Raw genomic sequence first — 57,019 nt, 5'->3', positions numbered from 1 at the left:
CCATCACCTGTTCGTACACAAGGTACGCAACAGCGACGCCACCCACACCGCCGTGGCCAGTCTGGGCAAGCGTGAGCGGGTCGAAGAAGTGGCGCGAATGCTCGGCGGTATCGACCTGACCAAGGAGTCCCTGGCCCACGCCCGCAAGATGGTGGTCACCAGCAAGGCCTGATGCCTCATCCCAGAAAGTACAAAGGCGACCCCAGGGTCGCCTTTGATGCTGTGCAACAAGAACTGTTGCTTACTTTTTCTTGCGCACGTACAGGACCAGATTGTGGTCAACCAGTTCGAAACCGTGCTCGGCAACGATTTCCTTCTGGCGCTTTTCAATCTCGCTGTCGAAGAACTCGATAACCTCGCCCGACTCCACGTTGACCATATGGTCGTGGTGGCCACCATCGGCCAATTCGAACACGGCATGACCGCCGTCGAAGTTATGGCGCACAACCAGGCCAGCAGCTTCGAACTGGGTCAGAACACGGTAGACCGTGGCCAGACCGACGTCCTCGCCTGCCTCCATCAGCGCCTTGTAGACATCTTCAGCACTCATGTGACGCTGCTCGGTAGAGTCGAGCATCTGTAGAATCTTCACTCGAGGCAGTGTCACCTTGAGACCGGCTTTGCGCAGTTCGCTATTTTCAACCATGGTCAGCTTTCTCGCCGATGCTGCTTCGCAGCTTCTCTGAATACGGGTATGATCGGGGTTTACGTTGTCCAGCCAAGATAGTGGAAGTCGCCCACCGATGCAAAACACCAAGCTCTTGCTAACCAGCCTCACCTTCGTGGGACTGCTCGCACTCGCCGGTTGCTCGTTCCCCGGGGTTTACAAAATCGACATCCAGCAGGGCAATGTCGTCACGCAAGACATGATAGACCAATTGCGCCCCGGAATGACCCGTCGGCAAGTAAGGTTTATCATGGGCAACCCGCTGATCCAGGACACCTTCCACACCAACCGTTGGGATTACCTGTACAGCCTGCAGCCTGGTGGCGGCCAACGCCAACAAGAGCGCATGAGCATTTTCTTCAACGAGAGCGACCAACTGGTCAGCCTGTCCGGCGACTTCATGCCAGGTGTGAGCCGCGACCAGGAAATCCTCGGCGGCAGCGGCGACACCAGCGTCACTCCAGTCCAGCCAGGCACCGCCACCGAGCCCGCTGAACAGGTCAAGGAAACCCCGGCCAAGCCAGGTTCCCTGGAAGAGAAGATCCAGCGCGAAGTCGATACCATCGAGACCATCCCGGTACCGACCCCAGCCCCACTGGAAACCTCGCCACAGTAAATACTGCTGGCAAACAAAAGCCCGGACATTCCGGGCTTTTTTGTACCTGTAATTTGCGCGCTACCGCTTCGCCTTCTTGAACACCCGCGCCACCTTGTCAGCGCGCTGCTTGCGCACTTCCTTAGGGTCGATCAACAACGGCCTGTACAGCTCGATCCGATCCCCCTCGGTCACCGACTGCTGCGCAGCGTCACTGACAACCTTCCCGAAGATGCCCAGTGGGCAAGCCTCTACATCCAGCCCTGGCACTTGTGCTGCAATCCCCGACAAGCGCACGGCCTCACGCAACGAGGTGCCCTTGGGCACCTCCACTGTCAGCAGCCACTGCTGTTCAGCAGTGGCATACGCCACTTCAACCTGCAGCATGTCAGCCATTGAACTGCTTTGCCCGTTGGCAGAAGGCATCGACCAGGGTGTTGGCAGCCTGGTTGAACAATGGCCCCAGAGTTGCCCGCACCAATGGCCCGGCGTAATCGAAGGACAGGTCCAGGCTGATCTTGCAGGCCTTCTCACCCAACGGCTTGAAGACCCACAGGCCATGCAGCTGATTGAACGGCCCCTCTTCCAGGTTCATCTCGATGGACTGCCCGGGCACCAGTACATTACGGGTGACAAACTTCTGGCTCATACCGCCCTTGGCCACTTCCAGGCTGGCACGCATCAGCGTGTCACTGACCTCCAGCACGGTGCTGGATGAGCACCAGGGCAGGAACTCCGGATACCGCGCAACATCGTTGACCAGGTCGTACAGCGCCTGGGCGGGATAAGGCAGCAGGGCCGAACGTTGAATATGGGTAGTCATCCAGGTGTCACTTCCAAAGCTGAGCGGCAAACACAACCAGAATGCCGAGGGGCGCCACATAGCGCATCAAGAAGAAGGTCAGAGCAAACAGCAGCGGGCTGCGCATGGCTAACTCATCGCGCACCGCCTCACGCCCCATGATCCAACCTGCGAATACCACAAAGCACAATCCACCCAGCGGCAGCATGATTCTGGAGGTGAAGAAGTCGATCACCCCAAAGAAATCCAGCCCGCCAGTCGCTCCCCACTGATAGAGCTGAAAACCGCTGTCGTCGTTCACGAAAAAGCGCGCCTGCTGCCAGATGTTGAACGAAAACACCGTCCCCAACCCTACCAGCCAGCAACTGAACGCCAGCCAGGTGGTGATCCAGCCACGCCGCACGCCAGTGCGCTCCACCAGGTAGGCCACCATCGGTTCGAGCAAGGAAATCGCCGAACTCCAGGCTGCGACGGCCACTAGAACAAAGAATACGACGCCCATCAACTGGCCAAACGCCACATTGCCGAAGGCAAAAGGCAAGGCAACGAACATCAGGCCCGGGCCCTCGCTTGGATTCAGGCCGGCGGCGAACACGATCGGAAACAGCGCCATGCCGGCCAGCAGCGAGACAAAGGTATCGAGCAGGGCGACGGCGACAATGGTGCCACCGATGGAGGACTGCTTAGGCATGTACGCGCCGTAGATCAACAACGAGCCCACACCGACACTCAGGGAGAAAAACGCATGCCCCATGGCCGGCAACAAACCGTCGAGCAGGCGCGAGGTATCGAAGTCGAACATGAAGTGCAGGCCCTGCATAAAGTGCCCGGTGGTCAGGCTGTAGCCCAACAGGATCACCAGCAGCAGGAACAGCAGCGGCATCATGATGCGCAGGCTTTTCTCCAGCCCCGCCACCACGCCTCGGGCAATCACCAGTGCCGACAGCAGCATGAACAGGCTGTGCCACAGCACCAGGCGCCAGGGGTCGCTGATCACGCCATTGAAGTAGCCGCCGACCTGATCGGCCGTCACACCCTGGAAGTCACCCCGCCCCATATTGATGATGTAATCGAACGACCAGCCCCCGACCACGCTGTAGAACGATAGGATCAACAGCGCCGTGACCATCCCGGCGAAGGCCCACCACGACCACCGCGGCGAATGCCCCGCCCCCACCGCAAGCTCGCGCAGGGCGTTGGCCGGGCTTTGCCGGGTGCGCCGGCCGATCAGGGTCTCGGCGAGCATCACCGGGATACCGATCAGGGCGATGCAGGCCAGGAACACCAGGACAAAGGCGCCGCCGCCATAGACGCCGACCATGTAGGGGAATTTCCAGATACTTCCCAACCCCACCGCAGCACCGGTGGCCGCCAGCACGAATACCCAGCGACTGGCCCAGCCACCATGGACAGAAACCTTGTCCGTCGACATCAACACGCTCAACTGTGGAAAAAAAGAGCGCGCATTGTCCGGGATTCACTCCAAGGCCTCAAGCTCACTGCTACCCCGTAGCCGACAGCGCGACGACTGCCTATAATGCCGCCCCTATGGCTAAACAAAAGAAACATCCGACAGGGACAATCGCGCAGAACAAAAAGGCGCGTCACGATTACTTCATCGAACACAAGTTCGAGGCCGGATTGGTCCTGTCCGGTTGGGAAGTAAAAAGTCTGCGTGCCGGCAAGGCGCACCTGACCGACAGTTACGTGGTGCTCAAGGATGGCGAGGCCTGGCTGATGGGCAGCCATATCACGCCACTGACCGCCGCCAGTACTCACGTCATCGCCGACCCGACACGTACCCGCAAACTGCTGCTCAACCGTCGAGAGCTGGAGCGACTGCATGCGGCCGTCCAGCAGAAGGGCTACACCTGCGTGGCCTTGTCGATCTACTGGAGCAAGCACCTGATCAAGTGCGAAATCGCACTGGGCAAGGGCAAGAAGGAATACGACAAGCGCGATACCCAGCGCGAGCGCGATTCCGATCGCGAGCTGCAGCGCGCAGTTCGCAACAAGGGCAAGGAAGACTGAATATCACGGGGCAAGCCCACTCCTACGGCAGGAGCGGGCTTGCCCCGCGATTCATAGGTCAATGTCCGCTACGCCGCTCCGCCCGCGCCACCCGCTGAACCTCCTGACGCACCTCATCGAGCACTTCCTGCACATACAGAATGTGTCGGCTGGAGATTTCGCGCGCGTCATCGGCGCGCCCCTCGACAATCGCCAGGTACAGGTCACGGTGCTGACCGATCAACATGTCGCGGGTTTCGGAGCGCTGCTTGTACATGCCGCCGATATTGGTCACCACGTTGCGCTTGAGCAGGTCGAACAGGCCGCGGATGGTATGGAGCAACACTGCGTTGTGACTGGCCTCGGCAATGGCCAGGTGAAAGCTTGCATCGGCCGCCCCTTCCTCTGCCCTACTGACTTCATCGTGACGGGTGTAGCAGTCTTGCAGGACATCGAAGGCGGCCTTCAGGCGCTGGCGGTCGGGCTCTGTCGCACGGGCCGCCGCGTAGTAGGCACACGATGCCTCCAGCGTATGCCGGAACTCCAGCAGGTCGCGCTGGGCTTCAGGGTTGCTTTCCAGCAGTTGCAGCAAGGGGTCGCTGAAGGTCGTGCCCAGTGATTCGGCCACGTAGTTGCCGCCGCCCTGGCGACTGACCAGCAACCCCTTGGCCACCAGCTTCTGGATTGCTTCACGCAGTGACGGTCGCGACACCCCGAACTGTTCCGACAATGTTCGTTCGGCAGGCAGCCGCTGGCCAGCCGTCAAGGTGCCTTCAAGAATCATCCCCTCAAGCCGTTCGACAATATCGTCGGACAAACGGCGTTGGCGGACCTGATCAAAAACCATCACATGCTCTCCACAATCCCGAGTGCGTTCGGGGCTGTCTATTCTGGCTCATCCGCCGCCCGCCGACACCCATCAGTTGCCATTTTTCCTTGCCATCCAGCCCCTCCTTCCGACACCCGTCCGACGAAAGTTTTACAGGGACAAATTGACACACCCTCGACGAGGCTTTTAACCTAGCGCCTCGACATTGTAAATTGGTCTTACCAATTATCCAATGCCAGTGCCACCAACAACAATTAGGGGCCACCCCATATGCAAACCTGGCAACAGCTCTACAGTCCGCTTGGTAGTCTTGGCCTGTCCGCGCTCGCGGCAGTCATCCCGATCGTATTCTTCTTCCTCGCCCTGGCGGTGTTCCGCCTCAAGGGTCACGTGGCCGGCAGCATTACGCTGGGCCTGTCGATCCTGGTGGCGATCTTCGCTTTCCAGATGCCAGCCGACATGGCGATTGCCGCCGCCGGTTATGGTTTTGCCTACGGCCTGTGGCCCATTGCGTGGATCATCGTTGCCGCGGTGTTCCTCTACAAGCTGACGGTCAAGAGCGGCCAGTTCGAAGTCATCCGCAGCTCGGTGCTGTCGATCACCGACGACCAGCGCCTGCAGGTACTGCTGATCGGTTTCTGCTTCGGTGCATTCCTTGAAGGTGCGGCGGGCTTCGGCGCCCCGGTGGCCATTACCGCTGCCCTGCTGGTAGGCCTGGGCTTCAACCCGCTGTACGCCGCCGGCCTGTGCCTGATCGCCAACACCGCCCCCGTGGCATTCGGCGCCCTGGGCATCCCGATCATCGTTGCCGGCCAGGTGACTGGTATCGACGCCTTCAAGATCGGTGCCATGACCGGCCGCCAACTGCCCCTGCTGTCGCTGTTCGTGCCGTTCTGGCTGGTGTTCATGATGGACGGCCTGCGCGGCGTCAAAGAGACCTGGCCCGCCGCACTGGTTGCCGGCCTGAGCTTTGCCGTGACCCAGTACTTCACCTCGAACTTCATCGGTCCGGAACTGCCGGACATCACCTCGGCCCTGGCCAGCCTGATTTCCCTGACCCTGTTCCTCAAGGTTTGGCAGCCCAAGCGCTCGTTCACCACCGCCACCGGCAGCGTCGGCGCCGCAGTGGTCAACGCTGGCGGCAGCCAGCCTTCGCCTTACAGCTTCGGCGAGATCTTCAAGGCCTGGTCGCCGTTCCTGATCCTCACCGTGCTGGTCACCATCTGGACCCTCAAGCCATTCAAGGCCGCGTTTGCCGCAGGCGGCTCGATGTACAGCTGGGTGTTCAACTTCGCCATCCCGCACCTTGACCAACTGGTGATCAAGACCGCCCCGATCGTCGCCACCCCGACCGCGATTCCGGCCGTGTTCAAACTCGACCCGATTTCTGCGACCGGCACCGCGATTTTCTTCTCGGCACTGATCTCCATGCTGGTCCTGAAGATCAACTTCAAAACTGGTCTGACCACTTTGAAGGAGACCTTCTTCGAACTGCGCTGGCCGATCCTGTCGATTGGCATGGTGCTGGCCTTCGCCTTCGTCACCAACTACTCGGGCATGTCTTCGACCATGGCCCTGGTACTGGCCGGCACGGGCGCCGCGTTCCCGTTCTTCTCGCCGTTCCTCGGCTGGCTGGGCGTGTTCCTGACCGGCTCCGACACTTCGTCCAACGCCCTGTTCAGCTCGCTGCAGGCCACCACCGCCCACCAGATCGGTGTCAACGACACCTTGCTGGTGGCCGCCAACACCAGCGGTGGCGTCACCGGCAAGATGATTTCGCCGCAGTCGATCGCCGTGGCGTGCGCGGCCACCGGCCTGGTTGGCAAGGAATCTGACCTGTTCCGCTTCACCCTCAAGCACAGCCTGTTCTTCGCCACCATCGTCGGCCTGATCACCTTGATCCAGGCTTATTGGCTGACCGGCATGCTGGTTCACTAGAGTGACAGAGGCCGGGCGCGCTGCAACGCGCCCGGCAACCGCCTCTTTCAACTTACGCTGCGAGATCACATGATCATTTCTGCCTCTACCGACTACCGCGCAGCAGCACAACGCAAGCTGCCGCCGTTCCTGTTCCACTATGCCGACGGTGGCGCCTACGCCGAATACACGCTGCGTCGCAACGTTGAAGACCTGGCGGGTATCGCCCTGCGCCAGCGGGTGCTGAAGAACATGTCCGAGCTGAGCCTCGAGACCCGCCTGTTCAATGAAACGTTGAGCATGCCGGTGGCGCTGGCCCCCGTTGGCCTGACCGGCATGTACGCACGCCGCGGCGAAGTGCAGGCTGCCCGTGCGGCAGCGGCCAAGGGCATTCCGTTCACCCTGTCGACCGTGTCGGTGTGCCCGATCGAAGAAGTGGCGCCGGCCATCGACCGTCCCATGTGGTTCCAACTCTACGTGCTCAAGGACCGCGGCTTCATGCGCAACGCCCTGGAGCGCGCCAAGGCCGCCGGTGTCACCACGCTGGTGTTCACTGTGGACATGCCTGTACCAGGTGCCCGTTACCGCGATGCCCATTCCGGCATGAGCGGCCCGAACGCACCGCTGCGTCGCGTATGGCAAGCCATGACCCATCCACAATGGGCCTTGGATGTCGGCTTGCTGGGCAAGCCCCACGACCTGGGCAACATCTCCACCTACCGCGGTAGCCCAACCGGACTCGCCGACTATATCGGCTGGCTGGGCAACAATTTCGACCCGTCGATTTCCTGGAAGGACCTGGAGTGGATACGCGAGTTCTGGGATGGCCCGATGGTGATCAAGGGCATTCTCGACCCCGAGGATGCCAAGGATGCGGTGAAGTTCGGTGCCGACGGCATCGTCGTTTCCAACCACGGCGGCCGCCAGCTTGACGGCGTGCTGTCCAGCGCTCGCGCCCTGCCGGCGATTGCCGACGCGGTGAAGGGCGACCTGAAGATTCTCGCCGACTCCGGCATCCGCAGCGGCCTGGACGTGGTGCGCATGATCGCCCTGGGCGCCGACACCGTGCTGATCGGTCGCGCGTTCCTCTATGCCCTGGCCACCGCAGGCGAAGCTGGCGTGAAGAACCTGCTGGAACTGTTCGAAAAAGAAATGCGCGTCGCCATGGTGCTCACGGGCGCCAAGTCCATCAGCGAAATCACCCGCGACTCGCTGGTACGCGAACTGGGCGCCTGATAGCCGCGCCTTCACGAATTACCGCCTGATTGACCGGGGCACGTGGCGCGCCAGATGCCACGGTCCCGCGAGGAGATTGCATGAGTCTGCCCGCCGCGTTCCTCGACACGGTTGAACACCTGATCCCCCGCGAGCGGCGTTTCGACGACCCGCTCTCGACCCTGGCCTTCGGTACCGACGCCAGCTTCTATCGCCTGATTCCCAAACTGGTAATCCGCGTCGAAAGCGAGGTCGAAATGGCCACCCTGCTCAAGGCCGCACACGCCCAGCAGGTCGCGGTCACCTTCCGCGCCGCTGGTACGAGTCTGTCGGGCCAGGCCGTGAGCGATTCGGTGCTGCTGGTGCTGGGTGACAACTGGAACGGTCGTGAAATCCGCGAAGGCGGCAGCCAGATCCGCCTGCAACCGGGGGTGATCGGCGCCCAGGCCAACGCCTGGCTTGCCCCGTTCGGTCGCAAGATCGGCCCGGACCCGGCCTCGATCAACGCCTGCAAGATCGGCGGGATCGTCGCCAACAATGCCAGCGGCATGTGCTGCGGTACAGCGCAGAACAGCTATCACACCCTCGCCGGCATGCGCCTGCTGCTGGCCGACGGCACCCTGCTCGACAGTGAAGACCCAGCAAGCATCGCGGCTTTTCACGAGCGTCATGCAACGCTGCTCGCCGGCCTTGGCGAACTGGGTCGCCAGACTCGCGCCAATAGCGAACTGGCGGCCAAGATCCGCCACAAGTATCGCTTGAAGAACACCACCGGGCTGTCACTCAATGCGCTGGTGGACTATGACGAGCCGCTGGATATCCTCACCCACCTGATGGTCGGTTCCGAAGGCACCCTGGGCTTTATCAGCGCGGTTACCTACAACACCGTGCCGGACCATCCGCACAAGGCCAGCGCGCTGATTGTCTTCCCGGATGTCGAGACCTGCTGCAACGCAGTACCGGTGCTCAAGCAGCAACCGGTGTCGGCCGTTGAGCTGCTCGACCGCCGCAGCCTACGCTCGGTGGAGAACATGAAGGGCATGCCGGAATGGGTGAAAAGCCTGTCTGGCAGTGCCTGTGCGCTGCTCATCGAGTCCCGCGCCGCCACCCAGTCGTTGCTGCACGAACAACTGGCACACATCAGCGCCTCCATTGCCGGCTTCCCGGTGGAGAAGCAGGTCGACTTCAGCGAAGACCCGGTGGTCTACAACCAGCTCTGGCGCATTCGCAAAGACACCTTCCCGGCCGTCGGTGCCGTGCGCGAGACCGGCACCACGGTCATCATCGAGGACGTCACCTTCCCCGTTGAAAAACTCGCCGAAGGCGTCAATCGCCTGATCGCACTGTTCGACAAGCACGGCTACGACGAAGCGATCCTGTTCGGTCATGCCTTGGAAGGCAACCTGCACTTCGTGTTCACCCAGGGCTTCGACTCGCCGGAACAAGTGGCCCGATACTCGGCGTTCATGGACGACGTTGCGCAACTGGTCGCCGTGGAATACGGCGGCTCGCTCAAGGCCGAACACGGCACCGGTCGCAACATGGCGCCCTTTGTGGAACTGGAATGGGGGCATGACGCCTATCAACTGATGTGGCGGCTCAAGCGCCTGCTCGACCCCGCCGGCATTCTCAATCCGGGTGTTGTGCTGACCGACGACCCACAGCTGCACTTGAAGAACCTCAAGCCGCTGCCGGCCGCCGACGAAATCGTCGACAAATGCATCGAGTGTGGTTTCTGCGAGCCGGTTTGCCCGTCCAAGGGGCTGACCCTCAGCCCGCGCCAGCGCATCGTCATGTGGCGCGATATCCAGGCGAAAAAACGTGCCGGCGTCGATACCCGCGCACTGGAGCGCGACTACCAGTACCAGGGCATCGACACCTGCGCCGCCACCGGCTTGTGCGCCCAGCGTTGCCCAGTGGGCATCAACACCGGCGAGCTGGTGAAAAAGCTGCGTGGCCAAGGCGCCGACCATGTGAAAACGGCAGATTGGCTGGCGGAGAACTTCCATACCGCACTGCGCGGCGCACGCTTTACCCTGCAAGCGGCCAATAGTGCGCGCCGACTGCTGGGCGCACCGCGCCTGAGTCGCTTGAGCACTCACCTGTCGAAGCTCAGCCACGGTCGGCTCCCCCAGTGGACGCCGGCCATGCCGCAGCCGCTCAAAGCCATTGAGTTCAACCCGGTAGCCCACGATGCGCGGCCACGGGTGGTGTACCTGGCGGCGTGCGTTTCGCGGGTAATGGGCCCGGCCGTAGCCGACCGCGAACAAACCTCATTGCTCGACAAAACCCGCGCCCTGCTGGAAAAAGCCGGATACCAGGTGGTGTTCCCGGAAAACCAGGACAACCTGTGCTGCGGCCAGCCCTTCGCCTCCAAAGGCTATGCCGAACAGGCCGAACACAAGCGCCAGGAGCTGATCAACGCCCTGCTCCACGCCAGCCGTGGCGGCCTCGATCCCATCTACTGCGACACCAGCCCCTGCACCCTGCGCCTGGTCCAGGACCTGGCCGAAACCCGCCTGGACCTCTACGACCCGGTGCGCTTCATCCGTACCCACCTGCTCGACAAACTGGAGTTCACCCCCCAGGACGAACCGATCGCCGTGCACGTGACCTGCAGCACCCAGCACCTGGGGGAAAGCCAGGCATTGATCGACCTGGCCCGGCTGTGCAGCAAGCAGGTGGTGATTCCCGAAGGTATCCATTGCTGTGGGTTTGCCGGCGACAAGGGCTTTACCACCCCGGAGCTCAATGCCCACTCGCTGCGCAGCCTCAAGGACGCGGTGCAGTATTGCAGCGAAGGCATCTCCACCAGCCGCACCTGCGAGATCGGCCTCTCGAACCATGGGGGGATCGACTACCACGGCCTGGTGTACCTGGTGGATCGTGTAACCCGACCTCGACAGATCTGATATCCATCTGAACCCCTGCAAACCGGCGCAGTCCATCCAGGTAAGAGCCTCATTCGAGGCCTTACCCGCCAAGGAGACTCACATGAAGCGTACTGCGATTTCCGGACTGTTCATTGCCGCCGCACTGCTTGCCTCACCTGTGTTCGCGGCCGACGACCTGTGCAACACCAACCTGCAGAAAATCAGCGACAACATGGCCACCGCCGGCGCCACATCCGAAGGCGCTGACGACGCCATGGCCAAAGAGGTCGACAGAGCCAAGGCCGCCCAGGCAGCAGGCAACGAAAAGGACTGCATCGCAATCACCAGCAAGGTGCTTGAGAAGCAATCCAAGGCTGAAAAGGGTGACAGCGGCGCCAGCGGCTCGTGATGCCTGGCGGCGGGCGACCGGTACAGCAGTCGACGTCGCCCGACCATTGGCGTATACTCCGCCCTACGCGTTGAAAAACGCGTCTAGAGCTGAAAATGGGGCCGATTAGGATTCGACGCCGGTAGTGAAACTCTAGGTGCATGCCGAGTTGGTAACAGAACTCGTAAATCCACTGTTGCAACTTTCTATAGTTGCCAATGACGAAAACTACGAGGGTTACGCTCTCGCTGCGTAAGCAGCTGAGCCCGCTCTCCTGGTAGCTTCGGCTCCAGCAATCACTAGGGGATGCCTGTAAACCCGAAGTGATTGTCATACAGAACAGGATCGCTGCGTAGTACGTTGTGGACGAAGCAGCTAAAACTTACACAACTCGTCCAAAGCACCCTGCCCGTCGGGCGGCTGCGGATTAACTCAATAGACACGGCTAAGCATGTAGTACCGAAAGCGGAGCACTGGCGGACGGGGGTTCAAATCCCCCCGGCTCCACCAAATGATCAAAAAAAGACGTCCACGGACGTCTTTTTTTGTGCCTGCGATCCAGTAAATACGCGGCCTCCAGCGCTTTTGCGGTCTTTTGAGAGTTTTTGAGTTCCAGCCGTTCGGGTATTCCAGACGGTATTCCAGCTCACCCGGTGCTAATCTTTGGAATACCAAATCAGTGCCTGAGGACAATCTCATGCCTGCTCAAACTCTCCGCCTCTCCGATCGACAGCTCAAGGGAGTCAAACCCGCGTCCAAGGATTACGTCCTCACTGACGGTGACGGTTTGCAGCTCCGAGTACGCAGCAACGGCTCGTTGCTGTGGAATTTCAACTACCGCGAACCGGTGACCAAGAAGCGCATCAACATCGGCTTCGGGACCTACCCCGAACTGTCACTGGCGAATGCACGAAAGAAGGCAGTCGAAGCACGAGAGCTGCTCGCCCAGGGCATCGACCCCAAGGTGCAGCGCAATACGTTGAATGAAGCCAAGCGCGCGGAAACCGAACACACCTTCGAGAACGTGGCCACCGCCTGGTTCGAGCTCAAGAAAGACTCGGTCACCCCGGCCTATGCCGAGGACATTTGGCGCTCACTCTCGCTGCACGTGTTCCCCGACTTGAGGACAACACCACTGACAAAAATCACCGCGCCTTTGGTGATCGCATTGCTTCGTCCAATCGAAGCGAAAGGCAGCTTGGAAACGGTCAAGCGTCTAAGCCAGCGGTTAAACGAGATCATGACCTACGGCGTCAACTCCGGCCTGATCTTCGCCAACCCACTCACCGGCATCCGGGCAGTATTCAAGAAGCCCAAGAAAGAAAACATGGCTGCGCTTCCGCCCGAAGAGCTCCCCGAGCTGATGCTGGAGATCGCAAACGCCAGTATCAAACGCACGACCCGCTGCCTGATCGAATGGCAGCTGCACACCATGACTCGCCCTGCCGAGGCGGCGACCACTCGCTGGGCAGACATCGACTTTGAAAGGCGTGTCTGGACTATCCCCCCTGAGCGGATGAAGAAACGCCGCCCGCATAGCATCCCGTTGAGCGATCACGCTGTCGCACTGTTGGAGTCACTGAAGACTCACAGCGGCCATCGCGAATACGTCTTCCCGGCAGACAGAAATCCACGCACCCACGCCAATAGCCAGACCGCCAACATGGCGTTGAAACGCATGGGCTTCCAGGATCGCTTGGTCAGCCACGGCATGCGCTCGATGGCCAGCACCATCTTGAATGAACATGGTTGGGACCCGGAACTCATTGAGGTCGCACTGGCGCATGTCGACAAGGATGAGGTGCGCAGCGCCTACAACCGAGCCGACTACATCGAGCGACGGCGCCCGATGATGGCGTGGTGGAGTGAGTACATCCAGAAAGCCGCCACCGGCAGCCTTCTCGCCTCTGCATACGGCCAAGTCAGAGACAAGAACGTGGTGCCGATCCGCTAGCGCTGTACAGGCGCAATAACGGCGGCGACAGCAACTGATCGCTCAAGATTCAGGGAAAGCAGCCTCGTTTATCCGCTTCTCAGCGCGGGTCCATCCAAACAGGGCTGCAAAGCCGCCCTGTTTGGATGGACCTCACTTTGAAGAGCTAAAAGCGACCACATTGTCCAGGGTTTGCCACGGAATTCCACCGATGGATAACCGCTCTTCACGTCCCAAGTAGCGGTGAACTTCGACCCTTGACCGAGTTTATCCACAGGCGTAGAACTGGCCGTGCAAGCGCTGTTGATGACAGCACCCCAGGTGACCCTAACCTTAAAGGTCACGCCGCTCTGCGGTGGTTCTCCCCAAGGGCGATTCGCATCCGGCAGCTCGCCCGGTCACTACCCATGTGATGGATGCTCTTACACCTATAGCGCTCGTGCGCCAGATACACCGTACCTCGCTGCCCTGCAGCAACCTATCCGCTTGGCCGAATATTGCGCCAACCTGTGCCCGTCTCTTTCTTCTGGAAAGAGACGGGCACTTCTACCACTGCTGCAGCCCTGATCGCACAAGGCTTTGCGGCATTCCCCCTCGTGACAATCGGCGTGACAAACGCCGATGTCACCAGCAACAGCCATGTAGATGATGGTGCCGCAGACCAAGGAATGGACTGCACTTGACTGACAGTCAGGCATGCCCCGGTCATCGCATTGCTGCGTTCACCCGACTCAGGATCTTCAGGCGCTGATCTAGTCAGCCAGTGCTGCCTCCACCCGCCCACCGACAACGGTGCTCAGGAGGCCAGATCATGAGATGCCCTTGCTCCCGGACGTAAGGAGCCGCCAGTCCCGCGTAGAGGACATTCCCCACAGGTCGCAGGGGCCTTGATCCCTGATAACACTCAGCATTCTTGGCGGGATGACGTGGGGCGAGGATCGGAGAGCGAATGATGAGGTGACTGACATGGCATTGGTGGGCAGACGCGATGGTCGCAATTTCGGTTACGGCAGACAATTGAGTTACGCAGGGCCGCAAGCGCTGAAAGACATGTTCGGTGGCGGTCATTACGGCACGGTCAAAGCGCACTGTGATCGGTGGCAGGCATTCGTCAAATGGTGCCGTTCCGAACAGGGGCCTGGTATTAATGATGCGCGGCAGATTGATCGGAAGGTGTTGGTGGACTATGCGGCGTATCTGCGCGACGTGGTTAGGCGCGGTGACCTCGCCGTCAGCACCGCTCAAAATCGACTATCCAGCGTTAACAGGACCATGGCAGCGCTTCGCGGTGATCAGTGCGTGAAGTTGCCAAGTCCGAGCGATGCGTTGGGTATGCTGCGCACTGGGGTTCGACAGTCAGTGCTGCAGGGTCAGGATCGCGAGCATGTGAAGCAGATAGTCGATGCGCTTTGCAGCCAACATCATCTACGCGCCGCCGCGATCGTTCTGTTGGCACGAGCCACTGGCATGCGTTTACGTGAAGCCATCTTGGCAGACCTGCCACGGCTAAGCCGTGAGGCTAACGACCTAGGCAGGATCAACATCCAGGACGGCACCAAAGGTGGCCGCGCCGGTGCCTCGGCACCTCGCTGGATTGCGGTGGACGAACATGTTCAAAGCGCACTTGGATTTGCACAGCGGGTGTCGCCCGGTACTAGCCGCAACCTGATTGCGTCACATGAAAGCTACCTGAATGTTCTGCAAGAAATCATCCGCCCTGCCCGAGACATCCTGCATGCACACAACCTCAAAGGCTTCCATGAGCTACGAGCGGCGTACGCATGTGAGCGCTACGAGCACATAACCCAATACCCCGCGCCAATCAATGGCGGCCAATGTTGCCAGGTAGACAGGAACCTTGATCGAGAGGCGCGACGACAAATCAGCTATGAGCTGGGGCACGGGCGGATCGACGTGGTCGCTGCCTACATTGGAGGGCGCGCATGAGCAGGTCATTCGACATGGAGCTGTTCTTGTCTGCGGTGTTGACGGGCTCGCACGCAACTCGGCAACGCCATGTGCGACAGGCGAAAATCATACAGGCCGAGATTGCAGAGCGCTGGCAGCGACAAACACCTTGGGCTTGGCAGCAGAAGCATGTGATTTGGTTTCTCGAGAAGCGCCTAGCCCGACGCAGCAACGCAACGCGGTATTACTACCTCCTAACATTGCGACTGCTAGCTCGTCGCTTAGAAAAGTCATGGGTATGAAAATGATAGGCAAGGGCATTGAGAACAGTAATTTGATCTCATTACTCTGTCCTGTTGAGCGCAGCCATATTAAAGCGCTAACTCAAAAAGCCTCTGGCGCCCTTCCGGAGGAGCAGGGCATCCAGGACCGTACCCCAGTGCCATCTGGACTCAGGAAAGATGACCCACCAAGATGCTCGTGGTTGCCGCTGCGATCTCAAGAGACGTAAAGTCCCTCCACAAGCACCACTAACAATGTGCAGTGTTTCCTGAATCAAGGCCACGGAAGATCAGAAATGAGCGAATCCCCTTTCCTCAGATACAAGGACATGCTCGTCAGCGAGCACAGCGCCTCCGCAAAATGCCTGCGGTCAATCGTTCTGTCGATGAATAGCCCTGATAGGTATGCGGTGACAGCAGCCGACCTGAGTGAACTCAGCCCAGAACACTTTGAAGCAGCGCAAGCCTTGATAGGCGTGTTCAAGGATGATTTTGAAAGGAACTGGGAAGCCAGGGGGGTGATTACTGAAATTAAAGAGCACTGGCCGGACTACCTGGATGCGCCTGACGGGATATACCCGTTTCCGGATCCTGACACCATCTTCGTGCCGGATCAGGCCGAGCTTAGCGAGCATTTCCAGCCTTTTTTTGGTATCGATCTCAACCTGGTAAACCCGGATTGGCATGGATATCTGACCATGCTGGGACCGCTGGAGCCGACAGAGCATGAGAACGTGGGAGAAGCGACCGAGGATACTGATTACCACTCCATTCTTTTGCACACGAACTGGATTGGCTTCAAGGTAGAGGAAGGGCGATACCGCCTGATGGGTGACCCACGCTATTTTTTCCTGCATAGGGATAACGAGCATCTGGAAGATCCATATGTTGAAGCTCGCGAGCGCCTCGAGTCGCTGTATGCAGATCAAAGAGCTGCTTACGCGGCGGCCAAAAAAATGTATTCCGAGTCGGGGCGGCTTTTCTCTCCATCAGAACTGGCAGAGAACTACCCACTGTACAAGCTCGAACGAATGGCGTTTGTTGAGCAAGTCGGCGGCGTGGCCGATTTCTCGAAATTCCCCAGTTCCAGCCTTACGCTGGGCTATGCGCCGATCAAAAACAGCAGTATCACTGCTGGATACCCGATCAGCCCTGCTGGCCGTCCGTTTCACCACATAGCCAGTGTGCCTGCGCATCATTACCAGAGCTGGGGCGCTGATCTGATCATGATGTTTTATGAGCCGGAAGAAGAGCTGGTTCTGTTTACGTTTTACAACGAGCGCCGTGATGGCGATGGAGAGGGCTTTTATTAGCTGGGCCGGCGGTACGCCCGTTGCAAGCTCACTGACTGGCCTTCTGCCATGGTCAAAACCGCCTTACCTTGGTTAAGCTACCGCTACTTACGCATCCGCACTGCGGGATGTGCGCATTGAGTGGCCAAGCAAACGAAGGAACGACCATGGTAGCCTGCAGCAACTTTGCCTTTCTCCAGGAACACGACCCTGTTTTCCTTCAGCTGGCGCGCATGGCCGAGCAAGCATTCGCGAGCGACCCAAACACCACTCTGATCAAATTGCGCCAATTTGGCGAAGCACTGGCTCAGGATCTGGCCAGCCGCGCGGGTGTCGAGTTTGATGCCCGCACCTCCCAGGCCGACTTGCTGTACAAGCTGAGCCGCGAGATCGAACTGGATCAGAATATTCGCAGCCTATTCCATACCTTGCGCGTGGAAGGCAACAAAGCTACCCACGAGTTTCGTACGCAGCATCGCGAGGCCATGGATGGGCTAAAAGTGGGTCGTGCCCTGGCCATCTGGTATCACCAATCGTTTGGAGCAGGCAAACGCACCTTCAAACCAGGCCCTTTCGTCACACCCAGTGACCCAAGCGCGTCGCTTCGCGACCTGCAAGGCCAGATTGAACAGCTAAAGGCGCAGCTCAGCGAATCTAGCCAGCAGTTGGAAACCAACCAGCAACTGGCCACCTTGCTCCAACGCGAAGCAGAGGAGTACGCAGTACTCGCCGAGCAGATGGATGCCGAGTCGCGAAACCACAAGCAGTTGGCGGCAGAGCACGAAGCAGCATTGATCAAACTGCGTGCAGAACATGATCAAAACCTCAAGACACTGCAACAGCAGCTCGCCGCACAGCCGCAGGCTGGCAAAGACGTTACGCAGAAAACCAAGAGGGCCAGCAGCAAGTTCCAACTGTCGGAAGACCTGACCCGGATTCTTATTGACCAACTGTTGAACGATGCTGGGTGGGTAGCCGACTCCTTGGAGCTTACTTACAGCAAAGGTGCGCGCCCTGAAAAGGGGAAAAACAAGGCTATCTCTGAATGGCCCACAAGTAGCGCAAAAGCCAGCGCTGACTATGTTTTGTTCGCCGGCCTGATACCCATCGCGATCGTCGAAGCAAAACGGGAAAGCATTGATGTTGCCGACCGAATTACCCAAGCAGAGCGGTACGCCCGCAACTTCCGGCTAGACGTCGAACATCTGCAACCCTGGCCGCTGGATGGCCAAAACCAGCCATGGAATGATGGAAGTGGCAGCCACTTCAAGGTGCCCTTTGCCTTCGCCTGCAATAGCCGCCCTTACATCAAGCAACTGGAAGAAAAGTCCGGTACCTGGTTCCGCGATTTACGCAGTCCGGCAAACACTCGCCGGGCACTTCACAACTTCCACACACCTGGCGATCTCCTCGACCTGCTTAAACGTAGCAAGGCTGAGGCCGAGGAAAAACTGGCAAAGGAAGGTTTTGGCTACCTGAAATTGCGCGGCTACCAAGAGAAAGCCATCATGGCCGTTGAGCAGGCACTGGCTCGCAATCAACGTAAGTGCTTGCTGGCAATGGCGACAGGCACAGGTAAGACCCGCACCATCATTGGTCTGATGTACCGTTTTCTCAAGGCCGAGCGTTTCAAACGGATTCTCTTTCTGGTCGACCGCAGCGCCTTGGGCCAGCAGGCGATTGACTCGTTCAACGACGCTACGCTGGAGCAGAATCACACGCTGGCGCAGATCTACGATATCAACGGGTTGGCCGATATGGCTGCCGCAGCGGAAACCCGCATCCAGGTAGCAACCGTCCAGGCCATGGTTAGCCGGATCTTCCGCTCGGATAACCCCCCACCCGTTGGGGAGTTTGACTGCATCATCGTCGACGAAGCCCACCGAGGGTATACGCTCGACCAAGAGATGACCGAGGGAGAATTGGCCATACGAGATGCCAGCCAATACCTTTCGCAATACCGTCGCGTACTTGACTATTTCGACGCATGCCGCATCGGCCTTACTGCCACGCCGGCAAAACAGACCAGCGAAATTTTCGGCAAACCGGTATTCACTTACAGCTACCGGGAGGCTGTGGCCGACGACTGGCTGATCGACCACGAGCCACCGATTCGCTACGAAACCCAGCTTACTGAGAATGGTATTCACTTTGAAAAAGGTGATTCGGTCAGTGTCATCAATACCCAGACAGGGGAAGTCGATACTGCGGAACTGGAAGACGAGCTCAATTTCAGGACCGAATCCTTCAACCGCAGCGTTATTACACCGGCCTTCGACAAGGTCATCTGCGATGAGCTGGTCAAAGAGCTGTATCCCTTCGGCGAAGAAAAGACCATGATCTTTTGCGTCAACCAAGCCCACGCCGTGCGGGTGAAAAACCTGCTGGATGATGCTTTCAAGGACGCATACGGTCAGCAATATAATGAAACCTCAGTGCGTATCATTACCGGCCGGAGCGACAACGTTGAACAATTGATTCGCTGTTACAAGAACGAAAAATACCCCAACATCGCCATCACCGTTGACCTGCTAACAACCGGCATCGACGTACCTACTATCTGCAATCTGGTATTCATGCGTCGTGTACGCTCGCGCATCCTCTATGAGCAGATGAAGGGCCGAGCTACCCGGCGCTGTGACGAGATAGGTAAAACAGTATTCCGCATCTATGATCCCGTCGACCTCTATGCCAGCCTGGAAGAGGTCGACACCATGAAGCCATTGGTAAAGAACCCGAATATCTCCCTGGAGCAATTGGTAGGTGAGCTAACCGACGACGCCAGCCACAGCGCCCCAGGCAGCCAGGAAGACACCAGCCACGCACATGACGTGCTTGACCAATTGAGCCAAAAGGTCATGCGCATTCTTCGCAAAGCCGAGCACAAAGCCGAGAACAACCCAGCTATCAAGCAGAAACTCGAGGAGTTGCAGGATGCATGGGGAGTCGAACCTGGCAAGCTGCATACCCATTTACACGGGCTCGGACCACAACAGGCTGCTGGCTTCGTTCGCCAACACAGTCAACTGATCGAGCAACTGGCGGCGGTCAGCGCCCTAATCGGATCGGAAAGATTCCCGATCATTTCTACGCACGATGACAAACTCACCTTGCGCGAGCAAAGCTATGGCAAGAACCAGAAACCGGCCGACTTTCTGGAAAGCTTCCACGAGTTCGTCCATAAGCAACTGAACCAGTCCGTCGCACTGGGCGTCGTGGTCAACCGTCCGAAGGATTTGACTCGCGAACACTTGCGCGAAGTGCGGTTGCTACTCGATCAGAACGGTTTCAGCGAAGCCAATCTGAAAAGTGCCTGGCGCAACCAGACCAACTACGAAATAGCTGCCAGCATCCTTGGGTACATTCGACAAGCCGCGATTGGTGAGGCATTACTGCCGTTCGATCAACGCGTGGCAGATGCCATGAGACGAATTTACGCCATGCAGGCTTGGACACTTGCGCAACGGCGCTGGCTGGATCGCCTAGCCAAACAATTGGTGCATGAGGTAGTGCTCGACACACAGCAAGTCAATGACGCATTCCGAGAGGACGGCGGCATCGGCGGTCTGAACCGAAACCTAGGCGGCAACCTGGACGTAGTGCTGGAGGTCTTAGCCGATAATTTGTGGTCGGCCGCTGGATGATATTCGATCACTCCGGGCTCGTTCTACGAGCTCCGGCCCCAATCCCCGACCGTGCGAAACATCCAGGCAGTGCGCTTTCTGTGCCGTTTCCCAAATCGTTCCATGCTATTGCCTTCCGACACCTCAATGCAGAGCTAGGAAGCTTGATAATCGGTTCAGCCGTGCATATCCTCCCTCCCCAATACACCCGCCATTCCTATGGTTGCTTCGCCAGCCACAGGCATATAGAGCGGTTTTTTTTCGCCCGGTGATTTTTGAGCATGAAGGCTTTCAGTAAGCCTGCTTTCGACAGCTCAAGCAACACGGGCCCGCATCCAAATTTTCTTTGAGAGTTAGCATGACCAATTCCGACATTGTCCAGAGGCTCTGGAACCTGTGCGACGTGCTGCGCGACGACGGTATCAACTACAGCGATTACGTTACCGAACTGGTGCTGCTGCTATTCATCAAGATGGAATACGAGCAGGTTCAGAACGACGACAACTTCAACCACAAATTACCTGAAGGTGCTCGTTGGCCGGACTTGGCCGGTAAATCGGGGCTCATTCTGCTCGACCATTACCGGCAAATGCTGCTGGACCTGGGCAAGAACAGTGATCCATTGATCGCCGCCATCTATGCCGATGCCCAGACCCGACTCAAAGAGCCGCGTCACTTGGAGCAACTCATTAGAAGCCTCGATGGCATCGACTGGTTCAGCGCTCGCCAGGACGGCCTCGGCGACCTCTACGAAGGCCTGCTGGAGAAGAACGCCAGCGAAACAAAGTCCGGGGCTGGCCAGTACTTCACGCCCCGCCCGTTGATCGACAGCATCATCCGCTGCATCCGGCCGCAGCCCGGTGAGACCATACAAGATCCGGCCGCCGGGACCGCAGGCTTTTTGATTGCCGCTGACGCATACATCAAAAGCCAAACTGACGACCACTACGACCTCGACGCCAAGGCCAGGGCCTTTCAGCGCAACCGCGCCTTTGTTGGCGTAGAGCTGGTGCCCGGCACACGCCGTCTGGCGCTAATGAACACCTTGCTGCATGGCATGGAAGGCGACGAGGAAGGTGTCGTGCACCTGGGCAACGCCTTGGGTCAAACCGGGGCCAACTTACCCAAGGTCGACGTCATCCTCTCCAACCCACCTTTTGGCACTGCCAAGGGTGGCGGTGGCCCGACTCGTGATGACCTCACCTACCGCACCAGTAACAAGCAGTTGGCCTTTCTCCAACACATCTACCGTGGCCTCAAGCCGGGCGGCCGCGCCGCGGTGGTGCTGCCGGACAACGTGCTGTTCGAGGCCGGCGTCGGCACCGACGTGCGTCGCGATCTGATGGACAAGTGCAACCTGCACACCATCCTGCGCCTGCCTACTGGCATCTTCTACGCACAGGGGGTGAAGACCAACGTACTGTTCTTTCAGAAGGGCACCGTGGAAAACCCGCGTCAGGAGGAAGGTTGCACCAAGCGCGTGTGGATCTATGACCTGCGCAGCAACATGCCCAGCTTCGGCAAACGCACCCCTTTCGGATCTACACATCTCAAACCGTTCGAGGACGCCTATGGCGACGCCCCCAACGGCGAAAGCCCGCGCGCCGAGAACGTCGAAGGTATCGGTGAAAACAGTCGCTTCCGCAGCTTTACCCGCGATTACATCCGCAACGAGCGTAGTGACTCGCTGGATATCAGTTGGCTAAAGGACGACAGCAGCCTGGATGCCGCCGACCTGCCCGCTCCAGAAGTACTGGCCGGTGAGGCGATGGCTGAATTGACCGAGGCGCTGCGTGAGCTGGAAGAGCTGATGAAGGCGCTGGGGGCGGGGGATGAAGTGGTGGCGCAGAAGCAGTTGATGGCTGAGGTGATGGGCTTGGCTGTAGTTGAGGAGAATGGCAATGAGTGAGCTGCCAAGTGGATGGGCACGCACAACTCTAGGAACCGTTGCCGATTGGGGAGCAGGAGGAACTCCGTCGCGCAGCGAGCCAAACTTTTACGGCGGAAAGATTCCATGGATAAAAAGCGGAGAACTCAATAGCCGCTACATAAAGACGACTGAGGAAAGCATTACAGAAGAAGCTATTAAATCCTCAAGTGCGAAGATTTTCCCCGCAGGTTCCGTGGCCATCGCCATGTATGGGGCAACTATCGGTAAAACGGCCATCCTCGGCATCGATGCGTCTACCAACCAAGCTTGTGCCGTTGGTGTGCCGGTCGAAGGTCTTATTGGAAAAGAATACCTGTATAGGCTTCTTCAAAATGAAAAGGCGGCTTTCATTGATAAAGGTAAAGGTGGAGCTCAGCCGAATATTTCGCAAGCGGTCATAAAAGCACATGAAATCGGTCTTCCACCGCTCGCCGAACAAACCCGCATCGCCGTCAAGCTCGACGAACTGCTGGCTCAGGTCGATACCCTGAAAACCCGCATCGACGGCATCCCCCCGCTGCTCAAACGTTTCCGTCAATCCGTACTCGCCGCCGCCGTTTCCGGGCGGCTTACGAAGGAGTGGCGTGTTGCTGTACGTGAAACCTCTCAAGATCAGGGTTTCTTGTATCCAGTCAGGCGACTTGGCGTAATTGCGCGTTTCATCGACTATCGAGGGAAGACGCCAGAAAAGGTCGATTCTGGAGTTCCACTGATCACCGCTAAAAATATCAAGTCAGGGTATATTTCGAGAGTTCCTCGGGAGTTTATCCGCCCAGAAGCATATGAAAGCTGGATGACGCGTGGAATTCCAAAAATTGGTGATGTGTTGATTACAACCGAGGCACCTCTCGGTAACGTGGCAGTTATCGATATAACGGGAAAATTTGCGCTAGCACAGCGAGCAATCTGCCTTCAATTTCACGAAGGCTACTCGTCTAGCTTTGCAGCTATAGCTTTGCAATCGTCACTCTTACAAGAGGAATTGGCTCGCCGCTCAACCGGAACAACAGTGAAAGGGATCAAAGCTTCAGTTTTAAAGGAAATTGGTCTACCGGCACCTTCCATTGATGAACAAAACGAAATCGTCCACCGTGTCGAGCAACTGTTCGCCTATGCCGAACAGCTGGAAACCAAGGTCAGTGAGGCCAAAAAACGAATTGATCATCTAGCCCAAAGCATCCTCGCCAAAGCGTTCAAAGGTGATCTTGTGCCGCAAGACCCGAACGACGAACCTGCAGACATGCTGCTAGAGCGCATCAAAACCCAACGCACCGCCGCCCCCAAAGCCAAGCGTAGTCGTCGATCCGCCACGGCGGACTAAGCCTTAGATTAGGGTAAAAACGAACCATGTCTGTCCCGACCTACGATCAGTTCATCGAGCCCGTCCTGCGTTTTCTCGCCGCTCATCCGGAGGGTGCCACTGCGGGCGAGGCTCACGAAGCATCCGCCCTGACGCTTGGCCTGACCGAAGCCCAGCGACAGGAAACCATCGCCAGCGGCCAGGCCACTTACAAGAACAGATCCGGCTGGGCGCATGATCGCCTCAAACGCGCCGGCTACTCCAGCAGTGCAAAGCGTGGCTACTGGCAGCTAACCGACACCGGCCGCGCATTCGCTCAGGCCAACCCGGCCCCGTTGAGCGCAGAACGGGTCGAGCATCTAGCTGTGAACTTCATGAGCGTGAAGCTAAAGACAGCACCGGATGCCGCCTCGTTGGATGAAAACAACGACACTTCGACGTCAATTGCCAAGACCGACCTCGCCACTAGCAGCCCGCAGGAGCGCTTAAACCAAGCCATCCTTGAGCTGCGCACCAGCGTCGCGGGCGACCTGCTGGACAATTTGTTGCAAGCAAGCCCGACGCGCTTCGAGCACATTGTTCTGGACGTCCTGCACAGTTTGGGCTACGGCGCGAACCGTCAGGCGCTGCAGCAAGTCGGCGGTAGTGGCGACGGTGGCATTGACGGCGTGATCTCGCTCGACGCGCTGGGGCTGGAGAAAGTCTACGTGCAGGCCAAGCGCTGGCAGACCACCGTCGGCCGTCCCAATTTGCAGGCGTTCTATGGCGCTCTGGCCGGGCAGAAAGCCAAACGCGGTGTATTCATTACCACTTCCGGCTTCACTGCCCAGGCGGTTGAGTTCGCGCTGTCGGTCGAAGGGCTTGTGCTGGTCGACGGTAAACGCCTGGTCAATCTGATGTTGGATCACGAGGTCGGTGTCAGCTCGCAGCTTTACAAAGTGCCTAGGCTCGACAGCGATTACTTTGATGAGTCGCTTGGCTGAGTTCAACAACCACCGTCCATCGAAATCCAGATCACACAGCATTCCAGCTGGTATCCCAAGCAATTTATCTGATCAATTATTAGCCAATAAAAACAGATAGCTACAGGTTCTTTTCAAATCACCCCGGCCCACCAAATTCGCAAAACAAAAAAAGGCACTAGCGCCCTGCGCAAGTGCCTTTTTTTGTGCCTACTCGCTGACAAAACATCACTGCAGCCCCACATTTCCTGCCCCAGACGGACGATACGGACACCCACCCATTCCCGGTATCGTTGGCTACCCCACAGCGGATCCCTGCTGATCGACGGAGCCTCTCCATGCTCGCAGCCATCACGTCCACACCCAGCCCCCGCGACCGCTTGCTCGACGCTGCATTGGAGCTGTTCGCAACACATGGCTACCAGGCCATCGGCTTGCGCGACCTGGCCGGCCACGTCGGGGTTCAGGCGGGCTCTTTGTACCATCACATTGAAAACAAGCAGTGCCTGCTGTTCGAGTTGATCGAGTCGGCCTTGTCAGACTTGCTGGCCGATACCAAACAACGAATGAAAGGCGCCAGTACGACGGGCGAACGCGTACGCCGTTTCGTTCAGGCATTTGTTGCCTTCAGCCAGAACGACAGGCACAGGCTCGTGTTGATAAGCAGGGAGTTCGTGAACCTGAACGACGATAACAAGCAGCAGGCACATGCGCTGAAAGCGGCGTATTGCGAGCAGCTCAAACACATCATCGCCGATGCGTATCAGGGCAATGGCAAACCTGAGGAGGAGATCGCTTTTATTACCCATGCGGTGATCGGGATGCTGTACGGCCAGGCGCAGTGGAGTGATGTACAGATGACAGAGCCGCAGCTCACCGATGTTCTCACACGTTGCGCTCTTGGCATTATTCGCAGTGAGTAAGGCAACTAAAAAGGCCGGTGCGATACCCGCACCGGCCTTTTCATACCAACTACCCTGAAGCCTTACCAGCCGCCAGGCAACCAGCCAAACGCACTGGCAATCGCATACATCATGCTGCACAGGTACAGGATCACCACCATCACCTGGATCAGCGGATGGGCGATCCAGCCGCATTGCCAGGCAGGGACGATGTCGCCGTTCTTGCGCGCCGAGCGCAGCATCAGGATCGGCATGATCGACAGGATCACGCCGCTGAACACGCCGGCGAAGTACAGCGCGTTAACAAAGCCGACCATGCCGCTGTAGGCCAGGATGAACGGCGGTACGCAGACGATGCCCAGTACCAGCAGGCGGTTCTTGGGGTTGCTTTCCGAACCCAGGCTCTTGAACTTGTCGAAGATGTTGGTCAGGAAGCTGCCGCCCAGCCCCCAGTACGAGGTCATCATGGCGCACAGGGCAAAGGTGTTGGCGGTGTAGAACGCCCACTGGCCCAGGGCCTGGCCCCATGCCAGGGTGGCGACTTCGGTCTGGTTTTCCAGGCCGTTGAGGGCTATCACCGACATCGGCACGATCGCCAGCAGGATGAAGGTGATGACCATGCCGGTGATCACGGCAATCGGCAGGCGCTTGGGGTCATGGCTGAAGCCACGGGCCATCTCCGGCACCACGTACTGCGCCGAGAAGCAGAACACGGCAATGTTGAACACTGGGATCATGTAGATCCAGCTGCCATCGAACAGGTTGGCAAAATCGGTTTTTTCGTTGATCAGGGTCGCGATCACCAGCACCAGGGTCATCGATACCATGCCGATACTGATGAACTTCTCCCCCTTGCCAATGGCCTTCAGGCCCAGGTACAGCACGAAGGCTGCAGGCAGGAAGAACAGCAGGCTGCCGATGGCCGGGCTGATGCCGAAGAACTCGCTGAGGATCCTGCCGCTGCCGCTCATGTACGCGGTCAGGGCGCCGATGCTGTTGACCGCCACCGACAAGAAGATGGCCCAGGCCCCGAACGAGCCGACATAGCGCTGCGCCAGGCCACTCAGCTGGTGGTGGCTGCGGGTACGCAGGGTCGTTTCCGAGACATAGAGCATGGAGATGGTGGTGAAGACACCGGCCACGGCCAGCCACAACAGCAATGGCATGTAGCCGGCCAGGCGGCTGGCATAGGCCATCGACAATACGCCGGCACCGATGTTGGTACCCACGATCATTGCCACCGCCTCGACGAACGTCAGGCGTTTGACCTCAAGGCCCGAAGATTCAACCACGGACGGGTCAGCACCGCCCACGGCGGTGTTGGGGGTTGCACTCATGATCACACTCACTACGTATTTGTATTTATTACCGGATGCACCTGGAAGCGATGCGTCACAGGCCCAGTGGGCGCTGTGCCATGGATTTCTCGAGCGGCGGGCAAAATATCACACAAGGTGTTCGAAATAACACCCGGACGGAGCGAAAGAATGCGAATCAAGAGTTTCGAAAAAATTCTTGAAAAGCAAAGAGTTACCGCGCGACAAAATAGGATGGCGAGGTCAAGCCCGACCAAGGTCGGGCCGCCTCGGGGGAGGATGGATCAGAACTCCAGGCAGATCTTGCCGAAGTGCTGGTTGCTTTCCTGGTAACGGAACGCCTCGACGATCTGTTCCAGGGCGAACGACTTGTCGATCACCGGGCGAAGGCCGTTGGCATCGATTGCGCGGATCATCGCCTGCTGTTGCTCCCGGCTGCCGACCAGCACACCCTGCAGGCGTATCTGGCGTACCAGCGCATGGATCAGCGGCAGTTGCCCGGAAACTCCGGTCAGAATGCCGATCAGCGAGATGTGCCCACCAATCGCCGCCGCGATCATTGACTGCTCCAGGGTGGCCGGGCCGCCCACTTCGATCACGTGATCGACGCCACGGTTACCGGTGAGCTGGCGTACGGTTTCACCCCAGGCCGGGGTCTTGCGATAGTTGATCAGGTGATCGGCACCCATGGCCTTGAGGCGTTCGAGCTTTTCGTCACTGGACGAAGTCGCAATCACCGTGGCCCCCGCCAGCTTGGCGAACTGCAGGGCGAAGATCGAAACGCCGCCGGTGCCTTGCACCAGCACGGTGTCGCCGGGCTTGAGCGCGTCGTCGGCCATCAGCGCGCGCCAGGCCGTGAGCCCGGCGGTGGTCAAGGTGGCGGCCTCGGCGTGGGTGTAGCCTTTGGGGGCATGGGTAAACGAGGTGGCGCGGGCGGTCACCTGTTCACGGGCGTAGCCATCGATGCCATCACCCGGCACGCTGGCAAAGCCTTCCACCTGTGGGTGGCCCCCCAGCCAGTCGGGGAAGAAGGTGCTGACCACCGCATCACCCACGGCAAACTCACTGACACCCTCCCCGACCGCCGTCACCACGCCCGCGCCATCGGCCATGGGAATGCGCGGCTCGGTCGGCCCCCACATACCGCTGACCACGGCGAAGTCGTGATAGTTGAGCGAGTTGGCGTGCACTCGCACGCTGATTTCACCGGCCTTGGGCGCGGATGCCGCACAGGTACCGACCTGCACCTTGTCGTAACCGCCGCCCGCCTGCACGTAAATGGCCTTGCTGGTCATGGAAATCTCCTGATTCGATTCGACAAACAGCTGATCAGTCTTTGCCCGGTCCTGGCACAGGTCAAGCACCGGCTCTTGCGAAACATCCCGACAAACTACAATAATGCGACTAATTATCAATTACTGGCTGGTTGTGCCGTTCATGTCTGCCTCCGATCACGCTGCCCTGCATGCCCTCTACAGCGAACACAATGGTTGGTTGAAAAACTGGCTGCGCGCCCGCCTGGGCAATGCCAGCGATGCCGCGGACCTTGCCCAGGACACCTTCATCCGGGTGCTGACTGCACGCAACATCGACACCATCCGCGAGCCACGCAGTTACCTGGGCGCCATTGCCCATGCCCTGATGGTCGACAAGTTCCGCCGCAAGGCACTGGAGCAGGCCTACCTTGCCGAACTGGCGAGCCGACCCGAGCGATTGGCCGACTCACCGGAAACCCGTCTGCTGATCCTCGAAACCCTGGTGGCGGTCGATACCTTGCTTGACGGCCTGGGCGATCGCACCCGGCGTATCTTCCTGGCTGTTCAACTCGAAGGCCTGAGTTATGTCGCTACCGCTGAGCGACTGGGGGTGTCGGTCACCACGGTGAAAAAGCACCTGATCCGCGCCATGACCCACTGCCTGCTGCTAACGGACGATTGAATGGCCCAAGCCCTGGACTACCGCACCCTGGAAGCCGCCGCCACGTGGTACGTGCAGCTCAATGCCGCCCAGCCCAGTGACGCGCAGCTACGCGCCTGGCAGGAGTGGCTGGGCAAAAGCCAGGCCCATGCCCAGGCCTGGGCGCGGGTGGAGAAGTTGCAGCGCCAACTGGGCTGCCTGCCAGCGGACGTCGCCCTGCCGACCCTGGCCGGCGTTCGGGCGCGTCGACGCGCCGTCCTCAAGACCCTGGCCATGCTCATGGTGGTCGGCGCTACCGGCTGGGCCGTGCGCGAAAGCAATCCGGGCCAGGCGCTGATGGCCGAACTGCGTACCGGCAAAGGTGAACGACGGCAGGTGAGGCTCAGCGATGGCAGCCAGCTTGAACTCAATACCGACAGCGCCGTGGATATCCATTTCGACAGCGCGCTCCGCCAGCTGCGCCTGTACCGTGGCGAAATCATGGTGCAGACCGCCGGAGATCCAGCTGCCCGCCCCTTCGAAATACAAACCGCCGAGGGTCTTGTGCGCGCCCTGGGTACGCGTTTCAGCGTACGCAGCGATGAAGGCCGAAGCCAGGTCAGCGTGTTGCAGCACGCCGTGGAGATCCGCTCCGTGGATAACCCGTTGCTGATGCTGCGCCTGGATGCCGGCCAGACCGCCGAGTTCGACAAACAGCGTATCAGCACCGCTCGTACTGCTGCGCCCGGTACCGGCGCCTGGACCCAAGGCATGCTGACGGTGATCGAATGGCGCCTGGCCGACTTCGTCAGCGAGCTGCGCCGCTATCGTCCCGGCGTGCTGCGCTGCGCAGGCGAGGTTGCCGACCTGCGCCTGTCAGGGGCCTTTCGCATCGACGACACCGACACCATCCTGGAAAACCTCAGCGCCTCGCTGCCCGTCAAGGTGCGTTACCTGACCCGTTACTGGGCGAGCATCGAACCTGCCTGAACAATTTCTACCAAAGGGGTTGCCGATTTTCATTCTCATTCGGCTACGCAGGTAAAGCAGCACATTAAAGCTGCCCCTCTGCCCAGCCAATCGAAGGAAAACCTGCATGACCCGCACTTGCCCACGGGCACCCCGCCCTCTGGTTCGCGCCGTTCACCTGGCGCTGTTTGGTCTGACCCTGGCGCCGCTGCCGATGCTGGCGATGCTGCCGGCCCAGGCACTGGCGCAAAGCGCCAGCACCGCATTCCAGATCGCACCGGGCCCGCTGGGCACCACCCTGAGCCTGTTCGCCACCCGCGCCAACATCACCCTGTCATTCGACGCCCGCCAGACCCAAGGCCGTCAATCGGCCGGGCTGCAGGGCAACTACTCGGTGGAAGAAGGCCTGGCGCGCCTGCTTCAGGGCAGCGGCCTGCAGGCCCAGCGCCAGAGCAACGGCGGCTATGTGCTGGTCCCGGCCAACAGCAGCGGCGCCCTGGAGCTGGGGGCGACCAGCATCAACGGCCAACTGCTCGGCGAAACCACGGAAAACACCGGTTCCTACACGACGGCGGTGACCCGCACGGCAACCAAGCTGCCGCTGTCGATCCGCGAAACACCTCAATCGATCACCGTGGTCACCCGCCAGCAGATGGACGACCAGGGCGCCCAGAGCATCTCCGATGTACTGCGCAACACCCCCGGTGTTTCCGGCCAGACCTACGACAGTGACCGGGTCGACTTTTCCAGCCGCGGCCAGGTGATCACCAACTACCAGTACGACGGCGTGAACACCATCTATGACGGCGTGTACGGCGAAGGCACCGCCCATGTCGATATGGCCATCTATGACCGGGTAGAAGTACTCAAGGGCGCGACCGGCCTGATGACAGGTTCCGGCGACCCGTCCGCCACGGTCAACCTGATCCGCAAGAAGCCCACCGCCCAGTTCCAGGCCTCGCTGACCGGCAGCGCCGGCAGTTGGGACAACTACCGTGGCGAGGGTGATGTGTCGGGGCCGCTCAATGACAACGGTACGGTGCGAGGGCGCTTTGTCGGGGCGCAGCAGGACAAACAAGGCTATCAGGATCACTACGAGCAGAAGAAAGAGGTGTACTACGGCATCCTCGAAGCCGACATCACCCCCGACACCCTGCTGACCGTCGGTATCGACCAGCAGACCACCACCCCACGTGGCTCCTCCTGGACCGGTAACCCGGTGTACTACACCGACGGCGGCCGCACCGACTTCTCGCGCTCGTTCAACCCGGGCGCTGACTGGAGCCGCCGCGACTTCCAGAACCGCACCTACTTCGCCTCCCTTGAGCAGGCGCTGGTCAATGACTGGTCGCTCAAGCTCAGCGTCAACCAGCTGCAAACCGACCACGATACCCGCCTGGCCTCGGCCAGCGGCGGCAGCCCGGACCGTGACGGCAACGGCATGTTTTTCTTTTGGGGACGCTGGGAAGGCCATCGGGTGCAAAACAGTGCCGACCTGAACCTCTCCGGTCCTTTCAGCCTGTTCGGTCGCCAGCATGACCTGGTGGTGGGCTTCAACACCTCCCATTCGCGCCAGACCGGCAGCACCTGGGACACCAGCGAATTTGCCATGGTGCCGGGTAGCATCTTCGACTGGAAAGGCGATATCGGCGTGCCCGACTTCCCGAAAAACGGCAAGTACGAGCAACAAAAAAGCCAGAACGGCGCCTACATCGCCACCCGCCTGCGCGCTACCGACGACCTTTCGCTGATCCTCGGTACCCGGGTCAGCACCTTCAAGTACCACGACGACTACAACTATGACGGCCTGAACCCGATCTTCCAGGACAACTCGGCCAGCTACAAACAGCATGGCGTCGTCACGCCCTATGCAGGCGCGGTGTATGACCTGGACGACACCTACTCGGTGTACGCCAGCTACACCTCGATCTATCAGCCACAGACCAACAAGGACATCAACGGCTCAACCCTGGACCCGGTCGAGGGCGACAGCTACGAAGCCGGTCTGAAAGCGGCGTACTTCGACGGTCGGCTCAATGCCAGCCTGGCCTTCTTCCGCATCGAACAGGACAACGTCGCCGAATCAATCGGCTCCAATCCATTCACCAACGAAGGCATCTACAAGGCAACTGACGGTGCGACCACAAAAGGTGTGGAGCTGGAAGTCGCGGGTGAGCTGATGGAAGGCTGGAACCTCTCGGCCGGCTACACCTATGCCCGCACCCGCGATGCCGACGAGCAGCGCATCTACGGCTTCCCGATGAGCACCAGCAAGCCTGAGCATCTGGTGCGAATTTTCACCACCTACCGCCTGCCGGGCGTGATGGACAAGGTCACCGTCGGTGGTGGCGTGAACTGGCAGAGTGCGTTCTACGGCAAGATCTACAGCGGTGCGGTGAACGACTACACCTACATCAAGCAAGGCGGCTACACCCTGGTCGACCTGATGACCCGCTACCAGTACGACGAACACCTGAGCTTCACCGTCAACGCCAACAACGTGTTCGACAAGCGCTACCTGAGCGGGCTGGGCAACTTCGATACCACCTACTACGGTGAGGCTCGCAACGTGATGCTGACCACCCGCTGGGATTTCTGATGCGTTTCGCGGGGCAAGCCCGCTCCTACCGAGGATATGTGCGCTTCCGGCAGGAGCGGGTTTGCCCCGCGATCAAATCGAATCAGCCGCGTAACAATCCCTGCAAAGCCCGGCAATCCGCCGCATGCCAGTCGGCCAGCTCCGGCCAGGGGTTGTCCGGCAGATTGACCAGAATGGTCCTGGCGCCCGCCGCCCGGCCGCAATCCAGGTCGAAGCGGTAGTCGCCCACCATGACCATCTCGGCCGGCGACACGTCCCAGGCCTCGGCCAGTTTCAGCAAACCACCGGGGTGCGGCTTGGGTGGCGCTTCATCACGCCCCAGCACGTACTGCTCGGCAAAGCAATCTGCCAGGCCGATGGCCTCCAGCGTCACATGGGCAAGCTCCCGCGCGTTGCGGGTCAGAATGCCCAGTTGGCAACCACGCCCAACCAACTCCCGTACCAGCTCCACAGCGCCCACGGCGGCTTGCGAGCCAATCGCCAGGTCCCGCTCGTGCTCCAGCAACCAGGCGTGCTTGGCCGCGGCTTCTGCTGCGGGCAAGGCGGCCAGGTGGGTGAGGATATCGTCGGCAGGCGGAATCTCCAGCGCCTCGCGAATGGCGGCAAAGTCATGCACCGCCACGGTCAAGGTGCCATCCATGTCGAAGACCCAGTGACGGATATCGTTCAGGCTCATGCCCAGTCCTTGCGATGACGGATCAGGCCTTCCTGGCAAGCCGACGCCACCAGTTGCCCGGCCTGGTTGTAGATGTTGCCGCGGGAGAATCCACGGGCGTTTCCAGCCCAGGGGCTGTCCATCGCATACAGCAGCCACTCGTCCGCGCGCAGGTTGCCATGGAACCACAGCGCGTGATCAAGACTGGCAATCTGCATGTCCTTCTGCCACACCGATTTGCTGTGGGGCAGCAGCGAGGTGGTCAGCAGACCGAAGTCCGAGGCATAGGCCAGCATGTATTTGTGCAATGCGGGAACGTCCGGCAAGGTGCCGTCGGCGCGGAACCAGATGTACTTCACTGGATCTCCCGCCTTGGGGTTGAACGGGTCTTCCTCGGTGACCGGGCGCATCTCGATCGGCTTGGCGCAGAGCATCTTCTCGCGGATGGACTCAGGTAGGCGATTGGCGATGCGCTGGAACAACTCGACTTCCGTCGGCAGGTTTTCCGGGCCAACCACTTTCGGCATCTGTGTCTGGTGCTCGAAGCCTTCCTCGTCGTACTGGAACGAGGCGCTGCAGGTGAAGATCGGCTGTCCCTTCTGGATGGCCGTCACCCGCCGGGTGCTGAAGCTGCCCCCATCGCGCACCCGATCCACCGAGTACACCACCGGCATCGCCGCATCGCCCGGGCGCAAAAAGTAACCATGCAACGAGTGCACATGACGCGCCTCTTCGACTGTCTGGCTGGCGGCCGATAGCGACTGGCCGAGCACCTGACCACCGTACAGCTGGCGAAAGCCCAGGTCCTGGCTACGCCCGCGGAACAGATTTTCCTCGATGGCTTCCAGACTCAGCAGGTCGACCAGATCGTCCAACACGTGGCTCATTCACAATTCTCCAAAGCTATGCACAACTGCGACAAATGATACAGGGTTTGTCATTACCCACCCGTATGTTGTGCGATTCAGCCACGCAGTGTTTGCTGCCACTGGGCCCGGTTGATGCGGTACAGCACATGGGGGCGCAGGGGATGAAACTCGGGCAGTTTCGGGTGCAGGAAACTGCCGCCCGGGTCGTGCTGCATACCAATGGCTTGCATCACTTTCTGCGACGGCAGGTTGCTCTCGGTGGTGAATGACACCACTTGCTCGAGCCCCAGCTGGGCAAAGGCGCAGCGTAAGCTGGTCCAGGCCGCCTCACTGGCAAAGCCCAGGCCCCAATGACGACGCGCCAGGCGCCAGCCGATTTCCACGGCGGGAGTGAAGTCGGCCTGGAAGTTGACGTTGAGCAGGCCAGTCATGCCAATGAAGGCACCGGTGTCCTTGCGCTCAAGGGCCCAGAGCCCGTAACCGTATTCATTGAAATGGCCACGAATGCGACCGATCAAGGCGGCACTTTCAAGACGCGTCAGCGGAGCTGGAAAGTAGCGCATCACCTGCGGATCGGCGCACATGGCGCAGAACTCGGCAAGATCGTCGTCCTGCCATTGGCGCAGCACCAGGCGTGCGCTTTCCAGTTCGAGTATGGGGGTCATTGCCTGCTCCTGAGCACATCACCTGCAGTTTACAGCGTAGGCAGGCGCAAGCGATGTGGCGATCAGGCAGTGAGAAAATTCAGCATCTCGACAGCGCGGCCAGGCCGGCACTGTCGAGACTTTCGGGGCGGGCAGTATCAGAACTTGAAGTTTGCCGTCAGCTCGGCCGAGCGGCCCGGCGCCACGGTGGCGAACAAGCCGACATGGGACGCATCGTAGATGGTTTCGTCGGTCAGGTTCAGGACGTTGAGCTGCAGGTCCAGATTCTTGTTGACCTTGTAGCCGACCATTGCGTCGTAGCGCCAGTAGTCATCGACAGTGATGGTGTTGGCGTCGTTCATGTAGCGCTCGTCCATATAGTTGGCGCCGGCACCGACGGTCCAGCGGTCGGTGATGTCGTAGGAGCTCCACACGCTGAAGCTGTTGGGCGCAATGAACTTGGACTGGTTGCCGTCGTTGCTGCGGTCACCGCCCGACTTCACCACTTCGGCGTCCAGGTAGGTGTAGCCCGCCCAGACCGCCCAGGCATCGGTGATGCGGCCGGTTGCGCCCAGCTCGATACCGGTGACCTTCTGGTCGCCATCCAGGGCCACCAGGCCTGTGATCGGGTCGGTTACCCGGGCATTGGTTTTTTCGGTGCGAAACACGGCGGCGGTCAGCGACAGCTGCTCGTTGAGCACATCCCACTTGGTACCCAGCTCTACGCTGCGGGATTTTTCCGGGTCCAGGTTGGCCTTGTTGCCGTTGAGGTTACCGGCACCAGCACCGTCTGCACCGCCCGACTGGGTGTTCTCACCCGACGGGTTGGACGATGTGCCATAGGAGAGATAGATGCTGCCGTTAGGCATCGGCTTGAAGACCACGCCGACCTGGTAGTTCCACAATTCGCTGGACGACTCGGCGCCGCCTTCGACGCGGTTCTTCACCTCATAGTCGTCGTAACGCAGGCCCAGGTTCAGGTCCCACTGCTCATGCAGGCCCAGGGTGTCGAAGACGTACAGCGACTTGACCTGCGTCTGGTTCTTGCTGGTGACCTCACCGGTACCTGGCAACAACGTCCAGCCGCCGTCATGGGGATTGGGGTTGTAGAGATCCGCCGCAATACCGTTGTTACCGGCATGTTTGTCTTTGTCGGTAATGGTTTCGCGGCTGACTTCTAGGCCTGCGGCATAACTGTGCTTGATGTCACCGGTCTGGAACTTGCCAAACAGGTCGGTCTGGTTGATGACCGAGGTGTTGACCACATTGCGTGGGCGGAACCCGCGCCCGACCAGCCCGGCCTCTTCTTGCGCGACGTTGGCAAATACCGGACGGCTCATTACGTAGTTCTGCATGGTACGGCCACCGCGCAGGGTGTTGCGTACCGACAGCTCTTCACTGAAGTCATGTTCGAGAATCAGAGTTGCCAGGTCGGCGGAGGTTTTACGGAAGTCACGATCCACCAGGCCGTAGAAGTTGTCGCGATCAACGTTTGCAGGTTTCTGGGTGATCAGGGAAATCGGGTGGCCCTGATCCGGAATATCGTCAGTTTCAAGGTGGTAGTAACTTGCGGTGACCCGGGTCGGGCCCTGCAAGCCCCAGGTAATGGTCGGCGCAATGCCCCAACGTTTGACTTCGACATCATCGCGGCCCGGTGTGTCGGCTTCATGTTTCATGGCATTCAAACGAAGCGCCAGATCCTGCTCGGGCAGGTACTGGTTGATATCGATAGTGTTGCGCCATAGCTGATCGGTACCCATGGTCACGCTGCCACCGATGGAGTCTTCCATCTTGGCGGTCTTGCTCACCAGGTTGATCGAGCCGCCGGTCGAACCCCGGCCGCTGTAGGCCGAGCCAGGGCCCTTGACGATTTCCACCGACTCGACGTTGAACGCCTCGTGGGAGATACGCCCCAGGTCGCGCACGCCATCGATCTGGATATCGGTACTGGCTTCAAAGCCGCGAATGAACGGGCGATCGCCCAACGGCGTACCGCCCTCGCCCGCGCCCAGGGTAATACCCGGCGTGGTGCGCAATACATCGGTGAGCGAGGTGGCAGCCCGCTCTTTGATCAAGGCTTCATTAATGATGGTGATCGACTTGGGCGTTTCACGCAGGGGCGCGGTGAACTTGGGCGATGACATTTCATCGACCTTGAACGTTTCGTGGTGCTTGCCGGTGATATCGGTGGCATCGAGCTCCAACGCCGTTCCCGGTTTGTTTACCGGCGCATTTGAAGTTTCAGCCAGGCTGACCGAAGACCAGGAAGCCACGGCCAGACCCAGTGCCGTGTAGAGATGACCGGATTCTGAACGACGTATTGTTTCAACTTTATGTGCCATTAGTACTGCCACCATCAGAAAATGATGCGCAATACTATTTACGAGCAATTATCAACTGAAGTCTATTTACAATATTTACGCAAAGTAACTAATTATTTCATAAGTTATACTCTGATACATACATTTAGTTACAACTACAGCAGCAATCAATTAAAAGATGCTGCGTTTCTCCGACACCTCACCCACGTTTTTTGTTCCCGCCACCGCCAAGAGCGTCGCCAGCCATTCAATTGCGCGGCAAAGATTTTTTTCACATCCACTTCACCTGCTCACCACGGACCGCCCCCTACAGTGCTGCCATTCTCGTGGTACCTGCCCCTGCGGCTGCTACCCGATCCGACCCCGCGTCATGGAGCAGCAGCATGTTGCCAGGCACCGCTCAGAACACCCCACGGTCAGCGCTCGAACGACGACGCCTACCCTCCCTCAACACGATGGTTGTCGGCCTGTGCCTGTTACTCGCACTGGCCTCACTCACCGCATGGGCATCAACGAGAACTCAAATCGTGGACCTTGGCAGCGACAATCAAATGCGCAGCAGTGGTGTTTACAAAGAATGGTCCAAAGGCGCCGTTATCGTGCTGATCCGCCACGCCGAGCGCTGTGACCGGTCAAGCAACCGCTGCCTGGACGACCCCAGCGGGATCACCGTGGCAGGCAGCCAAAGCGCCACAGACGTCGGCCATGGCCTGCAGCAACTGGGCCTCAAAGATGCCGACGTGCTCAGCAGCCCACAGCTCAGAACCCGGCAGACCGCGCACTTTATCTTCGGCAAGGCCGTCAGCAGTGAAGACTGGGTACAGCAATGCGACAGCGACTTCGCCAAGACAGCCCTTGCGCACAAGTCGGCGGAGCACAACCTGGTGCTGGTGACCCACAGCGGCTGCATCGACCATATGGAACGCCAGTTGAACGTGCCCGGCGGGGAGCGCGCCAGCGACTATGCCAGTGCCTTGTTCGTTTCCGTCGCGGCCAACGGCAAGCCACGAATCCTCGGCCAGATGAACGCCGGTCAATGGCAAAAACTCCTGAACAGCACAAGGACGTAAGCATGCAGGCCGGTTCTCGCAAAGCTTTTTACCTGGCCAACCTGGGCATCCCTCTGCTGTTTGCCATGCTGGTTTTCCTGCTGTTCGACCTGACCTCGCTGGACCGGCTGATCAGCAACCTGTTGCTGGACCCTGCCACCGGCCAGTTCCCACTGCTGCATGATCAATGGTTCGAGAAAGTCACCCACAAGTGGCCACGAATTCTGCCGAACTGGACCGGCGAGGCGGCGATCATCGGCTCACTGCTGTCGTTCATCTGGCCACTGCTGGCCAAACGCCCCCGGCTTGCCAACAGCCGCCTCCTGGAAACTTCGCGTATCGCCCCGCTGCTGCGTTTGGTCGCAGCGCATCGGCGCGACTTTCTCTTCGTGGTCGTGGCCTTCGCCTTGTGTACCACTGTGATCCACTACCTCAAGAGCCATACCAGCGTGTATTGCCCGGTGGAGACCACTCTCTATGGCGGCTCGCAGTTGCGCACGGAGTGGTATGAGCAGTTCTCCTGGCTCAGCAAGGCCGGCGAGGGTCGCTGCTGGCCAGGTGGGCATGCCTCCAGTGGCTTTACTTTGCTGGCCCTGTACTTCGTCGCCCGGCGCTACCGCTGGCACCATTCGCGCACCTTGCTGGTGGCGATCCTGCTGCTGGGCTTCGTTTATGGGACGACCCGCGTCCTGCAAGGCTGGCACTATATGTCGCATACCTTCTGGGCAGGCATTTTCGTCTGGCTGACCACCTGGGTGACAGCAGTGTTCTTCTATGGCCGTCAGGCCCTGCAAGCACCAGCCTTGCGTCGCACCCGCACACGGCCCGCAGCGACCCTCAGCGCCATGCCAGCATCACTACGCCCAGAGTGACCAGGCTGATACCGGCCCACTGACGCAGGTCGAGCCGTTCGCCGAGCAGGGTGACCCCAAGCACGGCGACCAGCACCACGCTGAGTTTATCCACAGGCGCGACTTGCGAAGCCTGGCCCAGTTGCAGCGCACGGAAGTAGCAGATCCATGAGGCGCCCGTGGCAAGTCCCGACAGCAGCAGGAACAGATAGCTACGCGCCGAGATCGAACTCAATGGCTGGTACTGGCCGGTGGCATACAAAATCAGCGCCAGGCTGATCAGCACCACCACGGTACGCAGCAAGGTGGCGAAATCCGAGTTGATACCGCTGATGCCCACCTTGGCAAAAATGGCCGTCAGCGCCGCAAACACTGCTGAAAGCAACGCCCAGAACGTCCAGGAAGCCAGCATCTCGAGTTCGCCTGTGGAAAAGTCGTTGGTCTGCTTACAAAGTAGCGCAACGGCAGCCGCTGCTGGCAAGATCGGCGTCTGCCCTGCTCAAGTACTTGCCATGCCCCTGCCGCTGATCTACCACGACGACTACAGCCCCGAATTCCCGGCCGACCACCGCTTTCCGATGGACAAGTTCCGCTTGCTGCGCGATCACCTGGTCGACAGTGGCCTGACCACAGACCAGGCATTGCTGCGCCCGAAAATCTGCCCCAATGACATCCTCGCCCTGGCCCATGACCGCGACTACATCGAGCGCTACATGAATGGCGAGTTGTCTCGCGAAGACCAGCGTCGCCTCGGCCTGCCGTGGAGCGAAGCACTGGCGCGGCGTACGGTACGCGCCGTCGGCGGCTCGTTGCTGGCAGCCGAACAGGCCCTGCGACATGGCATCGCCTGTCACCTGGCCGGTGGCACCCACCACGCCCACTACGACCATCCGGCAGGCTTCTGCATCTTCAATGACCTCGCCGTGATCAGCCATTACCTGCTGGTGGCCGGGCGGGTACACAAGGTGCTGATCTTCGACTGTGATGTGCACCAGGGCGACGGTACCGCCCGCATCCTGCACGACACCCCCGATGCCATTACCGTGTCGCTGCACTGCGAGCAGAACTTCCCGGCACGCAAGGCGCAGAGCGACTGGGATATCCCCCTGCCCCGGGGCATGGGCGACCAGGCCTACCTGAAGGTGGTCGAGGACGCCCTCAATTACCTACTGCCGTTGTACCGCCCGGACATCGTGCTGTACGACGCCGGCGTCGATGTGCACAAGGACGATGCCCTGGGTTACCTGCAACTGACCGATGAAGGCGTCGCCGCCCGCGACGAGCTGGTGCTGCGCCAATGCCTGGGACGGGATATCCCGGTGGTTGGCGTGATCGGTGGCGGCTACAGCAAGGACCGCCACGCCCTCGCCCGGCGCCACGGCATCCTTCACCACAGCGCCAGCCGGGTATTGGGTTACTCACAATGACTGTGGAACCGCCTGTGGATAACCTGAGCGAAAGCGGCCCGAGGCCTTTAACCGCCTGGCCTTGAGACCTCTGTACGTTTTTTGATCAGTGTTTCCGAGGAGTGTGCTGGGGTAGAATGCCGGCTCTTTTCCCAGCCTGCAGCCGACCATGACCGACACCCGCTCCGCCGACCGCCCACACGTTGCCATTATCGGAGGCGGGCCTGCCGGGCTGATGGCCGCTGAAGTGCTCAGCCAGGCCGGCGTTGCGGTGGATCTGTACGACGCCATGCCCTCGGTGGGACGCAAGTTCCTGCTGGCAGGCGTCGGCGGCATGAACATCACCCATTCCGAACCCTACCCTGCCTTTGTCTCTCGCTATGCCGAGCGGGCCGAACCTGTCGGTGAACTGCTTGCAGGCTTCGATGCCGACGTGCTGCGCCAATGGATTCATGACCTGGGTATCGAAACCTTCGTTGGCAGTTCCGGGCGGGTGTTTCCTCGCGACATGAAAGCGGCACCCCTGCTGCGCGCCTGGCTCAAGCGCCTGCGCGACGCCGGCGTAGTTATTCACACCCGCCACCGCTGGCTGGGCTGGAACGCAGAAGGTGACTTGCGAATCGGTTATCCACAGGGCGAATTGACGCTCAAGCCGACGGCCACAGTGCTGGCGCTTGGAGGCGGAAGTTGGGCACGGCTGGGCTCCGACGCGGCCTGGTTGCCTTGGCTTGTGGATAAAGGCGTGCAGGTCGCGCCGTTACAGGCTGCAAACAGCGGTTTCGAGGTACAGGCCTGGAGCGAACTGCTGAAAAGCAAATTTGCAGGTGCGCCGTTGAAAAACATTGCGCTGAGCCTGGCCGGGCAAACGCCGCGCCTGGGTGAATGCATCGTTACCGCCCAGGGCCTGGAAGGCAGCCTGGTGTATACCTGGTCGGCGCAGATCCGCGAGGCCATCAATGCCGCCGGTAGCGCCACCGTGCTGCTCGACCTGCTGCCAAACCGCACTGTGGATAACATTCAAAAGGCTCTGGAAAAGCCCCGGGGCTCACGCTCGATGGCCAAGCACCTGCACAGCCAGTTGGGGCTGGATGGCATCAAAGCTGCGTTGTTGCGTGAACTGACCGATGTACCGACCTTTACCGACCCGCACTTGCTGGCGCGGGCGGTCAAGGCGTTGCCGATCGTACTGGTGCGCCCTCGCCCGCTGGATGAAGCGATCAGCACGGCCGGTGGGGTAGTGTTCGAGGCGATGGACAAGCGCTTGATGCTCACGCAGATGCCGGGCGTGTTCTGCGCAGGTGAGATGCTCGATTGGGAGGCGCCGACCGGGGGTTACCTGCTGACGGCGTGTTTTGCCAGCGGGCGCAAGGCCGGGCTTGGGGTGCTGGAGTGGATCGCATCGCGGGGCAAGTCGAGACGTCGCACCGCCGCTCCTACAGTCCGGTAGGAGCGGGCTTGCCCCGCGATCAATCTCAAGGCTTGCGCTTGCGCGGCCCGGTATTGAATGTCGGCACCTTGCGCACAGGCTTGGCCGCAGGCGCTGCCGCCGGCGCATCGCCGCTGTCCATCCAGCGGCCGAGGCTGCGCTTGCTGCTGCTTTCCTTGGGCTTTTTCGGCTTCTTCGGTTTCTTCAGCACCTGACCACTGGCGTCGGTCATCGGCACCTTGTGATCGGGGATGAAATCCGGCTCTTCATGGCGCGGCAAGGTCTTGCGGGTCAGGGTCTCGATGGCCGACAGCAACTGGACTTCATCGGCACACACCAGCGAAATCGCCTCACCGGTATTACCGGCACGACCCGTACGGCCAATGCGGTGGATGTAGTCTTCAGCCACGATCGGCAAATCGAAGTTGACCACCAACGGCAAGTCGTCGATGTCCAGGCCACGTGCAGCCACATCGGTGGCCACCAGGATCTGGATCTCACGCGCCTTGAAGCTGTCCAGAGCGCGCTGGCGGGTGGCCTGGGGCTTGTCGCCATGAATGCCATCGGCGTTAACACCCTGGCCACGCAGGCGTTCGACCAGTTGGTCGACACCGTTACGGGTCTTGGCGAACACCAGCACCTGCTTCCAGCGCTGCTTGCGCAGCAGGTGGCTGAACAGCTCCGGCTTGCGCTTCTTGTCGACCGGCACGATCCACTGCTTGACGGTGCTGGCGGTAACGTTGCGCGGGCTGACTTCGATGCTCAGCGGGTCGTTGAGGGTCTGCCCGGCCAATTGGCGGATTTCGTCGGAGAAGGTCGCCGAGAACAGCAAGGTCTGGCGACGTACCGGCAAGGCGGCGTACACCGCGCGCAATTCCTCGGCAAAGCCCAGGTCGAGCATGCGGTCGGCTTCATCGAGCACCAGGGCCTGCAGCTGGTTGAACTTCACTGCATTCTGGCGGAACAGGTCGAGCAGGCGACCCGGGGTGGCTACCAGCAGGTCGATGCCCTTGCGCAGTTTCATCATCTGCGGGTTGATACTGACCCCGCCATAGACGGCATAGGTGCTCAGCGGCAGGTGTTCAGCGTATTCGCGAATGTTGCTGTGTACCTGCTCGGCCAACTCGCGGGTCGGCACCAGCACCAGGGCGCGAACCGAGTTGCTGGCGACCTTGGCGCCCTCCAGGGTCAGGCGCTGCAGCAGCGGCAAGGCGAAACCTGCGGTCTTGCCGGTGCCGGTTTGTGCAGCGGCCATCAGGTCGCGCCCGGCCAGTACGGCAGGAATGGCCTGGGCCTGGACCGGCGTCGGGGTGTTGTAGTCCAGGCGCTCGAGCGCGCGCAGCAAGGGTTCAATCAGGCCGAGTTTGGCGAATGTCATAGCGGTACCGTCAGGGGAATTCAGCAATGGCGGCAGTTTACCTTGTTCGGCCAGCGCCTTCCTGAGAAACCTTGATCACTTGCACAGCTCGCCTTGTACCTGGGGTTGCGGCTTGGTTACCTCGGTCGCAGGCTTGCGCCACTGCGGAAGACCGATCAGCACCACCGCGCCGATGATCACCGCCATGGCCACGCACTCTTCAAAACCGATCTGCTCGCCGGCAAACAAAATCCCCAGCAATACCGCCACACCGGGATTGACGTAGGCGTAGCTGGTAGCCGCTGCCGGGCGCACGTGCTTGAGCAGGTACATATAGGCGCTGAAGGCCAGGATCGAGCCGAAGAACACCAGATAAGCCAGCGCGCCCCAGCCGGCGGCTGTCGGCATCTGGGTCATGCGTTCACCGCTCAGGGCGCTGCCCAGCAACAGCACGACGCCGCCCACAAGCATCTCCGCTGCGCTGGCCATGGGGCCCTGCGGCAGTGGCAGGCTTTTGCTCCACACCGACCCGAAGGCCCAGGACGCAGCGGCAAACAGGATCAATGCGGCGCCCGCAGGGCTGGCTTGCAGGTTGGAACCCAGGTTGAGCAGAGCGATGCCGATCAGGCCGAGGAAGATCCCTGCCCATTCCAGCCGGGTGTTGCGATGGCCCCAGAACAGGCCGAACAACAGGGTGAACAAGGGCACGGTCGCCACCGCCAGGGCTGCAACACCCGAGGCCACGCCGGCATGCTCGGCCAGGGTCACACCGCCGTTGCCGCAACTGAGCAACAGCACGCCGATGATGCCGGCGGCGCGCCACTGCGGCCAGCTGGGCGTGGGCACCCCGCGCCAGCGCAGAAAGCCGTACAGCAAGGTACCGGCGATGATGAAGCGCACCCCCGCCATCAGCAGCGGCGGCCAGGATTCGACGCCGATCCGAATGACCAGGTAGGTCGAACCCCACACCAGGTACAGGGCCAGGAAGGCGCCGATCAGCACCAGCGGAAAGCGACGGGAGGCAGGCATGGGGGGCTCGAGTTTTAATTGTCGGGGGATTAGTTTAGAAAGGCACGACCGTAAACTTAAGTTACAAAACCTGTTTAAACGAGCAGTACACTTTCGAAAGCACGTTTGTTCAGGCCAAAAACCGTCGATTCCAAACCTACCTTCGGAAGCTCATGGACAAGTACGATCGAATGCTGCTCAGCGCCTTGCTGGAAAATGGCCGCGCCTCCTTTGCCGAGCTTGCGCGCAAGGTCAATCTGTCGGCCCCCGCCGTCGCTGAACGGGTGGCCAAGCTGGAGAGCAGCGGGGTCATCACCGGCTACCAGGCCAAGGTCGACCTGGAGAAGATCGGCCTGCCGATACAGTGCGTGATCGAACTGCGCCTGGCCAGCCACGGCAATCAGCAGACCTACGAAGAACTCACCCAGATCCCCCAGTTGACCGAGTGTCACCGGGTCACCGGTGATCCCTGCGTGATCATGCAGGCAGCCGTGGGCTCAATGCCGGAGCTGGAGGAGTTGATCAATCGGGTTGCCCAGTTCGGCTTCAGCAAAACCTCGATCATCCTCTCCAGTGCGGTGGAGCGGCGATTGCCGCTGGGCCATCTGGAGCTCAACGGCAAGAAGGCCTAGCGGTAGCTCTTCAGCGCCTCGCCGATCTTCGCCGCAGGGACTTTCTGCAGGCTGCAGAACAGCGTGTGGGAAGGCGTGCTGATGCCCTGCTTGCGCAATTGCCCGGCCAGGTGTTGGGCCAGGTTGGCGGCCATTTGCGCATCGGCCATCGCACGGTGGGCAGTGCCGGTGTCTGGCAGGCCCGCCCAGCGGGTCAGTGTGCCGAGCTTGTGGTTGGGCGCGGCCGGCATCAACCGACGGGCCAGCAACATCGAACAGGCAAACCGCTGGCTGCGGCTGCGACCGATCTGCGCGAGTTCGTAGTCCCAGAACTTCTGGTCGAACGAGGCGTTGTGCGCCAGCATCGGCGTGTCACCGACAAACTCGGCCACCTCGTTCATGACCCGGGCAATGGGGGGCGCGCTGCGCAGCATGGCGGTGGTGATGCCGGTCAGGCCGGCGACGAAGGCCGGCACCGGCACTCCTGCATTCATCAGGCTCTGGTAGCGTTCGACAATACGCCCGCGTTCGAGCATGACCACGGCCACTTCGGTCGCCCGGCAGCCGGCGCCTGGCGAGATGCCCGTGGTTTCAAAGTCGATGACAGCTATACGTTCCAAAAAAAGCGACCTCTGTAGAACCTAGTGCTTGAGCAGCAAGGCACCCTCGATGGGCACATAGCGACTGGCGGCGCGAATCAATGAGTTGGCGGTCAACCCCGGTACGCCGTAGGCCACCGCTTCGATGCCGTGGCGGCTGATGACGCGTTCGAGCAACAGGTCGAAATCGCCATCGCCCGATGCCAGGACCACTTCGTCGACCCGGGCAGCGGCATCGATCACATCCAGGGTTATCCCCACATCCCAGTCGCCCTTGGCCGAGCCGTCGCTACGTTGAATGTAGGGTTTGAGTTTGACCGTGAAGCCGAGGTTGCGCAGGATCTGCTGAAACTGCTGCTGCTTGCTGTCGCCCCGGTCGATGGCATAGGCGACTGCCTCGACGATCTGCCCATGCTGGCTGATATCGGCCCACAGCGCGGCATAGTTGAAATGACAGCCGTAGGCCTGGCGCACGGTGTAGTAGAGGTTTTGCACATCGGCGAATACCGCGATCTTCTTCACCGCTCATCCTCTTGGCGCCACGGCGCTGTTGCCGGCCGCCGCACACCGGGGCCGTTTCGGCGCCCAGTATGCCAGCCTGGAAGCAGTGCGGGTATGCACGGTCAAACGAAGCTATCGTCGCCGTCGAAGAATCCTCCGTCGTCGTTGCCGTAATCGGCATCCATCAAGCCGCCCTGGTCATTGACATAGCTGGCGTTGTCGGCAGTCAGGCGCTGACCGTCGTTGCTGCCCCAGCCGCTATCGCTGGCAGGTGCCGGTTCTTCCTTGATCACCTCGACCACCTCTTCGGGCTGCGCGTGATGGTTGAACAGGCTGCTGATGCCCTGAGCCAGCATGACCCCACCGGCCACACCGGCTGCGGTCTGCAGGGCGCCACCAAGAAAACTGCTGGCGCCACCGCGCGGTGCGGGAGCAGGTGCGGCGTTGAAGCCTTGCTGGGGTGCAAAGCCAGATGGGCTGGATGACCGCGCCGGCTCGCGCCAGCCGCCACTCGATACCGGCTGGGCCTGGGGCTGGGCCGCTTGTGGATCGCGGGCACTGCTGCCAAAGAGGCTGGAAAGAAAGCCACCGCCGCCGTTCGGCGCTGCCGCCGGTTGCGCCTTGGCCTGCTGCAGTTCGGCCTGCAGTTGCTTGTTCTGCTCATCCAGGCGCTTGAGGGCAGCTTCCTGAACCAGGATTGCCTGGGCCATGTAGTACGGCGCAGCAGGCTGTTGCTGCAGGTGCTCGGCGATACGCGCCTGGGCCTGGGCATCCCGGGGTACGGCCGGGTCGTCGGCTTGCTTGAGTCGGCCGAACAGGCCATCGATCAGGGTTTGTTCTTCGCTGTTCATCGGGCAACCTCATACACGCCGGAAAATTCGGATGCTCTGAAAATGGGGCGTCTGGAACGCGGATTCAACACAAGTCGGGATGAAACTTTCTTCAGCTTGGAGAGCGGCTGGGCTAAAGTTACGCCCTGCTTTTTCTGCCATGCGATGTTGACCGATGAATCCGCTGAGCGTTTTGCACGACTCCCTGTACTTTTTCCGCCGCCACCTGACCAGCATCGTGCAGCTGTGCCTGCCGCTGGTGGTGCTTGAAACCCTGTGCACCCAACTGCTCTACAGCCAGTTGGGCGAAAAGCCGTCGCCTGCCTACGGCATGCTGGTCAGCTTGCTGTTCTACCCGATCTACAGCGCCGCGCTGATTCTCTACCTCGACACCCGCAGCAACGGCGAAGCCCCGCTCAAGCGCGACCTGTTCGCCAAGGCACTGCAACTGTGGCCGACGCTGGCCCTGCTGATCATGATCAGCTCGTTGCTGATCATGGCCGGTGTTGCCCTGTTCGTGTTGCCGGGTATCTGGGTGATGATCAACCTGGTGTTCGCCGAGTACCTACTGGTGCTGCGTGGCCTGCCGGTCATCGCCGCCATGCGCGAGAGTGCGCGGATGACCACGGGCAACTTCTGGCGCATCCTGATCTGCGTCCTCGCGGTTCTGGCGCCACTGTGGCTGATTGACGGCCTGCTCATGATGGCGTTCCCCGAGCCACAGGCCGGCGTGCAGTTTGCCCTCGACAGCCTCAACAGCTTCCTGCAGTTGTTCAGCACGGTGGTGCTGTACCGCCTGTTCATGCTGATCGAAACCAACGCCACCGCCTGATCCTGCCAGGCACTGAACACTCGCCAGGAAAGTCTTCGGCCTCCAATCCCGGTTGACAGGTTTCTAGGGTGCAGTCGGCAGCCAAGCCGCTGCAGACCTTGAAACCTGAAATCAATCGAGTAGGAGCTCTCCATGGGCGATGTTCAAAGTGACACCCTGCATGCCGACACCATCGACGCGTTCCGCGGCATGATCTACATGCTCAGGAATGGGCGTGAAATCCCCCTGCGCCTCAGTCGCTCAAGCGATAAGTTCTCATGGGGCATCGCCCCGCAGGACGACTGGCTCCAGGCCGGCGGCGCCGAACCGCCGCCGGTGTTCGACTTCGTCTTTCATTCCCAGGGCGAAAACCGCCTGCACTTCAACATCTGCGGCACCGGCCTGAACGGCGCGAAAAAGCTCGGTATCAGCCGCAATGGCTACCTGGGGCTGTACGCCCATGCAGAGGTCAACCACTACTGGAAGCTCGAACCACTGGAGTGGACTGCAAACGGACTGGTTTGCCACTGGCGCGACCACCAGGGGCACCAGGTCAAAGCGATGCTCGACACGCCCCACTACACACCCGGCAACGTCTACCTCTTGAACGTCGAAGAGGGCGAGCCCCATGCGTTTTTAGTCAAGCGCATCGACTGAAGCATCGTCCGAACTTGCAGCCACCAGGCGCCTGGTGGCTGCCCTTCAGTCATCAGACCTTGCGGGGCTTGGCCCGCGCCGTGGCCTCTGCCACCAGCGGATCATCCGGCCAGTAGTGCTTCGGATAACGCCCCTTCAAATCTTTCTTCACCTCGGCGTAGGTACTGCGCCAGAAGTTCGCCAGGTCCTGGGTGACCTGCACCGGGCGTCGCGCCGGGGATAACAGATGCAGCAGCACCTGCTGGCGCCCCTGAGCGATTCGTGGGGTATCGGCCAGGCCAAACAGCTCTTGCAGGCGCACGGCCAGAATCGGTGGCGTCTCGCTGTAGTCCAGGCGAACGTTCGAGCCCGACGGCACGCTCAGGTGCGTGGGCGCCCACTCGTCCAGGCGCTGCGCAAGCGGCCAGGGCAATAGGTTGCGCAGGATCGACGACAGGTCGAGCTGGGCGAAATGGCTGAGGCGAGTGACTTTGCCCAGGTACGGCTGCAGCCAGTCAGACAGTGTTGCCAACAAGGTGGCGTCGCTCAGATCGGGCCATTCGGTGCGGTTGCCCGCCTCAACGTCCAGCTGGCGCAGCAAGGCCACTCGGGCCTGCCATTGGCGTAGCTCAGGGGTCCAGGACAACAGCTCCAGGCCCTTGCGTCTCACCAGTTCCAGCAAGGCCCGGGCGCGGGCGTCTTCGTCAAGGCCGGTCAAGGGTTCACGGCTGAGTACCAGCTCACCGACCTTGCGCTGGCGTTCGGCACGCAACACGTTCTCGCGCTCATCCCAATCCAGAATATCGAGGGTACGCACTTGTTCGGCCAGCACACCGTCGAACAGTGCCGGGTCGAACTCGGCGGCCAGATAGATACGCTCTTCACGCTGCCCCTGGCGACTGCCCAGGTCGGCAACCACCAACCATGCATGCTTCATCAACGCATCCGGCTCACCGAATTGCGCGGCCCGGCCATTGGCCAAGCGGTACTCGCCGCCCCCCGCACGTCGCTGCTGGGCGACCCGGTCCGGGTAGGCGAGCGCCAGCAAGGCGCCCAGCCAGCGCGAATGCCCAGGGTCGGTGACCGCCGAACCCGGTTTGCCACGCAGGTAGCCGCGATATTGCCTGGCCAGTTGCCGGGCACGCTGCACCCCACCCTGCCCGCCCTTTGTCGCGCGGGTCTCGCCACTGAGCAGGGCCAGGCGGCTGTGCAGGTCGGCGCCGCCACCGCGCAGGATGTCGCGCTCACCGAGCAACGCGGCCACGTCACAGGCCATGCTCGCCAGCCCCAGGTCCTGGCCACGCAGTAGCAGATGGGCGATGCGAGGATGGGCCGGCAGTTCGGCCATGGCCTGGCCGTGGGCACTGAGGCTGTCCTGGCTGTCGGGCTTGAATGCGCCCAGGCGCTGCAACAGGTCCAGGGCCTGGGTATGGGCGGCCGCAGGCGGTGAGTCGAGCCAGATCAACTGATCGGGCGTAACGCCCCACCGGGCCAGTTGCAAGGCCAGCCCGGCGAGGTCGGCCTGAAGGATCTCGGCGCTGCCATAGGCGGCCAATTGCTCGTGCTGGGCCTCGGACCACAACCGATAGCACACGCCAGGCTGCAGACGGCCCGCGCGGCCTGCCCGCTGGGTGGCGCTGGCCCGGGAAATACGCTGGGTATCGAGCCGGGTCATGCCGCTGCCCGGATCGAAGCGCGGCACTCGCGCCAGCCCCGCATCCACCACGACACGAACACCGTCGATGGTCAGGCTGGTCTCGGCGATGTTGGTGGCCAGCACCACTTTGCGTTTGCCCGCTGGCGAGGCATCGATGGCCGCGCGCTGGGCGTTGAGGTCCAGCTCGCCGTGCAAGGGGCACAGGAGAATGTCCGGGCGCTCGCCCAGGGCATCCTGCAACGATTGATGCACCCGGCGGATTTCGGCCTGACCGGGGAGAAACACCAGCAGGCTGCCGCTTTCGTCGGCAACGGCCTGCAGCACGGTATCGACCACCCGTGGCTCGATGTACTCGCCCGGCTGGAACGGTCGCCCCCAGCGCACATCGACCGGGTACATGCGTCCTTCACTGCTGATTACCGGTGCATCGTCCAACAGCCTCGACAAGCGCTCGCCCTCGAGAGTTGCCGACATCAGCAGGATCTTCAGGGGCGGCTCGTCGCGCAGCAGTTCGCGACCATTGAGGCTCAGGGCCAAGGCCAGGTCGGCATCCAGGCTGCGCTCGTGAAACTCATCGAAAATCAGCAGGCCGACGCCTTCCAGTTCCGGATCGGCTTGCAGGCGGCGAGTGAGAATACCCTCGGTCACCACTTCGATGCGGGTGTTGGGACCCACCTTGCTGTCCAGGCGTATGCGGTAGCCGACGGTCTGCCCGACCTGTTCGCCCAACTCGCTGGCCAGCCGTTCGGCTGCCGCGCGGGCCGCCAGCCGGCGCGGTTCGAGCATCAGAATGGTCTGGCCGTCCAGCCATGGCTCATCGAGCAGTGCCAGTGGCACGCGGGTTGTCTTGCCGGCGCCGGGCGGTGCTTCGAGCACGGCTTCATGGCGCTGGCGCAAGGCATCACGCAGGGCTGGCAGTACGGAATCGATCGGTAATGAAATCATGGTGGTCCTCGAACAATGCGCCGAGTATAACGGCGAACCGAGCCCGCCTTATCATGGTCTTAGCTGTAGATACCGGCTCTTTGCCTGTATCTTTGTGGCCTTCATTCCGGAGATTTCCATGCGTATTCCCTCCCGCGTCATCGGCGGCGTTCTGGTCGCCACCCTGCTGACTCAACTGACGGCCTGCGGCACGATTTTCTTCCCTGACCGGCGCGGCCAGATCGAAGGCAAGATCGACCCGGTGGTCGCTGCCCTCGATGCCATCGGAATCCTGTTCTATGTGCTGCCTGGCCTGATCGCCTTCGGCGTCGACTTCGCCACTGGCGCCATCTACCTGCCCGGCGGCACCACCGCGCAAGTGGCCCCTGAAAAGCTCCACCAGGCCGTCGGCGCCGACGGCAAGGTCGACAACAGCAAGCTGCAGGCTATCCTCGAAAGCGAACTGGGCCAGCGCCTGCCGCTGAACGACCCGCGCCTGATCCAGCACAAGGGCAGTGTCGAGCAACTGGCTATGTACGGCCTCACGCCCGCCGCCTGAGCACTGAAAGGAAGCCCCCAGCAGCATGACCCCTTCGGCTGAACATCAACGTCTGCTGCGCCTGGCCACCCGCGCTTCACTGGCGGTGGCCAGTATCCTGATCGTCACCAAGGCGGTGGCCTGGTGGCTCAGTGGTTCGGTGAGCCTGCTGGCCGGCCTGACCGACTCGGCCCTGGATGGCGTCGCCTCGTTCCTCAACCTGCTCGCCGTGCACTACGCCTTGCGGCCGGCCGATGACGATCACCGCTATGGCCACGGCAAGGCCGAGGCCATGGCTGGCATGGCCCAGGCAGTGTTTATCGGTGCCAGTGCCGTGCTGATCGGCGTGCAGGCTGTGGAGCGCCTGCAAAACCCCCAGCCGTTGGGCGATACCGCCATCGGCATTGCCGTGATGCTGCTGTCGCTGGGCTTGACCGTGGCGTTGCTGATGCTCCAGGCCAAGGTGATCCGCATCACCGGCTCCACCGCCGTACGCGCCGACTCGCTGCACTACCGCTCCGACCTGCTGCTCAACGGCAGCATCCTCGTCGCCCTGGTACTGGCACGCCTCGGCTGGCCACAGCTGGACGCGTTCTTCGGCCTGGGCATCGCCCTGTATATTCTCTGGAGCGCGGTGCAGATTGCCCGGGAGAGCACGGCAATCCTGATGGACAAGGAGCTGCCCAGCGACATCAGCGAGCAGATGCTGGCGCTGGCTTGCAGCGTGCCGGGTGTACGCGGTGCCCACGACCTGCGTACCCGGGTGTCGGGGAGCCACTGGTTCGTGCAACTGCACCTGGAGCTGCCGGGTGATTTACCACTGACCCACGCCCACGCCCTGTGCGACCAGGCCGCTGCGGCGATTCATCGCCAGTATCCAAGGGCAGAAGTGCTGGTGCACGCCGACCCTGTACCGTAGGGACGGGTTTGCCCCTACAAGTATCCCCGCTTTCTGAGGCAGGCATTGAATGCACGCCGCAAGTCATTCTGCTGCTCTGCCCAACGACCGCACTCCCGGCGATCCCGCTCTTGCCGGCGGTACTCGTACTCGGCTCGGTGCGGAATATCCTCGTAGTAACCAATGCGAGGCGACTGGGTCTGGCGCACTTGATCCGGGCGCGACTGCAGCGGCGAACCATCTTGCGCCCAGACCTGCAGACTGGAACTGATGCACAACAAACCAACACCGGCGAGCTGCCAGATACGCGACTTCATGCTCTTCCTCTCGGGCCATTGAACGTGGGCGTGTGCAACGCTATCGGCCGCAACAGGAAAAATCGCAGGCATTAAAAAAGGGAGACCTTTCGGTCTCCCTTCGAGAATTTTGTCCGTGCTCGACGCTTGTGACGTCGGCTCACCTCACGCTGTCTTGTGGACAGTGTGTAGCCCAGGGGCCGAGCACAACCGTTTAGGTTGCTGGCCGCAGCTGCCCCGATAAGGGAGCTGCACTGGACTGAAGTCCGGGCAGTGATTCTGGGTATAAGCATAAGGCTGCAGTACCGGCAGCGGATTGCGAAGATTGCTCAATCAAATAGCACTTGCGCAATTTTTAGCTACGGATTGATAATTCGCCGCAATCGAAACAGAAAAGGCATGATCCATGAGCAAACTGGACCGCTACGACCTGAGCATTCTTGCCGAATTGCAGCGCGATGCGCGCATCTCCAACCAGGAGCTGGCCGAACGTATCGGCCTATCACCCTCGCCCTGCTCGCGACGGGTCAAGCAACTGGAAGACGACGGCTACATTTCTCGCCAGGTCGCCCTGCTCGACCGCAAGAAACTCGGCCTGAGCCTTACCGCCTACGTGCTGATCGGCATGGACCGGCACACCCCGGAGCGCTTCGAAGCGTTTGAAACTGCGATCCGCAACCTGCCCCAGGTACTCGAATGCAGCCTGGTCACCGGGATGGACGCCGACTACCAGCTCAAGGTGGTAGTGCCCGACATGGACCACTATCAGAAGCTGCTGCTGGGCCACTTGACCCGGATCGAAGGGGTGACCAGCGTGCGTTCGAGCTTTGTGCTCAACCAGGTGCTGGCCAGCACCGAACTACCGCTGACGCACCTGCGTTAGTCAGACCGGCAAGCGGGGCGTATAATCGCGCGCCTCAACCTGCCGGAGAGTATCGATGGATCCTGCGTTGTTCGAAGAATGGATGATGACCATCCTGGTCACCATCCTGATTGGTTTCATGGGTTTTATCGTCTGGGACCTGGCGAAAAAATCCAAGGCTGGCAAGTTCGGCACCTTCATTCTGTTTTTCGTGCTGGGCCTGGGCATCCTCGCCTTCATCATCAAAAGCGTGGTAATCGGCTATATCGAGGGCGTCTAGCGCCTGGCCGGCACTTCACGCCACTGCCCCTGGTCCAGCCCGTCCAGCGTCCAGTCGCCGATCCGCACCCGTACCAGGCGCAGGGTCGGCAGGCCGACGGCTGCTGTCATGCGCCGCACCTGACGGTTACGCCCTTCCTTGATCACCAGTTCCAACCAGCTGGTCGGTACGCTCTTGCGAAAACGCACCGGCGGATTGCGCGGCCATAGGTGTGGATCGTCGAGTTGGCGCGCCTGGGCGGGCAAGGTGGGACCATCATTGAGTTCGACACCGTCACGCAGCCGCTGCAGCTGCTCCTCGGTCGGCTCACCTTCTACCTGCACCCAATAGGTTTTCGCCAGCTTGTGCCTGGGGTCGGCGATACGCGCCTGCAGTTGGCCGTCGTTGGTCAACAACAACAGTCCTTCGCTGTCACGGTCCAGACGCCCGGCCGGATAGACGCCAGGGATGTCGATGTAGTCCTTGAGGGTCGCACGCCCTTCACCGTCACTGAACTGGGTCAGCACGTCGAAGGGCTTGTTGAACAGGATCAACCGCGGCTCGGCCGGCGGCGCCTTGGCTTGGCGACGCGGACCGGCGGGTTTGGCCGCGGGACGACGCGGCGTGGAACGTGGGGGTAACGGCATGGGGCCTCAGCGGAACGGCGGCTCATCGAAACTGCGCAGTTTACGCGAGTGCAGCGAATGGAGTTCGGTGCGCAGCAGGTCCAGTGCGGCAATACCAATCTTCAAGTGCTGGCTGACCGCCCGGTTGTAGAAGGCGTTGGCCGCCCCCGGCAGCTTGATTTCGCTGTGCAGCGGCTTGTCCGACACGCACAGCAAGGTGCCATACGGTACACGCAGGCGATAACCCTGGGCCGCGATGGTGCCGCTCTCCATGTCGACCGCAACGGCGCGCGACAGGTTGATCAACGGTCGCTCCTGGGCCCAGCGCAGCTCCCAGTTGCGGTCGTCGTAGGTCAGCACGGTGCCGGTACGCAGGCGCTTTTTCAGCTCGTCGCCACGCTCGCCGGTAACCTGCGCGGCCGCTTCCTGCAGCGCCATCTGCACCTCGGCCAGGGCCGGGATCGGAATGTGCGGCGGTACCACGCGGTCGAGAATGCCGTCGCGGCGCATGTAGGCGTGCGCCAGCACGTAGTCACCAATGGTCTGCGACTGCCGCAGCCCGCCGCAGTGACCGATCATCAGCCAGCAATGCGGTCGCAGCACCGCCAGGTGATCGGTGATGTTCTTGGCGTTGGAAGGGCCCACGCCGATGTTGACCAGGGTGATGCCGTCGCCATCGGCAGCGATCAGGTGGTAGGCCGGCATCTGGTAACGGTGCCAGACCACGCCAGCCACCAGGGCCTGGGCTTCACCGTTGTCCATGCTCTTTTCGATGATCACGTTGCCCGGCAAGACCATGCGCACAAAACGCGGGTCTTCACGCAGCTGCTCCAGGCCATGGCTGACGAACTGGTCGACGTAGCGGTGGTAGTTGGTCAGCAGGATCCACGGCTGCACATGGCGCCAGTCGCTGCCGGTGTAATGCACCAGGCGACGCAGCGAGAAATCCACCCGCGCAGCATCGAACAGCGCCAGCGGCAATGGATCGACGTTGGCCCAGTCGTACAGGCCATCGGCGATGCCGTCGGTGGCCGCCGACAGGTCGGTGCTGGGGAACACCCGCGCCAGCGCCGCCGCAGTGATACCGGAACCTGCCAGCTCATCGCCCTGCTCGACCACGTAGGGGTAGGGAATGTTCTGTTCGCTGACGCCCACTTCGACCGTCACGGTGAAGTCACGCATCAGCGGTTTGAGCTGCTCCAGCAGGTAGTTTCGGAAAGCGGCCGGCTGGGTCACCGTGACGCTGTAGGTACCCGGCAATTGCACCTTGGCGTAGGCCCGGGTGATGGCTGGCACTTCGCCGTGGTACTCGTAGGTCAGGCGCAGTTCCGGGTAGCGAAACAGCGCCCGCTCCTCGGCGTTGGGCTCGGTGCGGTCCTTGAGGTAGCGCTTGAGCGCCAGGCTCAAGGCTGCGGTGGCTTGCTCGTGCAGGCTCGCCAGACGATCGACGGCCTGCTCGGCGGTTTCTACGACAACGAAGGCTTCATCAGTACGGCTCACAATGTACTTCCTGTCTGAAATGCATGTGTCCATCTTGCCTACTTATTCTGGCAAAGGCACGCACGTTAGAGCGGCCAGTTCGGGGTCGCCCGTGCCACCAGTTCGCCAACATCCACCCCCCGCGGCAATACCCCATAGACCCGGCCACTGCCGCCCAGGCGGCTGCCGATGAAGGCATCGCTGACCGTGGTGTTACCGGCCTCGAGCAACAGCTTGGCCTGCAGGCCCAGGGCGATATCCTCGGTAAGCTGGCGGGCGCGGTACTGGATATCGCCGGTGTCGGCAAATGCCGCCTTCAGGTTACCGATATGCGCGGCCAGGCGTGGGTCGCCATGGCCATCGCCGAGCTCGTCGAACAGGGTATCGAGCACACCCGGCTCCTTGGACAGCGCACGTAATACATCCAGGCACTGGACGTTGCCCGAGCCTTCCCAGGTTGAGTTGACCGGTGCCTCGCGGTACAGCCTTGGCAGGATGCTCTCTTCGACATACCCGGCACCGCCCATGCACTCGGCGGCCTCGTTGATCATGGCCGGGGCTCGCTTGCAGATCCAGTACTTGCCCACCGCCGTCACCAGGCGGGCAAAGCGAGCCTGCCGGGCGTCATCGGGCTGGTCCAGGGCATGCCCCATACGCAGGCTCAGCGCCAGCGCCGCTTCGCTTTCCAGGGCCAGGTCAGCCAGCACGTTCTGCATCAGTGGCTGCTCGGCCAGCAGGCGCCCGCCCACCTGGCGATGGGCGCAATGGTGCGCGGCCTGGGTCAGCGCCTGGCGCATCAGGGCGCTGGAACCGACCATGCAGTCGAAGCGGGTCATGGCGACCATCTCGATGATGGTCGGCACGCCACGCCCTTCCTCGCCAATCATCCAGGCCAGGGCGCCGCGAAATTCCACTTCGCTGGAGGCGTTGGAGCAGTTGCCCAACTTGTTCTTCAGGCGCTGGATGTAGAACTGGTTGCGGTTGTCATCCGGACGGTGACGCGGCAGCAAGAAGCAGCTCAGGCCCTTTTCGGTCTGGGCCAGGGTGAGGAAAGCGTCGCACATCGGCGCCGAGCAGAACCATTTGTGTCCAACCAGCTCGTACGCCTGGCCCGGCCCCGACGCGCCCACCGGATAGGCTCGGGTGGTGTTGGCCCGCACATCGGTGCCGCCCTGTTTCTCGGTCATGGCCATGCCCAACGTCACCCCGACCTTGTGCCGGTCGCCGATGTTGCGAGGGTCGTATTCGGTGGCCAGGACCTTGGGCAGCCAGTACTCGGCCAGCTCCGGCTGCAGCTTGAGCGCCGGCACCGCGGCGAAGGTCATGGTCAACGGACAGCCACTGCCGGCTTCGGCCTGGCTGTGCAGGTAAGTCATCGAGGCCCGGGCAACGTGGGCACCGTCCCGAGGATCGGTCCAGGGCAGCGACGGCAGGCCATGCTCGATGGCCGTGCGCATCAGCTCGTGGTAGGCCGGATGAAATTCCACCAGGTCGACGCGGTGACCGTAGCGGTCATGGCTGCTGAATTGCGGCTTGTTCTGGTTGGCCAGAAACCCCGCCGCCATCAGCGGCCCACCGGCAAGCGCCCCATACGCATCTATCCGCGCCTCGGCCCAGCCAGCCCCATAGCGCCGCGACCACTGCTGCAGGGGCACGTCGATGCGATAGAGATTGGCGCCATCGAGCGATGGCGGCTGGT

51 protein-coding genes, 1 other RNA gene and 1 pseudogene (2 of these 53 only partly in view) are annotated in these 57,019 nt (G+C 60.8%); 31 read left to right on the top strand and 22 right to left on the bottom strand.

Annotation, left to right across the window (positions count from 1 at the left end):
* Positions 1-172: the 3' end of a DNA repair protein RecN gene (gene recN, locus NPS58_RS07490; protein WP_274114767.1), read on the top strand. It extends 1,502 nt beyond the left edge of the window; 172 of the gene's 1,674 nt are visible here — the last part of the coding sequence; its start codon lies beyond the left edge, outside the window; the stop codon is at positions 170-172.
* Between the two features lie 69 nt (positions 173-241).
* Here the strand turns inward: recN and fur are convergent, their stop codons facing one another.
* On the bottom strand, positions 242-646 hold the full coding sequence (gene fur, locus NPS58_RS07485; protein ID WP_028944541.1) for a ferric iron uptake transcriptional regulator: 405 nt from the start codon (positions 644-646) through the stop codon (positions 242-244).
* Positions 647-743: 97 nt separating this feature from the next.
* Here fur and NPS58_RS07480 point away from each other — a divergent pair, with 97 nt between their 5' ends.
* Positions 744-1,283: an outer membrane protein assembly factor BamE gene (locus NPS58_RS07480; RefSeq protein ID WP_274114765.1), complete on the top strand. Its 540-nt coding sequence runs from the start codon at positions 744-746 to the stop codon at positions 1,281-1,283.
* 60 nt (positions 1,284-1,343) lie between these two features.
* Here the strand turns inward: NPS58_RS07480 and NPS58_RS07475 are convergent, their stop codons facing one another.
* Genes NPS58_RS07475 through NPS58_RS07465 form a run of 3 tightly spaced genes read right to left on the bottom strand, consistent with a single transcriptional unit; the run spans position 1,344 to position 3,496 of the window.
* Positions 1,344-1,649, bottom strand: a complete 306-nt coding sequence (locus NPS58_RS07475; RefSeq protein WP_274115375.1) for an RnfH family protein — start codon at positions 1,647-1,649, stop codon at positions 1,344-1,346.
* Between the two features lies 1 nt (position 1,650).
* Entirely contained in the window at positions 1,651-2,085 is a 435-nt protein-coding gene (locus NPS58_RS07470; protein WP_274114763.1) for a type II toxin-antitoxin system RatA family toxin, read from the bottom strand.
* Positions 2,086-2,092: 7 nt separating this feature from the next.
* On the bottom strand, positions 2,093-3,496 hold the full coding sequence (locus NPS58_RS07465; protein ID WP_274114761.1) for a sodium-dependent transporter: 1,404 nt from the start codon (positions 3,494-3,496) through the stop codon (positions 2,093-2,095).
* Positions 3,497-3,612: 116 nt separating this feature from the next.
* Between NPS58_RS07465 and smpB the strand changes: the two genes are divergently transcribed.
* Positions 3,613-4,095, top strand: a complete 483-nt coding sequence (gene smpB / locus NPS58_RS07460) for an SsrA-binding protein SmpB (protein WP_028944546.1) — start codon at positions 3,613-3,615, stop codon at positions 4,093-4,095.
* Between the two features lie 58 nt (positions 4,096-4,153).
* Here the strand turns inward: smpB and NPS58_RS07455 are convergent, their stop codons facing one another.
* A complete protein-coding gene (locus NPS58_RS07455; protein ID WP_274114759.1) occupies positions 4,154-4,921 on the bottom strand; it encodes an FCD domain-containing protein in 768 nt (255 codons plus the stop codon).
* Positions 4,922-5,173: 252 nt separating this feature from the next.
* On the opposite strand from NPS58_RS07455, the gene NPS58_RS07450 reads away from it, so the two are divergent.
* The 14 genes from NPS58_RS07450 to NPS58_RS07385 all read left to right on the top strand — a co-directional run bounded on the left by NPS58_RS07450 (position 5,174) and on the right by NPS58_RS07385 (position 25,448).
* The gene (locus tag NPS58_RS07450; protein WP_274114757.1) at positions 5,174-6,841 is read left to right on the top strand and encodes a lactate permease LctP family transporter; all 1,668 of its coding nucleotides are present in this window, start codon (positions 5,174-5,176) and stop codon (positions 6,839-6,841) included.
* Between the two features lie 69 nt (positions 6,842-6,910).
* Positions 6,911-8,056 (top strand): FMN-dependent L-lactate dehydrogenase LldD, encoded by a 1,146-nt coding sequence (gene lldD, locus NPS58_RS07445; RefSeq protein ID WP_274114755.1) that lies wholly within the window; start codon positions 6,911-6,913, stop codon positions 8,054-8,056.
* 80 nt (positions 8,057-8,136) lie between these two features.
* Complete coding sequence (locus NPS58_RS07440; RefSeq protein ID WP_274114753.1) at positions 8,137-10,947, top strand: FAD-binding and (Fe-S)-binding domain-containing protein; 2,811 nt, start codon at positions 8,137-8,139, stop codon at positions 10,945-10,947.
* An 82-nt stretch (positions 10,948-11,029) separates the two neighbouring features.
* Positions 11,030-11,317, top strand: coding sequence for a hypothetical protein (locus tag NPS58_RS07435; RefSeq protein ID WP_274114751.1), 288 nt, complete (start codon positions 11,030-11,032; stop codon positions 11,315-11,317).
* 97 nt (positions 11,318-11,414) lie between these two features.
* Positions 11,415-11,806, top strand: a transfer-messenger RNA (tmRNA) gene (ssrA, locus tag NPS58_RS07430).
* A gap of 187 nt (positions 11,807-11,993) precedes the next feature.
* Entirely contained in the window at positions 11,994-13,250 is a 1,257-nt protein-coding gene (locus NPS58_RS07425) for an integrase domain-containing protein (RefSeq protein WP_274114749.1), read from the top strand.
* A gap of 945 nt (positions 13,251-14,195) precedes the next feature.
* Positions 14,196-15,176, top strand: a complete 981-nt coding sequence (locus NPS58_RS07420; protein ID WP_274114747.1) for an integrase domain-containing protein — start codon at positions 14,196-14,198, stop codon at positions 15,174-15,176.
* A complete protein-coding gene (locus tag NPS58_RS07415) occupies positions 15,173-15,439 on the top strand; it encodes a hypothetical protein (protein ID WP_104882196.1) in 267 nt (88 codons plus the stop codon). Before NPS58_RS07420 ends, NPS58_RS07415 begins: the two co-directional genes overlap by 4 nt.
* Before the next feature lie 275 nt (positions 15,440-15,714).
* Complete coding sequence (locus NPS58_RS07410) at positions 15,715-16,731, top strand: hypothetical protein (protein ID WP_274114745.1); 1,017 nt, start codon at positions 15,715-15,717, stop codon at positions 16,729-16,731.
* Between the two features lie 146 nt (positions 16,732-16,877).
* The gene (gene hsdR, locus NPS58_RS07405) at positions 16,878-20,354 is read left to right on the top strand and encodes a type I restriction-modification system endonuclease (RefSeq protein WP_274114743.1); all 3,477 of its coding nucleotides are present in this window, start codon (positions 16,878-16,880) and stop codon (positions 20,352-20,354) included.
* Between the two features lie 337 nt (positions 20,355-20,691).
* On the top strand, positions 20,692-22,242 hold the full coding sequence (locus NPS58_RS07400) for an HsdM family class I SAM-dependent methyltransferase (protein WP_274114741.1): 1,551 nt from the start codon (positions 20,692-20,694) through the stop codon (positions 22,240-22,242).
* On the top strand, positions 22,235-23,584 hold the full coding sequence (locus tag NPS58_RS07395) for a restriction endonuclease subunit S (protein ID WP_274114739.1): 1,350 nt from the start codon (positions 22,235-22,237) through the stop codon (positions 23,582-23,584). The genes NPS58_RS07400 and NPS58_RS07395 overlap by 8 nt, the downstream gene beginning before the upstream one ends.
* A 26-nt stretch (positions 23,585-23,610) precedes the next feature.
* The gene (locus NPS58_RS07390) at positions 23,611-24,546 is read left to right on the top strand and encodes a restriction endonuclease (RefSeq protein WP_274114737.1); all 936 of its coding nucleotides are present in this window, start codon (positions 23,611-23,613) and stop codon (positions 24,544-24,546) included.
* A gap of 317 nt (positions 24,547-24,863) precedes the next feature.
* Positions 24,864-25,448, top strand: coding sequence for a TetR/AcrR family transcriptional regulator (locus NPS58_RS07385; protein ID WP_274114735.1), 585 nt, complete (start codon positions 24,864-24,866; stop codon positions 25,446-25,448).
* A gap of 62 nt (positions 25,449-25,510) precedes the next feature.
* Here the strand turns inward: NPS58_RS07385 and NPS58_RS07380 are convergent, their stop codons facing one another.
* Together NPS58_RS07380 and NPS58_RS07375 are read right to left on the bottom strand one after the other, a co-directional pair.
* Positions 25,511-26,764, bottom strand: a complete 1,254-nt coding sequence (locus tag NPS58_RS07380; RefSeq protein WP_274114734.1) for an aromatic amino acid transport family protein — start codon at positions 26,762-26,764, stop codon at positions 25,511-25,513.
* Between the two features lie 263 nt (positions 26,765-27,027).
* The gene (locus NPS58_RS07375; protein WP_274114733.1) at positions 27,028-28,038 is read right to left on the bottom strand and encodes a zinc-dependent alcohol dehydrogenase family protein; all 1,011 of its coding nucleotides are present in this window, start codon (positions 28,036-28,038) and stop codon (positions 27,028-27,030) included.
* Between the two features lie 142 nt (positions 28,039-28,180).
* Here NPS58_RS07375 and NPS58_RS07370 point away from each other — a divergent pair, with 142 nt between their 5' ends.
* The 3 genes from NPS58_RS07370 (at position 28,181) to NPS58_RS07360 (ending at position 32,207) form a co-directional block, all read left to right on the top strand.
* Positions 28,181-28,681: a sigma-70 family RNA polymerase sigma factor gene (locus NPS58_RS07370; RefSeq protein WP_274114731.1), complete on the top strand. Its 501-nt coding sequence runs from the start codon at positions 28,181-28,183 to the stop codon at positions 28,679-28,681.
* Complete coding sequence (locus NPS58_RS07365) at positions 28,682-29,629, top strand: FecR domain-containing protein (RefSeq protein ID WP_274114729.1); 948 nt, start codon at positions 28,682-28,684, stop codon at positions 29,627-29,629. It begins immediately after the preceding gene.
* A 106-nt stretch (positions 29,630-29,735) separates the two neighbouring features.
* Positions 29,736-32,207, top strand: coding sequence for a TonB-dependent siderophore receptor (locus NPS58_RS07360; protein ID WP_274114728.1), 2,472 nt, complete (start codon positions 29,736-29,738; stop codon positions 32,205-32,207).
* An 82-nt stretch (positions 32,208-32,289) separates the two neighbouring features.
* On the opposite strand, the gene NPS58_RS07355 is transcribed toward NPS58_RS07360, so the two are convergent.
* The 4 genes from NPS58_RS07355 to NPS58_RS07340 form a co-directional block, all read right to left on the bottom strand.
* Complete coding sequence (locus NPS58_RS07355; RefSeq protein ID WP_274114727.1) at positions 32,290-32,883, bottom strand: HAD family hydrolase; 594 nt, start codon at positions 32,881-32,883, stop codon at positions 32,290-32,292.
* A complete protein-coding gene (gene tesB / locus NPS58_RS07350; RefSeq protein WP_274114725.1) occupies positions 32,880-33,749 on the bottom strand; it encodes an acyl-CoA thioesterase II in 870 nt (289 codons plus the stop codon). The genes NPS58_RS07355 and tesB overlap by 4 nt, the downstream gene beginning before the upstream one ends.
* A 77-nt stretch (positions 33,750-33,826) precedes the next feature.
* Positions 33,827-34,396: a GNAT family N-acetyltransferase gene (locus NPS58_RS07345; protein WP_274114724.1), complete on the bottom strand. Its 570-nt coding sequence runs from the start codon at positions 34,394-34,396 to the stop codon at positions 33,827-33,829.
* A gap of 137 nt (positions 34,397-34,533) precedes the next feature.
* Positions 34,534-36,717, bottom strand: a complete 2,184-nt coding sequence (locus NPS58_RS07340; protein ID WP_274114722.1) for a TonB-dependent receptor — start codon at positions 36,715-36,717, stop codon at positions 34,534-34,536.
* Between the two features lie 362 nt (positions 36,718-37,079).
* Between NPS58_RS07340 and NPS58_RS07335 the strand changes: the two genes are divergently transcribed.
* Both NPS58_RS07335 and NPS58_RS07330 read left to right on the top strand, forming a co-directional pair.
* On the top strand, positions 37,080-37,766 hold the full coding sequence (locus NPS58_RS07335) for a histidine phosphatase family protein (RefSeq protein WP_425313028.1): 687 nt from the start codon (positions 37,080-37,082) through the stop codon (positions 37,764-37,766).
* Positions 37,767-37,768: 2 nt separating this feature from the next.
* A complete protein-coding gene (locus NPS58_RS07330) occupies positions 37,769-38,617 on the top strand; it encodes a phosphatase PAP2 family protein (protein WP_274114720.1) in 849 nt (282 codons plus the stop codon).
* Here NPS58_RS07330 and NPS58_RS07325 read toward each other — a convergent pair.
* Positions 38,583-39,008 (bottom strand): EamA family transporter, encoded by a 426-nt coding sequence (locus NPS58_RS07325; RefSeq protein WP_274114718.1) that lies wholly within the window; start codon positions 39,006-39,008, stop codon positions 38,583-38,585. The two genes, NPS58_RS07330 and NPS58_RS07325, sit on opposite strands and share 35 nt — an antisense overlap.
* Before the next feature lie 100 nt (positions 39,009-39,108).
* Here NPS58_RS07325 and NPS58_RS07320 point away from each other — a divergent pair, with 100 nt between their 5' ends.
* Both NPS58_RS07320 and NPS58_RS07315 read left to right on the top strand, forming a co-directional pair.
* Positions 39,109-40,023: a histone deacetylase family protein gene (locus NPS58_RS07320; protein ID WP_274114716.1), complete on the top strand. Its 915-nt coding sequence runs from the start codon at positions 39,109-39,111 to the stop codon at positions 40,021-40,023.
* Between the two features lie 148 nt (positions 40,024-40,171).
* A complete protein-coding gene (locus NPS58_RS07315) occupies positions 40,172-41,449 on the top strand; it encodes a TIGR03862 family flavoprotein (protein ID WP_274114715.1) in 1,278 nt (425 codons plus the stop codon).
* Between the two features lie 25 nt (positions 41,450-41,474).
* Here the strand turns inward: NPS58_RS07315 and NPS58_RS07310 are convergent, their stop codons facing one another.
* Positions 41,475-42,806, bottom strand: coding sequence for a DEAD/DEAH box helicase (locus NPS58_RS07310; protein ID WP_274114714.1), 1,332 nt, complete (start codon positions 42,804-42,806; stop codon positions 41,475-41,477).
* Between the two features lie 75 nt (positions 42,807-42,881).
* The gene (gene yedA / locus NPS58_RS07305; RefSeq protein WP_274114713.1) at positions 42,882-43,814 is read right to left on the bottom strand and encodes a drug/metabolite exporter YedA; all 933 of its coding nucleotides are present in this window, start codon (positions 43,812-43,814) and stop codon (positions 42,882-42,884) included.
* Positions 43,815-43,966: 152 nt separating this feature from the next.
* Between yedA and NPS58_RS07300 the strand changes: the two genes are divergently transcribed.
* Positions 43,967-44,425 (top strand): Lrp/AsnC family transcriptional regulator, encoded by a 459-nt coding sequence (locus NPS58_RS07300; protein WP_274114712.1) that lies wholly within the window; start codon positions 43,967-43,969, stop codon positions 44,423-44,425.
* Here NPS58_RS07300 and NPS58_RS07295 read toward each other — a convergent pair.
* From NPS58_RS07295 to NPS58_RS07285, 3 genes and pseudogenes are all read right to left on the bottom strand, one after another.
* A pseudogene (locus tag NPS58_RS07295) lies at positions 44,422-45,027 on the bottom strand (3'-5' exonuclease); the annotation flags it as partial. The gene NPS58_RS07300 and the pseudogene NPS58_RS07295 overlap by 4 nt on opposite strands.
* Before the next feature lie 18 nt (positions 45,028-45,045).
* Positions 45,046-45,525 carry an NYN domain-containing protein gene (locus NPS58_RS07290; RefSeq protein WP_028944369.1) on the bottom strand — a complete coding sequence of 160 codons (480 nt, stop codon included), beginning with the start codon at positions 45,523-45,525 and terminating at the stop codon, positions 45,046-45,048.
* A gap of 101 nt (positions 45,526-45,626) precedes the next feature.
* Positions 45,627-46,355, bottom strand: coding sequence for a DUF2076 domain-containing protein (locus NPS58_RS07285; RefSeq protein ID WP_274114711.1), 729 nt, complete (start codon positions 46,353-46,355; stop codon positions 45,627-45,629).
* A 154-nt stretch (positions 46,356-46,509) separates the two neighbouring features.
* Here NPS58_RS07285 and NPS58_RS07280 point away from each other — a divergent pair, with 154 nt between their 5' ends.
* Both NPS58_RS07280 and NPS58_RS07275 read left to right on the top strand, forming a co-directional pair.
* Entirely contained in the window at positions 46,510-47,166 is a 657-nt protein-coding gene (locus NPS58_RS07280) for a YciC family protein (RefSeq protein ID WP_274114710.1), read from the top strand.
* Between the two features lie 132 nt (positions 47,167-47,298).
* Positions 47,299-47,802, top strand: coding sequence for a hypothetical protein (locus NPS58_RS07275; protein ID WP_274114709.1), 504 nt, complete (start codon positions 47,299-47,301; stop codon positions 47,800-47,802).
* 52 nt (positions 47,803-47,854) lie between these two features.
* Here NPS58_RS07275 and hrpB read toward each other — a convergent pair whose 3' ends face one another.
* The gene (hrpB, locus tag NPS58_RS07270; protein WP_274114707.1) at positions 47,855-50,383 is read right to left on the bottom strand and encodes an ATP-dependent helicase HrpB; all 2,529 of its coding nucleotides are present in this window, start codon (positions 50,381-50,383) and stop codon (positions 47,855-47,857) included.
* Between the two features lie 118 nt (positions 50,384-50,501).
* Between hrpB and NPS58_RS07265 the strand changes: the two genes are divergently transcribed.
* Both NPS58_RS07265 and NPS58_RS07260 read left to right on the top strand, forming a co-directional pair.
* Positions 50,502-50,921, top strand: coding sequence for a polyribonucleotide nucleotidyltransferase (locus NPS58_RS07265; protein WP_274114705.1), 420 nt, complete (start codon positions 50,502-50,504; stop codon positions 50,919-50,921).
* Positions 50,922-50,946: 25 nt separating this feature from the next.
* Positions 50,947-51,819, top strand: coding sequence for a cation diffusion facilitator family transporter (locus NPS58_RS07260; RefSeq protein WP_274114703.1), 873 nt, complete (start codon positions 50,947-50,949; stop codon positions 51,817-51,819).
* A gap of 14 nt (positions 51,820-51,833) precedes the next feature.
* Here NPS58_RS07260 and NPS58_RS29560 read toward each other — a convergent pair whose 3' ends face one another.
* Complete coding sequence (locus tag NPS58_RS29560) at positions 51,834-52,115, bottom strand: hypothetical protein (RefSeq protein WP_425313027.1); 282 nt, start codon at positions 52,113-52,115, stop codon at positions 51,834-51,836.
* A gap of 385 nt (positions 52,116-52,500) precedes the next feature.
* On the opposite strand from NPS58_RS29560, the gene NPS58_RS07250 reads away from it, so the two are divergent.
* Positions 52,501-52,977, top strand: coding sequence for an Lrp/AsnC family transcriptional regulator (locus NPS58_RS07250; protein ID WP_028944377.1), 477 nt, complete (start codon positions 52,501-52,503; stop codon positions 52,975-52,977).
* Positions 52,978-53,032: 55 nt separating this feature from the next.
* Positions 53,033-53,236: a DUF2788 domain-containing protein gene (locus NPS58_RS07245; RefSeq protein ID WP_045182665.1), complete on the top strand. Its 204-nt coding sequence runs from the start codon at positions 53,033-53,035 to the stop codon at positions 53,234-53,236.
* Here the strand turns inward: NPS58_RS07245 and NPS58_RS07240 are convergent.
* The 3 genes in view from NPS58_RS07240 to NPS58_RS07230 are tightly spaced (at most 32 nt apart) and all read right to left on the bottom strand, a layout consistent with a single transcriptional unit that may run on beyond the window.
* Positions 53,233-53,862, bottom strand: coding sequence for a pseudouridine synthase (locus NPS58_RS07240; protein WP_274114701.1), 630 nt, complete (start codon positions 53,860-53,862; stop codon positions 53,233-53,235). The genes NPS58_RS07245 and NPS58_RS07240 overlap by 4 nt on opposite strands.
* Positions 53,863-53,868: 6 nt before the next feature.
* Positions 53,869-55,374: an AMP nucleosidase gene (gene amn, locus NPS58_RS07235; protein WP_274114699.1), complete on the bottom strand. Its 1,506-nt coding sequence runs from the start codon at positions 55,372-55,374 to the stop codon at positions 53,869-53,871.
* Positions 55,375-55,406: 32 nt separating this feature from the next.
* Positions 55,407-57,019, bottom strand: the 3' portion of a protein-coding gene (locus NPS58_RS07230) for an acyl-CoA dehydrogenase family protein (RefSeq protein ID WP_274114697.1). It continues 40 nt past the right edge of the window; 1,613 of the gene's 1,653 nt are visible here — the last part of the coding sequence; the start codon falls outside the window, past its right edge; it ends in the stop codon at positions 55,407-55,409.

Source organism: Pseudomonas putida (assembly GCF_028682455.1).
GTDB lineage: Bacteria > Pseudomonadota > Gammaproteobacteria > Pseudomonadales > Pseudomonadaceae > Aquipseudomonas > Aquipseudomonas putida_AA.
This window is presented reverse-complemented; position numbering and strand designations above follow the sequence as displayed.

What these genes read in the sequence shown, in the direction of transcription:
- NPS58_RS07465 (WP_274114761.1), bottom strand. Translation starts at nt 3,496, where the DNA reads ATGTCGACGGACAAGGTTTCTGTCCATGGTGGCTGGGCCAGTCGCTGG.
- NPS58_RS07380 (WP_274114734.1), bottom strand. Translation starts at nt 26,764, where the DNA reads ATGAGTGCAACCCCCAACACCGCCGTGGGCGGTGCTGACCCGTCCGTG.
- NPS58_RS07365 (WP_274114729.1), top strand. Translation starts at nt 28,682, where the DNA reads ATGGCCCAAGCCCTGGACTACCGCACCCTGGAAGCCGCCGCCACGTGG.
- NPS58_RS07390 (WP_274114737.1), top strand. Translation starts at nt 23,611, where the DNA reads ATGTCTGTCCCGACCTACGATCAGTTCATCGAGCCCGTCCTGCGTTTT.
- NPS58_RS07340 (WP_274114722.1), bottom strand. Translation starts at nt 36,717, where the DNA reads ATGGCACATAAAGTTGAAACAATACGTCGTTCAGAATCCGGTCATCTC.
- NPS58_RS07475 (WP_274115375.1), bottom strand. Translation starts at nt 1,649, where the DNA reads ATGCTGCAGGTTGAAGTGGCGTATGCCACTGCTGAACAGCAGTGGCTG.
- NPS58_RS07470 (WP_274114763.1), bottom strand. Translation starts at nt 2,085, where the DNA reads ATGACTACCCATATTCAACGTTCGGCCCTGCTGCCTTATCCCGCCCAG.
- NPS58_RS07310 (WP_274114714.1), bottom strand. Translation starts at nt 42,806, where the DNA reads ATGACATTCGCCAAACTCGGCCTGATTGAACCCTTGCTGCGCGCGCTC.
- NPS58_RS07385 (WP_274114735.1), top strand. Translation starts at nt 24,864, where the DNA reads ATGCTCGCAGCCATCACGTCCACACCCAGCCCCCGCGACCGCTTGCTC.
- NPS58_RS07375 (WP_274114733.1), bottom strand. Translation starts at nt 28,038, where the DNA reads ATGACCAGCAAGGCCATTTACGTGCAGGCGGGCGGCGGTTACGACAAG.
- NPS58_RS07440 (WP_274114753.1), top strand. Translation starts at nt 8,137, where the DNA reads ATGAGTCTGCCCGCCGCGTTCCTCGACACGGTTGAACACCTGATCCCC.
- NPS58_RS07370 (WP_274114731.1), top strand. Translation starts at nt 28,181, where the DNA reads ATGTCTGCCTCCGATCACGCTGCCCTGCATGCCCTCTACAGCGAACAC.
- lldD (WP_274114755.1), top strand. Translation starts at nt 6,911, where the DNA reads ATGATCATTTCTGCCTCTACCGACTACCGCGCAGCAGCACAACGCAAG.
- NPS58_RS07410 (WP_274114745.1), top strand. Translation starts at nt 15,715, where the DNA reads ATGAGCGAATCCCCTTTCCTCAGATACAAGGACATGCTCGTCAGCGAG.
- NPS58_RS07315 (WP_274114715.1), top strand. Translation starts at nt 40,172, where the DNA reads ATGACCGACACCCGCTCCGCCGACCGCCCACACGTTGCCATTATCGGA.
- tesB (WP_274114725.1), bottom strand. Translation starts at nt 33,749, where the DNA reads ATGAGCCACGTGTTGGACGATCTGGTCGACCTGCTGAGTCTGGAAGCC.
- NPS58_RS07325 (WP_274114718.1), bottom strand. Translation starts at nt 39,008, where the DNA reads ATGCTGGCTTCCTGGACGTTCTGGGCGTTGCTTTCAGCAGTGTTTGCG.
- NPS58_RS07300 (WP_274114712.1), top strand. Translation starts at nt 43,967, where the DNA reads ATGGACAAGTACGATCGAATGCTGCTCAGCGCCTTGCTGGAAAATGGC.
- NPS58_RS07330 (WP_274114720.1), top strand. Translation starts at nt 37,769, where the DNA reads ATGCAGGCCGGTTCTCGCAAAGCTTTTTACCTGGCCAACCTGGGCATC.
- hrpB (WP_274114707.1), bottom strand. Translation starts at nt 50,383, where the DNA reads ATGATTTCATTACCGATCGATTCCGTACTGCCAGCCCTGCGTGATGCC.
- NPS58_RS07425 (WP_274114749.1), top strand. Translation starts at nt 11,994, where the DNA reads ATGCCTGCTCAAACTCTCCGCCTCTCCGATCGACAGCTCAAGGGAGTC.
- NPS58_RS07260 (WP_274114703.1), top strand. Translation starts at nt 50,947, where the DNA reads ATGACCCCTTCGGCTGAACATCAACGTCTGCTGCGCCTGGCCACCCGC.
- yedA (WP_274114713.1), bottom strand. Translation starts at nt 43,814, where the DNA reads ATGCCTGCCTCCCGTCGCTTTCCGCTGGTGCTGATCGGCGCCTTCCTG.
- NPS58_RS07320 (WP_274114716.1), top strand. Translation starts at nt 39,109, where the DNA reads ATGCCCCTGCCGCTGATCTACCACGACGACTACAGCCCCGAATTCCCG.
- amn (WP_274114699.1), bottom strand. Translation starts at nt 55,374, where the DNA reads ATGGACACATGCATTTCAGACAGGAAGTACATTGTGAGCCGTACTGAT.
- NPS58_RS07285 (WP_274114711.1), bottom strand. Translation starts at nt 46,355, where the DNA reads ATGAACAGCGAAGAACAAACCCTGATCGATGGCCTGTTCGGCCGACTC.
- NPS58_RS07275 (WP_274114709.1), top strand. Translation starts at nt 47,299, where the DNA reads ATGGGCGATGTTCAAAGTGACACCCTGCATGCCGACACCATCGACGCG.
- NPS58_RS07450 (WP_274114757.1), top strand. Translation starts at nt 5,174, where the DNA reads ATGCAAACCTGGCAACAGCTCTACAGTCCGCTTGGTAGTCTTGGCCTG.
- NPS58_RS07415 (WP_104882196.1), top strand. Translation starts at nt 15,173, where the DNA reads ATGAGCAGGTCATTCGACATGGAGCTGTTCTTGTCTGCGGTGTTGACG.
- NPS58_RS07245 (WP_045182665.1), top strand. Translation starts at nt 53,033, where the DNA reads ATGGATCCTGCGTTGTTCGAAGAATGGATGATGACCATCCTGGTCACC.
- NPS58_RS07400 (WP_274114741.1), top strand. Translation starts at nt 20,692, where the DNA reads ATGACCAATTCCGACATTGTCCAGAGGCTCTGGAACCTGTGCGACGTG.
- NPS58_RS29560 (WP_425313027.1), bottom strand. Translation starts at nt 52,115, where the DNA reads ATGAAGTCGCGTATCTGGCAGCTCGCCGGTGTTGGTTTGTTGTGCATC.
- NPS58_RS07345 (WP_274114724.1), bottom strand. Translation starts at nt 34,396, where the DNA reads ATGACCCCCATACTCGAACTGGAAAGCGCACGCCTGGTGCTGCGCCAA.
- NPS58_RS07265 (WP_274114705.1), top strand. Translation starts at nt 50,502, where the DNA reads ATGCGTATTCCCTCCCGCGTCATCGGCGGCGTTCTGGTCGCCACCCTG.
- NPS58_RS07435 (WP_274114751.1), top strand. Translation starts at nt 11,030, where the DNA reads ATGAAGCGTACTGCGATTTCCGGACTGTTCATTGCCGCCGCACTGCTT.
- NPS58_RS07280 (WP_274114710.1), top strand. Translation starts at nt 46,510, where the DNA reads ATGAATCCGCTGAGCGTTTTGCACGACTCCCTGTACTTTTTCCGCCGC.
- NPS58_RS07240 (WP_274114701.1), bottom strand. Translation starts at nt 53,862, where the DNA reads ATGCCGTTACCCCCACGTTCCACGCCGCGTCGTCCCGCGGCCAAACCC.
- NPS58_RS07420 (WP_274114747.1), top strand. Translation starts at nt 14,196, where the DNA reads ATGGCATTGGTGGGCAGACGCGATGGTCGCAATTTCGGTTACGGCAGA.
- fur (WP_028944541.1), bottom strand. Translation starts at nt 646, where the DNA reads ATGGTTGAAAATAGCGAACTGCGCAAAGCCGGTCTCAAGGTGACACTG.
- NPS58_RS07250 (WP_028944377.1), top strand. Translation starts at nt 52,501, where the DNA reads ATGAGCAAACTGGACCGCTACGACCTGAGCATTCTTGCCGAATTGCAG.
- NPS58_RS07395 (WP_274114739.1), top strand. Translation starts at nt 22,235, where the DNA reads ATGAGTGAGCTGCCAAGTGGATGGGCACGCACAACTCTAGGAACCGTT.
- NPS58_RS07355 (WP_274114727.1), bottom strand. Translation starts at nt 32,883, where the DNA reads ATGAGCCTGAACGATATCCGTCACTGGGTCTTCGACATGGATGGCACC.
- NPS58_RS07360 (WP_274114728.1), top strand. Translation starts at nt 29,736, where the DNA reads ATGACCCGCACTTGCCCACGGGCACCCCGCCCTCTGGTTCGCGCCGTT.
- NPS58_RS07455 (WP_274114759.1), bottom strand. Translation starts at nt 4,921, where the DNA reads ATGGTTTTTGATCAGGTCCGCCAACGCCGTTTGTCCGACGATATTGTC.
- smpB (WP_028944546.1), top strand. Translation starts at nt 3,613, where the DNA reads ATGGCTAAACAAAAGAAACATCCGACAGGGACAATCGCGCAGAACAAA.
- NPS58_RS07480 (WP_274114765.1), top strand. Translation starts at nt 744, where the DNA reads ATGCAAAACACCAAGCTCTTGCTAACCAGCCTCACCTTCGTGGGACTG.
- NPS58_RS07335 (WP_425313028.1), top strand. Translation starts at nt 37,080, where the DNA reads ATGTTGCCAGGCACCGCTCAGAACACCCCACGGTCAGCGCTCGAACGA.
- hsdR (WP_274114743.1), top strand. Translation starts at nt 16,878, where the DNA reads ATGGTAGCCTGCAGCAACTTTGCCTTTCTCCAGGAACACGACCCTGTT.